This is a genomic window from Humibacillus xanthopallidus (assembly GCF_006716675.1).
Lineage (GTDB): Bacteria > Actinomycetota > Actinomycetes > Actinomycetales > Dermatophilaceae > Humibacillus > Humibacillus xanthopallidus_B.
In genome coordinates this window covers 685081-742751 of sequence record NZ_VFPM01000002.1, presented here as the reverse complement: position 1 = coordinate 742751, position 57671 = coordinate 685081, and the positions used below count along the sequence as shown (strand labels likewise).

The window sequence follows — 57671 nt, the reverse complement described above, 5'->3', positions numbered from 1 at the left end:
GAAGAGATCGAGGACCTCGGCGAGACCGGCAAGCGCCACGGCAAGACGGGCGGCCGCGGCTCGCACGACGCCCGTGACGGTGGCCGCGGCGGCTCGCGCGCCGGTGGCCGCGACTCCGGGCGTCGCGATGACGCCGGCTCGCGCGATGCGGCTCCGAGCAGCGACGGCTCCGACGCCGCGACCGGCGCAGGCGCCGACTCGGCCGACGGCGAGAGCCGTCCCCGTCGCAACCGCAACCGCCGCCGCACCCGCGGCAGCGGTGCTGCGGTGGCCGGCGCCGAAGGCGCCGACCGCGAGGGTGGCGACGCTGCAGGTGGCGACGCCCCGAGCCAGAACGGCTCCGCACCCGACTCCGCGGGCGGCTCGTCCGACTCGAGCGACTCGCGTCCCCGCCGGCGTCGTCGCCGCGGTGGCTCCGGCCGTGGCGAGAACGCCCCGTCACCGGTCGCAGCAGAGTGAGCTGACCGCTCCCCTGTCCTGACGTGTGGCCACCTCCTGCGGGAGGTGGCCACACGTGTGTCCGGGCCACGCGGCATACGCCGATGGGCTCGATGGATGGAGGAGATAGCCATTCCCTGCCCGAAATCGGGCAGATTTTTGGCAGAGTCGTCAAGCGTGGTGCATCCTCGTCAGGTGCCCGACCACGACCTCGTCGCCCGTGTCGCCGGCTCCACCGGCCTCAGCGAGGCGGAGGCGGCCCGCGTCATCGGTGACGTGCTGGCGCACTACGCCGAGCCCCTCACCGACTTCGTGCGCCGTCGGCACGCCGCGCTGCAGCTGCACGGCGCGCGCAACCCCGAGATCTACCGGACCATCGCCGAGGAGCTGAGCCAGCGCCTCGTCGCCGCCCCCGACCTGACCGAGCGCCAGCTGCGCCGCATCATCTACGGCTGAGCGCGCCTCGCCTGCATCGCCCTGCCCGACCCCAGACCTCCAGGAGACCACCCATGTGCGGAATCGTCGGCTACGTCGGACGCCAGCCAGCAGCGCCCATCCTCATCGAGGGCCTGACCCGGCTGGAGTACCGCGGCTACGACTCGGCCGGCCTCGCCGTGCTGGGCAGCTCCGGCGCGACCGTCGTGCGCCGCGTCGGCCGCGTGCGCGAGCTCGAGGCGGCCCTGCCGAAGCGTCTGGCCGGCACGGTGGGCATCGGCCACACCCGGTGGGCGACCCACGGCCCCGCGACCGAGGCCAACGCCCACCCGCACTCGAGCGAGGACGGGCGCATCAGCGTCGTGCACAACGGCATCATCGACAACGCCGGTGCACTGCGTGCCCGGCTGGGCGCGGAGGGCGTGACCTTCAGCTCCGACACCGACACCGAGGTGCTCGCGCACCTCGTCGCCCGCTCGGGTGCCGGCGCGCTCGAGGACCGCGTCGTCGACGCCCTCGAGCAGGTCGTCGGGACGTATGCCGTCGCCGTCCTCGACGCCGACCAGCCGGACCGCGTCGTCGTCGCCCGCAACGGCTCGCCGCTCATCATCGGGGTGGGCGACCGGGAGATGTTCGTGGCATCCGACGTGTCGGCCCTCGTGCGTCACACCTCGTCGGTCGTCCACCTCGACGACGGGGAGCTGGCGGTCGTCACCGCCAAGGACTACCGCACCTTCACCCGCGACAGCCACGACACCGGCCGCGTGCCCACCGAGATCGAGGTCTCGGCCGACGACGTCGAGATCGGCGCCCACGGCCACTTCATGGCGAAGGAGATCGCCGAGCAGCCCGAGACCGTCGCCCGCATGCTGCGGGGGCGGCTCGACACCCGCTTCGACACGGCCCGGCTCGACGGGCTCAACCTCTCGCCCCGCGAGCTGCGCGCCTTCCGTCGCGTCAAGATCCTCGGCTGCGGCTCGGCGTACTACGTCGGCGAGCTCGGCGCGCTGATGATCGAGGAGCTGGCGCGCATCCCGGCCCACGCCGAGGCGGCGTCGGAGTTCCGCTACCGCAACCCGATCATCGAGCCCGACACCCTCTACGTCGCCGTCAGCCAGTCGGGCGAGACCGCCGACACGGCCTTCGCGGTCCGCGAGATCAAGCGCAAGGGCGGCCAGGTCGTCGGTCTCGTCAACGTCGTCGGGTCGACGATCGCCCGCGAGTGCGAGGGCGGCATCTACCTCCACGCCGGGCCCGAGATCGCGGTCGCCTCGACCAAGGCGCTGACCCACATGGGGGTCGGCTTCGCCCTGCTCGCCCTGCTGCTCGGGCGGGTCCGCGACCTGTCGGTCGCCGACGGTCAGCGCATCATCGCGGGGCTCGAGCGCCTGCCGGCCGACATCGAGGCGGTGCTCGCCGACGAGGAGCGCATCGCCGGACTCGCCACGGAGCTGTCGTCCGCCGACAGCCTCTTCTTCATCGGCCGGGTCCGCGGCTACCCGGTGGCGCGAGAGGGGGCCCAGAAGTTCAAGGAGATCTCCTACCGCCACGCCGAGGCCTACCAGACGAGCGAGCTGAAGCACGGGCCGCTCGCTCTCATCGAGGAGTCGCGCCCCACCGTCGCCGTCATCCCCGACGACGAGCTCACCGATCGCAACCTCGCGGCGGCAGAGCAGGTGCTCGCCCGCGGCGGCCGCGTCGTGGCCATCTCGCACCCCGGTGTCGACCTGGGCCCGCTCGACGACCGCCGCGTCGACGTGCCCCGCAACGAGGTCGAGCTCGACCCGATCCTGCTCATGATCCCCATGCAGCTGCTCGCGTATCACGCAGCGGTTGCCCTGGGGCTCGACATCGACAAGCCTCGTAATCTGGCGAAGTCGGTCACCGTCGAGTGAGCTCAGGCCCTGAGCCACACCGCCTCCGGTGCGCCGGGGTGAGGAGCGGACCATGAAGCTGCACGAGTCGATCACGGACCGTCTGCGGACGTTCATCGAGAACCAGCACGTCTTCTTCGTCGCGACGGCGCCCCTCGCCGCGGACGGTAGGGTCAACCTCTCTCCCAAGGGCCTCGACGGCACGTTCGTCGTGCTCGACGAGCGCACCGTCGCCTATCTCGACCTCACGGGCAGCGGCGCCGAGACCGTGGCGCACCTGCGTGAGAACGGTCGCATCACCCTGATGTTCTGCGCCTTCGAGGGCCCGCCCAACATCGTGCGCCTGCACGGCCGCGGCCGCTACGTCACCCTCGACGATCGCGAGTTCGACGCTCTCAGAGAGCATTTCGCCGACCACCCCGGTGCTCGTGGTGTCGTCGTCGTCGACGTCGAGCGCGTCTCTGACTCCTGCGGGTATGCCGTGCCGCTCATGTCTCACGAGGGTGACCGCGACCTGCTGACCTCGTGGGCCGCCCACCGCGGCGAGGCAGGGCTCGAGGCCTACCGCGAGAAGAAGAACGCGACGTCGATCGACGGGCTGCCTGCGCTAGGAGCGTGAGTTGCGTCGACGGCGCTCTCGGTCGGGGTCAGGCACGCCCGCGGTGTAGACCATCTCGTGCTCGTTGCTCGACCCGACGAGGGGCAGGCTGCCGAGGCGCCCGAGGATGACCGGGCCCTGGCCGTCGAGCTCGACGACGGTCGGCCCGTGCTCCGAGACCGTGACCTGCTGCCCCCGCACCAGGACCTCGGTGGCCTCCCCGTCGCGCAGCGTGAAGGTGATGCGCTCGTGCTCGACCTCGACGAGCAGCCGGCTCCCGTGCACCTGGAGCCGGAAGGTGAGGCGCGGCCAGTCGGCCGGCAGCCGCGGGTCGAAGGTCAGGGTGCCGTTGTGGTCACGCATGCCGCCGAAGCCGTAGACGAGGGCGTTCCAGACGCCGCCCGTCGAGGCGACGTGGACCCCGTCGGCCGCGTTGCCGTGGAGGTCGGCGAGGTCGACGTAGAGGCCGGAGTGGAAGTACTCGAGGGCGAGGTCGCGGTAGCCCACCTCCGCCGCGACGATCGACTGCACGACCGATGACAGCGTCGAGTCACCCGTCGTCAGCGGGTCGTAGTACTCGAAGTCGGCGCGCTTCTGCTCGCGCGTGAACATCTGGCCCTGGAGGAAGAGCGCCGCGACGACGTCGGCCTGCTTGAGCACTTGGAAGCGATAGATGACGAGCGGGTGGTAGTGCAGCAGCAGCGGTCGCTTCGAGTTGGGTGTCGCTGCGAGGTCCCACACCTCCCGCTCGAGGAAGTGCTGGTCCTGGGGGTGCACCCGCAGCCCCTCGTCGTAGGGGATGTACATCCCCTCGGAGCAGGCGGCCCAGTCGTCGATCTCGTCGTCGTCGAGGTCGAGCCGGGCCGCGAGGCGCTCGTAGGCCTCGGGGAACTCGTGCGCGAGCCGCCGGGCCCAGCGCGCCGCCTGGCGGAGGTTGTCGCTCGCCATGACGTTGGTGAAGAGGTTGTTGTTGACGACGGTCGTGTACTCGTCGGGGCCGGTGACGCCGTGCAGGTGGAAGCGACGCGTCTCCCCGCGACCGAGCCAGAAGCCGAGGTCGGTCCACATCCGCGCCGTCTCGACAAGGATGTCGATGCCTTCGCGCATCATGAAGTCGTCGTCGCCCGAGGCCTGCACGTACTTGCACAGGGCGAAGGCGATGTCGGCGTTGATGTGGTACTGCGCGGTGCCCGCGGCGTAGTAGGCCGAGGCCTCCTCGCCGTTGATCGTGCGCCACGGGTAGAGCGCGCCGGAGTTCGACAGTTCCGCGGCGCGCCGGCGAGCCGCCGGCAGCATGAGATAGCGGAAGCGGAGCGCGCCGCGGGCGACAGAGGGCGACGTGTAGCTGAGGAAGGGCAGCACGTAGGTCTCGGTGTCCCAGAAGTAGTGGCCCTCGTAGCCCGAGCCGCTCACGCCCTTCGCCGGGATGCCGACCTGCTCGATGCGGCCGGAGGCCTGCGCGAGCTGGAAGAGGTTCCAGCGCACCGCCTGCTGGATCGCGGGGTGACCCTCCACCTGCACGTCGGAGTCGGCCCAGAAGCGGTCGAGCCAGCGCCGCTGCTCATCGAAGCACTCCCCGATGCCGCTGTCACGCACGCGGTCGAGGGTCCGCCGGGCACGGTCGACGAGCTCGCGCGTGGGCACGCCCCGTGACGTGTGGTATGCCGCGACCTTCGTGAGGCGGATCGCGTGGCCCTTGCGCGCCTTGACGCGGTAGATCTTCTTGCCGAGGTCGTCCTCGGCGTGGCTCAGCTCCTCGAAGTCGCAGTCGGTCGAGATCTCGTGGTCGACCCCGACGGCGAGCGTCATGCCGGAGTTGACGCAGCGGTAGCTGAGCACGGTGCGGCGGTCGCTCGCCCAGTGGCTCTGCGGGTCGAGCACCCGCTCGACGAGGCGGGAGGCCTTGCGGGGGTCGAAGCCCCGGGCCGAGGTCGACACGTGGTAGTCGTCGGTGCCGTCCTGCCGGTTGAGGATCTGCGAGGAGATCGCGACCGGCCCGTCGGCGTCGAGCAGCGTCACGTCGAAGGTCATGACGGCGAGGTGGCGCTGCTCGAAGGAGACCATGCGGGTCGATTCGATGAGCACCCGCTTGCCGGAGGGCGTGCGCCAGACGAGGCTGCGCCGCAGCACGCCGTCGCGGAAGTCGAGGGTGCGCTCGTAGTCCTGCAGGTCGGCGAGCGAGAGCATGAGCGGCTCGTCGTCGACGTAGACCTTGATCGTCTTGACGTCGGGGGCGTTGACGATCGTCTGCCCGGTCTGGGCGAAGCCGAAGGCCTCCTCGGCGTGGCGGATCTGCCACGTCTCGTGGAAACCGTTGATGAAGGTGCCGTGCGCATGCACGTCGCGGCCCTCCTCGACGTTGCCACGCATGCCGAGGTAGCCGTTGCCGACGGCGAAGACGGTCTCGGTGAGGCCGAGGTCCTCGGTGGAGTACCACTTCTCGGTCCAGGCCCACTCGTCGACAGGGAAGCGGGTGCGGTCGACGGGGTCCGGGCTGCCCTGCAGCTCGTGGCGCATCATGCGATGAGCTCGTCCAGCTCGGCGACGACCACGTCGGCCCCACCGCCGAGCAGGGCGTCGCGGCCGGCTCCGCGGTCGACGCCGACGACGAGGCCGAAGTCACCCGCACGGCCGGAGGCGACCCCGGAGAGGGCATCCTCGAGCACGACGCTGCGAGCGGCCGTGACCCCGAGGAGGCGCGCCGCGTGGAGGTAGGTGGCGGGCGAGGGCTTGCCCTCGAGGCCCTCGCGGGCCGCGACCTCCCCGTCGACGACGACCTCGAAGCGGTCGGCGAGGCCGGAGGCCTCGAGCACCATCGGGGCGTTGCGCGACGACGAGACGACCGCGACGGCCGTGCCCCGGGCGGCGAGGTGGTCGAGCAGGCGCACCGAGGCCGGGTAGGGCTCGACGCCCTCGTCCTCGAGGATCGCGGCGAAGACGGCGTTCTTGCGGTTGCCGAGCCCACCGACGGTCTCGGCGTCGGGCGCGTCGTCCGTCGACCCCTCCGGCAGCTCGATGCCGCGAGAGGCGAGGAACGTACGCACCCCGTCGAAGCGGGGCTTGCCGTCGACGTGGGCGAAGTAGTCGTCGGACGTGTACGGCGCGACCGCACGACCGGAGGAGTGCTCCGCGAGGAACTCGTTGAACATCCGGTCCCAGGCACGCATGTGCACCTCGGCCGTCGGAGTCAGCACCCCGTCGAGGTCGAAGAGCGCCGCGTCGTAGTCATCCCACTGCACAGGGCGAGCCTAGGCCCCGAGCGCCTGCGCGTGGCAACCCGTCCACCCTCCGCGGCGGACGGCATACGACCCTCAGACGGCGATGGTGCTCGTGTCGATGACGAAGCGGTAGCGCACGTCGCCGGCGACGACACGGTCGTAGGCCGCGTCGACCTCGTCGGCCGAGATGGTCTCGATGGTCGCGCCGATGCCGTGGGTCGCGCAGAACTCGAGCATCTCGGCAGTCGCGGGGATGCCGCCGATGTTGGAGCCCGCCACGACGCGGCTCCGCCCGATGACGACGCCGGGCGCGAAATCGTATTTGCCAGAAGGCAGTCCGACGTTCGCGATGACCCCGAGCGGACGCAGCTGACCGATGTAGGTCTGCATCGGCAGGTCGGCGCTGACGGTGTTGATGATGATGTCGAAGGTGCCCTTGAGGCTCGCGAGCACGCCCTCCTCACCGGTCGCGTAGTAGTGCGTCGCGCCGAGGGCGGCGCCGTCGTCCTTCTTCGCGTCGGTGCGCGAGAGGACGCTCACCTCCGCGCCGAGCGCGGCCGCGAGCTTGACTGCCATGTGGCCGAGCCCGCCGAAGCCGATGACGGCGACCTTCTTGCCGGGCCCCGCGCCCCAGCGCTTGAGCGGCGACCAGACGGTGATGCCGGCGCAGAGCAGCGGCGCCGCGACATCGAGCTCGATGCCGTCGGGGATGGCGACGGCGAAGCGCTCCGACACGACGACCTTCTGGGCGTACCCGCCCTTGGTCGGCTCGCCGTCGTAGCCCTTGCCGTTGTAGGTCATGACGGCGCCCTTGGAGCAGAACTGCTCCTCACCGTCCTTGCAGAACTCACACTCGCCACAGGAGTCGACCATGCAGCCGACGCCGACGCGGTCGCCCACCTTGTACTTGGTCACACCGTCGCCGACGGCCGAGACGATGCCCGCGATCTCGTGGCCGGGGACCATCGGGAAGATGGCGCTCCCCCACTCTTCGCGGACCTGGTGGATGTCGCTGTGGCAGATGCCGGCGAACTTGATGTCGATGAGCACGTCGTCGTCGCGCAGGTCACGGTGCTCGACGGTGCGGGACTCGAAGCGGGCTCCGGCGCTCGGGGCGACGAGGGCAGGCGTGGTGATCACGGGGTCTCCTTCAGGCGAGGGGTCGTGTTCTGGTCGTGCATCAGAAGTGCCGCCCCCAGGCAGGCACTCTCAGGTGCAGCACGGGGTCACCGGGAAACATTCCCCGCCCGGCCTCGTCACGATCGCGCCCGCCGGGCGCTCGCCGGCTCAGAGCCGCGGCAGCAGCGACTGCGCGACCTCGCGATAGGCCTGGGCACCCTTCGACGAGCGCGCCGTGGCGAGGATCGCGCGTCCGACGGCCGGCGCTTCGGCGAAGCGCACCGTCTTGGGGATCGGCGGCTCGAGCACGGGCAGGTCGTAGCGGGCGCCGACGTCGGCGAGCACCTCGCGCGAGTGGTTGCTGCGCCCGTCGTAGAGCGTCGGCAGGATGCCCCACACCTCGAGGTCGCGGTTGAGGATCTTCTGCACGTCACCGACGGTGTCGAGCAGCTGGCCGACCCCGCGGTGGCTCAGCATCTCGCAGGGCATGGGGATGATGAGCCCGTCGGCTGCCGTGAGGGCGTTGAGGGTCAGCACGCCGAGGCTCGGCGAGCAGTCGAGCAGCACGACGTCGTATGCCGTGTCGCCGGCTTCGAGGGCCGTGCGCAGGACGTACTCGCGGCCGGGCCGCGACAGGAGCATCGCCTCGGCGCCGGCGAGCTCGATGGCGGACGGCACGAGGTCCATGCCGTCGTCGGTCGTCAGGGCGACCTCGTCGAGTGGCACTCCGGCGGTCAGCACGTCGTGGATGGAGCGTTCGACGGTGTCGGGGTCGACCCCGAGCGAGAAGGTGAGGCAGGCCTGCGGGTCGAGGTCGACGAGCAGGACGCGCTTGCCGAGCTCGGCGAGCGCAGCACCCAGACTGGCCACCGAGGTCGTCTTGGCGACGCCGCCCTTCTGGTTGGCCAGGGCGATGACGGTGGGGCGGGTCGTCTCGGTGGCGGGCGGAGTGGGGCTCGGGTCGCTGGTGCTCGTGCGGCGGGCCATGCGAGCAGTGTGTCAGGTGCGGCCCTCAGAAGGCCGAGATCGTCCGTGGTGCACGCTCGGCCCGGGTCAGTGCCGAGACGACCGCACCCTGCCCGTGCCGGGTGACCGCGAGCCGGGTCAGGAGCAGGAGCACGGGGTCGAGCACCTCGCGCGGCAGTGCTGGGGAGGTGAAGCCGACGCTCGCCGCGACGTCCTCGCCGTGCACGACGACCTCCATGAGACGCCCGGTGAGGAAGTCGTCGAGGTTCAGCGACCAGCCGGCCCACGGGATGAGCACGGCTCGGCCGTCGGGCTGGGTGGCCAGCAGGTGGGGAAGCACCTCGCGCGCCTCCGTCACGTCGGCGAGCACGGCGTCAGGCCCATCGGCCGCCCGGGCATCGCTGCTCTCACGGATCGAGACGTTGATCTCGTCGTCGAGGCTGGCGTCGACCCAGGCCGACCGCGCATAGTGCTCCTCGATCGGAATCGGGTCGCCCACCGGGTCGGCGCTCAGCAAGGTCACGACCGTCACCGGCTGGCTCGCGAGGTGGGCGACGAGGCCGCCGACCTCCCACTCGGCAAGCGCACTCTGCTCGTGCCAGGCAGCGACGACGTCGTCGCGCGAGACGATCGCGGCCACGTGCTCGGTGGCGGCGAGGAAGGCCGCACGGAGGTCGGTCACGAGTCTCTCCTGTCGGTCGAGGCATACGGCTCGAGGCCGGCCCAGTCGGACTTCTCCGGGCCCTGGGCCTGGCCCTCGGGGCAGTGCGCACGGAAGTCGCACCACGAGCACAGCGCGGAGGGCCGCGGCGCAAACCGCGCTGACTCGACGCCGACCTCAGCGTAGTCGGCGTCGGCCCGGCGCAGGTCGGAGGCGATCGACTCCGCCTCGGCCACCTTGCGCTCGAGCGACTCCTCGGTGTGCTCGTGGGCGGCCACCGTGCCGGTCGGCACGTGGTGGAGCTCGACCCGGCGGCACGGCCGGCGGAACATGCGGGCGCACGCGACGGCATACAGCGCGAGCGGCAGCGACGTGCGCGCATCGTCGTCGGTGGGCACCTGCCGACCCGTCTTGTAGTCGACGACGACGAGCTCGCCGTCGCGGTCGTCGAGGCGGTCGATGCGGCCGGTGATCGCGACCTGCTCGGTCTTGAGCGAGACGCTGCGCTCGATCCCGACGGGCTGACGCTCACGGTCGGAGGTGCGCAGGTAGTCGGTGACGACCTCGCGGACCCTCATGCGCCACGCCGCGGACTGCTCGGGGTCTCGGAAGCCGACGTCGATCCACGACGTGCGGACGAGCTCGGCCACCCCGGCCGGGGTGCGCTGCTCGGGCGGCAGGTCCCAGAAGTCGCGGAGCACGTTGTGGGTCGCGATGCCGACTGACGTGTGCGCGCGCTGCGGACGAGCAGCCGGCCTGGGGCGGTCGAGGTACTGCATGCGGTAGCGACGCGGGCAGTCGAGCCAGGCCATGAGGCGCGACGGCGAGCCGCTGTAGAGCGGCGTGGGCATGCCGGCGAAGGTCTCCTGCTCGGCGGGCTGCGTCGTCACGCGATCACCCTAGGACGTCCCCCCGACACCTAGGCGTCCAGACACCCGCGCACGCCTCCCGCACCGTCGAGTGCCCACTTTCACCCACCGGATCCGGGTGGAGAAGTGGGCACTCGACTCAGGGGGTGGGGTGGAGACGTGGGCACTCGACTCAGGGGGTGGGTGGAAAAGTGGGCACTCGAGTCAGGGGGTGCGGTGGGTGAGCCGGGCGAATCGCTCTGCGGCGGCGGCATACTCGGCCTCGAGCTCGTCGACGATCTCGGCCACCGGCTGCACCCCGTGTATCGACTGCAGACCCTGCCCGGCCGCCCACAGCTGCGACCACCGCGCGGCCGGAGCCTGGGCCGCGTCATAGCTGCGACTGCCCTCGTGGACGAGGTGGTCGGGGTCGAGCCCGTTGGCGAGCAGGCTGGGGCGCAACCACGACGCGGCGGTGCCGGTGATGCCGGCGCTCACGACGAGGTCGTCGGGCCCGTGGTCGACGACCATCTTCTTGTAGGCGTCCGGCGCGAGGCTCTCGAGGGAGGCGAGGAAGCGGGTTCCCATGTAGACGAGGTCGGCTCCCGCTGCGACGGCGCCCGCGACGCCGCGACCGTCGGCGATGCCACCGCCGACGGTCACGATGCCGTCGAAGAAGTCACGCACCGCCGACACGAAGGCGAAAGGTGAGAGGTGACCGGTGTGCCCGCCGGCACCGGCGCTGATGCACGCCAGACCGTCGACGCCCGCGGCAACTGCCTTGCGCGCCAGGGCGATGCTCACGACGTCACCGACGACGAGCCCGCCATAGCCCTTGACGACCTCCATCACCGGTCGCGGCGAGCCGAGCGCCGTGATGACGACCGGCGGGCGGTACTCCCCCACCAGCCGCAGGTCGTCGGCCAGCCGCGTGTTGCTGCTGTGGGTGACGAGGTTGACCGCCCAGGGTCGCCCACCCACGCCGGCCGATATCGTGGCCAGCCACTCGTCGAGCTGCTCGGCGGTGCGGCAGTTCTGGGTCGGGAAGGCGCCCAGCACCCCCGCTCGCGCGGCCGCGACGACGAGCTCGGTGCCCGACACGAGGAACATCGGCGCGGCGACGACCGGGAGCCGGAGGGCGTCGAGCAGCTCGTCCCTCGTCACCGGGCACCGCCGAAGCGGCGCTGGAGCTCGTCCTTGCGCACCTTGAGGCTCGCATTGCGCGGCAGCTCGTCGACGACGTGGATGCGCGTCGGCTTCTTGTAGCCCGCCATCCGCTCGCGCACGTGGTCGCGCAACGCGTCGAGGTCGAGGTCGGCGCCGGGGCGCGCAACGACGGCAGCCACCACCGTCTCTCCCCACCGCTCGTCGGGCAGCCCGAAGACCGCGACCTCCGCCACGCCGTGCGCCTGCGCCATCACCCGCTCGACCTCCGCCGGATAGACGTTCATGCCGCCGGTGACGATCATCTCCTTCGACCGACCCCGCACGTAGAGGTGCCCCGCCACATCGAGGGAGCCGAGGTCGCCGGTGTGCAGGCTCCCGTCGCGCACCGCCTCGGCCGTGAGCTCCGGTGCGTCGAGGTAGCCGTCGAAGAGGGTGTCGCTGTCGACGACGACCTCCCCCACCTCGCCTGGCCCGAGGAGGCGCCCGTCGGGCCCGTGGATCTCGAGGCGCGCGATGCTGACGGCCCGTCCCGCCGAGGCGAACGGGTCGTCGGCCGTGCTCCCCGGCCGCCAGTCGTCGGGGACCGTGGCCGTCACCGGTGCGCCGGTCTCGGTCATGCCGTAGGTCTCGACGTAACGGTGCCCGATGGCCGACACGAGGTCGACGACGCTCTCGCGCGGTGCGATCGAGCCCGAGTGGAGCACGCCGTCGAGGTGGTCGAGCACCTCTGGACGGCGGCGCACCTCGGCCGCGAGCGCCCCCATGAGGGGCGTCGGCGCATACGTGAAGTTGGTGCGCTCCGCGACCATCCGCTCGACCCATGCGTCGGGCGGCAGCCCCGCCATGAAGGAGAGCTCGCCCCCGACCCAGAGGTGTGGCAGCACGACGCCCCAGATGCCGGCAGCGAAGGCCAGGGTGCCGGTGAAGGCGCAGCGGCTCCCCCACCGCAGCCCGTCGTGGACCGGCATGTGCCGCACGATGCGCCGGAGATTGGCCTGGCTGTGGACGACGCCCTTGGGGCGGCCGGTCGTGCCGCTCGTGAAGCCGACGATCGCAGCGGCCCCGGGGTCGACGGTGACCTCGGGCGGGCTGGCCGGGCCCTGCTGCGCGGCGGCGTCGGCGTCGAGCGTCGTGCACCCGAGCCGGCCACCGAGGCTGACGACGTCGGTCCCCGCACCGGCGAGCATGTCCTCGAGCCGGCCGGCGTGCCCAGCGGTGTGCACGACCGCTCGCGGGGCCGCCGCGTCGAGCACCTCGGCGATCTCCGCCACCTGGAGCCGGTCGTTGACCTGCACCGCCGTGGCACCCGCGAGACCCACGGCGAGGTAGGCCTCGACGGCATCCGCCGTCGACTCCACGACGAGTGCCACCCGGTCACGAGGACGTATGCCGTGCGCGACGAGTGCCTGTGCGAGCCGTGCCGCTCGGGCGCGGCTCTCCGCGTGGGTGCGCACCGTCGAGCTGCCCCCACCCCCCGAGACGGAGGGGTGGCGGAAGGCAACGGCGTCACCGGCCCGACCCATGGCGGTGACGACGTCGAGCGCCCAGGGAGCCGCCATCAGTGCGCGGGAGCGTCGACGCCCATGCCTACGAGCAGGCTCGGGCGGTCGTAGTACTCGAGCCACTCCGTCACGCGGCCCCCGGCTATGGAGAGGATGCCGACGACCGGCACCTCACCGTGCGAGCCCGTGACCGTGTCGAAGTCGTCGACGCGCTGGACGAAGACCTTGCCGTCGATGATGCCGATCGCCAAGATGCGCAAGGTGATCCGTTCGGTGATGGCTCCGAGGGCACGGATCCGCTCGCCGACGACGTCGCGGCCGACGAGCGGCTCCTGCATGACGCTGTGGAGCACACCGTCGTCGGCGAAGAGGTCGATGACGCCCTCCCAGTCCTTGGTGTCCCACGCGTGGAACATCTCCCGGGCCAGCGCGAGCTTGTCCTCGTCACTCATCTCGGACGGTGGAGTGACGGTCGATGCGGTCACGAGGACTCCTTCGCGGGGGTGCGCAGCAGCCGCTTGAGGATCTTGCCGACAGGGTTGCGCGGCAGGTCGTCGCGCACCTCGAGACGCTCGGGAAGCTTGAACGAGGCGATGTGCTGGCCGCGCATGAAGTCGACCAGCTCCTCGAGCGTCAGACTCTGCCCCGGCGCGAGGGAGACGACGGCGGCGACCCGCTCACCGAGCACCTCGTCGGGGTCACCGATGACCGCGACGTCGACGACGGCCGGGTGCTCGGCGATGAGACCCTCGATCTCGGCGGGGGCGATGTTCATGCCCCCGCGGATGATGAGGTCCTTGGCGCGGTCGAGGTAGTGGAGGAACTGGCCCCGGTCGCCGGCGATCTCGAAGAGGTCTCCGGACCGGAGGTAGCCTCGCTCGTCGAACGGGCTGGCGAGCCGCTCTCCGTGCAGGTAGCCGGCGAAGACCGTCGGCCCGTTGAGGCGCATCTCGCCCGGGACACCGGGCTCGGTGATGTCCTCGCCGGTGACGAGGTCGACGAGCCGCACGTCGATCCACTCGGACACCCGGGAGGACCACGTCGTGCCCGGCGCGCCGTAGCGGGGGAAGAACTGCGCGCGCTCGTCGGGGTCGGGGAAGTCGTCGGGACTCGACAGCAGGCCGACGCCCTCGTTGGAGCCGAAGAAGTTGATGATGCCGATGCCGTGCTTCTCCTGCCAGCCGCGCACCATCGCCGGCTGGAGCGGCACCGAGCCCGACCCGATGCGCGTCAGGCTGCTGAGGTCGACCTGCGCGAGGAGCGGCTCGTTGTGCAGGAGCATCCAGAGCAGTGCGGGCGGGGCGACGGTGTAGGTGACCCGCTCGGTCGCGATCTGCGCGAGGAAGGTCGGCAGGTCGAACGGATGGTGTTGCACGAGAACGCAACCCGTGCGCAACCACGGGAGGAACATGCCGTTGATGCCCGCCATGTTGACCATCGGGAAGGGGTTGAGCAGCACGTCGTCAGCCGTCACCCGCGGGGCGTCGACGGTGGCCCAGCAGATGGCGAGCCAGTCGAGGTGGCAGCGCGGCACCCCCTTGGGCTCGCTCTCGGTGCCCGACGTCCAGCAGATCGTCAGACAGTCGTTCGCGTCGTTGGGGTCGCTCGCGACGTGGCTCTCCAGACGTGCGCGCTCGGTGTCGTCGGCCGACGCCGGGTGGATGGTCAGCACGCCCTCGGCCAGGTCACCGCCCTCGGCCGCGGGGCCGAGAGCAATGACGTGGTGCAGCGACGGCAGCCGGTCCCGCAGTGCCAGCACGTCGGCAGCGGGTGAGCGGTCGCCCCACCGGGCGAGCGTGACGTATGCCGCGAAGTCGGCCTGGGTGCCCATGCCGAGCACCTCGCGCTCGCGGTACTGCATCGGCAGCGGCGAGACGACGACACCGATGCTCCAGGCCGCGAGGTAGACCTCGACGAGCTCTACGGCGTTGGGCAGCTGCACGCCGATGACGTCGCCGCGCCCCAGGCCCAGGTCGAGCAGCGCCGCGGCGAGGTGGGTGACCTCCGCGTCGAGCTCGGCCCAGGTCAGCCGCCTGGGTGGCGACCCGAGGAGGGCCTCGCGGTTGGCCGGGTCGACCACCGCGAGCTCCTCCCCCCGGGTGCGCACCTGCTGCGCGAAGAGCTGGTCGACCGTCTCGTCGGTCCACCACCCACGTGCCTGGTAGTCGGCCACCCTGGCCTGCGGGTGCAGCCCTCGCGCCATCGTCATCGGCTCACCATCTCCTCATCGACATGCACCGGTCGTCCGCTCAGCATCCTGTCCTACTTGTCGTACTGAGACGAGATGTCGATGACGTCACCACCCACGGCGAAGGCCTTGTCCGCCGCCTTCCACGTGAACGGCTGGAAGGCGAGCACGCCATAGGCCTGGGTGGGGCTCATCGTGAAGGAGATGCCGTCGATGAACATCGGGGGCTGGTAGTCCTGCGTGCGGGCCGCCTGCATGATCGTCAGGCGCGAGAGCCCGCCCTCGAGCTTCGCCGCTCGGGTGAAGTCGTCGACCATGAGGTCGGCGATCGCCCAGCCGTTGACCGTGTAGCTGTTCGTCGGGGAGTCCGCGCCGTTCGCCGCCGACTGCTGGAGGTACTCCTTGACGGCGGCGTCGTCGGCGAACGCGGCGTTGGCCGGGTCCTTGAGCCAGCGCAGGATCTGCTGCCCGTCGGCGGCATCGCCGGCCGGGGCGTAGAGCGTCGCCCCGTCGGCGCAGTTGGAGGGCTGGATGACGGTGTCGGGCTTCCAGCCGACGCGGCCGATGGCCTGGGTGAGGGCGAGGCAGTCGGTCGTGACGCCGGCGTTGACGAGGATCTCGGCTCCCGACGACTTGAGCGAGGAGGCGGCCGTGCGCGGGTCGGTCAGCGGCGCCTCGGCGGCGATCGTGAAGTTCGTGCCCTCGATCGCCTTCTTGAGGCCGTTGGCGATGCCCTGGCCCGACTCGGTCTGGTTCGCGGCGAGGGCGATCTTGGCGCCGTTGGGGTACTTCTTCTTGAGGCCCTCGACGACGACGCCCATCTCCACGTCGGCTGACGGGAGGTACTCGGTGGTCCACGGGAACTTCGCGATGTCGCGGTAGGCCGGCACGCTGGCCTGCGCGAAGAGCAGCGGCACGCACGCGTCGTTCTGGTCGTCGGCGATCGCGTCGACCTGGCCCGAGCCGAAGGTCTCGAGGACGTGCACGCCCTCCTTCTGGATGAGCTCACCGACGTTGGTCTTGGCCCGCTCGGGGTTGAAGGCGTCGTCCTTGACGACGACCTCGAGCCTGACACCGCCGATGCCGCCCTTCGCGTTCTCGACGGCGAAGCGGGCCCTCATGCCCTCGATGACGTTGCCGACCGCATCGGCGAGCGGACCCGACGTGGGGGCCGACCAGCCGACCTTGAGCGTGCCTGTGATGGGCGCCTTGACACCCTCCGGGTCGGCACAGTTGTCCGCGTTGACGACCGAGGCGGCCGCGCTGGCCGCACCGCCGGTCGACCCCGCCTCGGTGCTGCCGGTGTCGGTGCCGGAGCCCGACCCGCAGGCCCCGAGCACCAGGGCAGGCAGCGCGGCTGCGGAGACGACGCGCAGGAATCGCTTCATTGGTCTTCCCATCTGTTGTGTGTGTTGCTGTGTGGTGGAGGTGCAGGAGGAGGTGCGGCGGTGGTGTCGGCCGCGAGCCCGGGACGGTCCGCGGGCACGACTGCGACGCGACGGCGCACCCAGAGCCCGATCCGACCGACGATCCCCTCGGGCATGACGAAGACGATGGCGATGAGCACGACACCGAAGACGACGCCGGAGAGCGGGCCCGTGCTGAACGCCCCGGTGAGCTGGGGCAGGAAGACGACGGCGACCGCCCCGACGACGGGGCCGAGCTGGGTCGCGATGCCACCGAGGACGAGTCCGGTCACCAGCTCGATCGACTTGAGCAGGGTGAAGGACCCGTCGGGTGACAGCGCCCCGATGTACATCGTGAAGAGCGAGCCGGCGAGCCCGGTGATGGCGCCCGAGACGCCGAAGGCGAGGATCTTGGTGCGCGCGACCCGCACCCCGCTTGCGGCGGCGGCGATCTCGTGGTCGCGGGTCGAACGCATGCCGAGCCCGAAGCGGCTCCGAACGAGGTTCCGGCTCAGCCACATGACGAGGAGGAGGACGGCCGCCGACACCCAGAACATCCAGATGCCGCGCTGGGCCCGGCCGAGCCCGGTCCAGGCCGGCGGCGCGAGCGAGGCCGAGCGCACGACGAGACCTGCTGCTCCGCCGGTGAGCTCCTCGGCCCGCCGGATGATCTCGGGGAAGGACACGCCGACCGTGAGGGTGACGAGGGCGAGGTAGAGGCCCTTGATGCGCAGCGAGGGCAGTCCCACGAGCAGGCCCAGCACGAAGCTGAGGACCACCGCGACGGGGATCGTCGTCATCGGCGCAGCGTCGTAGCGCGCGACGAGGACGCCCGTCGTGTAGGCGCCGAGCCCGAAGAACGCCGAGTGGCCGATCGACAGCAGCCCGGTGTGGCCGGTGACGAGGTTGAGGCCGACGATGGCGATCGCGATGATGAAGACGTTGGTGAACTGCCCGACCCGGAAGGCCTGCGCCTGCGAGGCGAGCAGCAGCACCGCGACCACCGCCACGACGCCGAGCGCGCGCAGCGCCCAGTGGCGCCGCGACCCCTCGATGATCGTGAGGGGGCCCCGGCCCGTCAGGCCACCCCCGCCGGGCGAAACGGGGGCGGGGACCGGGCCGGACGGCATACCCCCGGGTGCGGTGACGCGAGGGGTGTCGTCGACGACGGTGGGATCCTGCACGCCCATCACACCCTCACGAGCTTGGTCGTGCCGAAGAGGCCGGTGGGCTTGGCGAAGAGGATGACGACGATGATGAGCAGCGCCGACGTCTGCTGGAGCGAGCCGCCGATGACCGACACGTAGCCGGTGAGCATCGCCTCGAGCACGCCGATGACCAGGCCCCCGACGACCGCGCCGACGAGGCTGTCGAGCCCGCCGAAGAGGGCTGCCGCCGACGCGGCGATGAAGATGGAGAACATCGTCGTGAGGCTGAGCTGCTGCGGCGCGAGCGGTGTCACGAGCACGCCGGCCAGGGCGCCGATGGCTCCCGACAGCCCCCAGCCGATGGCGAGGATCCGGCTGGTGCGGACGCCCGCGAGGGTCGCCGAGGTCGCGTTGTCGGCCACCGCGCGCATGTGCAGCCCGACCTTGGTGAAGCGGAAGAGCAGCGTCATGAGGCCCATGAGCCCGATGAGGGCGCCCCACACCCCGAGCGCGTCGCCGTAGAGGCGCGCGCCACCGATGGAGATGAAGTCGCTCTCGCCGTTGGGGAAGGGGCTCGGCATGATCTTCGTCTCGCTGCCCCAGAGGAGGCCGGCGAGCGAGTTGAGCCCGGTGAAGAGCCCCAGTGCCACGATGAGCACCGCCATGTCGTTGCGCTTGGCGACCGGCCTGATGAGGAGCCGCTCGATGAGGGCGCCCATGATGAAGCCGACGCCGAGGGCCGCTGCGATCGCGAACCAGATGGGCAGCGACTGCGTCGTCAGCCACCACGCGACGAAGGTCGTGAAGAGGGCCAGCTCGCCCTGGGCGAAGTTCAGCGTGCCCGTGCCGCGGAACACGACGACGAGCGCGAGCGCGAGCAGCGCGTAGATCGAGCCGTTCGTGAGGCCCGAGATGAGGCGTTCGAGGAAGAGGTCCATGAGGGCTCCTAGTAGCCGAGGTAGGCCGTGCGCACGGCGTCGTCGGCGCGGAAGTCGGCGGGGGTGCCCGACGCCGCGATGGTGCCGACGTCGAGGAGGTAGACGGTGCTGGCGAGGTCCATGGCGAGCTCGGCGTTCTGCTCGACGATGAGCATCGCCGTGCCGTCGGTCTCGTTGATGCGCGCGAGGGTCGCGAAGAGCTCCTGCACGACGATCGGCGCGAGCCCGAGGCTCGGCTCGTCGCAGAGCAGCAGCCGGGGGCGGCTCATGAGCGCGCGGGCGACGGCGAGCATCTGCTGCTCGCCGCCGGAGAGCGTGCCCGCGGTCTGGCGCGAGCGGCGGCCGAGCACCGGGAAGACCTCGCACCACCGGTCGATGTCGGCGCTGACGCCGGCGGCGTCGGTGCGCACAGCCGCGCCGACCCGAAGGTTCTCGAGCACCGTCAGGGCCCCCAGCGTGCCCCGGCCCTGCGGGACGAGGCTGACCCCGCTGCGCACGACCTGCTCGGGCCGACGGGGCAGCGGCCGTCCGTCGAGCTCGATGCTGCCGCGCCACGACATCAGCCCGGCGATCGCCTGCATCGTCGTCGTCTTGCCGGCACCGTTGGCACCGAGCATGACGACGACCTCGCCGGGGTCCACGTCGAGCGTGATGCGTGAAGCACCTCGCTGGGGCCGTAGCCGGCGGTGACGCCGGTCAGGGAGAGCAGGCTCATGCCGCCCGCCCGAGGTAGGCCCGGACGACATCGGGGTTGTCGCGCACCGCCGACGGCGAGCCCTCGAAGATGGTGCGGCCGAAGTCGAGCGCGACGACGTGGTCGCTGATGCCGAGGACGAGTCCCATGTGGTGCTCGACGAGCAGGGCCGCGAAGCCGAGCTCGTCGCGCAGGCTCGTGATGAGCGACCCGAGATCCTTGACCTCGCTGTGGGTGAGGCCGCCGGCCGGCTCGTCGAGGAGCAGCAGGGCCGGCTGCGACATGAGTGCCCGAGCGAGCTCGACGCGCTTCAACGTGCCGAAGGGCAGGCCTGCCGCAGGGCGCTCGGCGACGTCGAGCAGGTCGAGCCGGTCGAGCAGGTGCCAGGCGCGGTCGCGCAGGGCCTGCTGCCGCCGACGGGCGGGCGGCCACCCGAGGGCGCCGCTCGTCAGGCCGACTCGGGAGACCGACGTGCCGCCGACCATCGCGTTGTCGAAGACGCTCATCGCCCCGAAGAGGGCGAGGTTCTGGAAGGTGCGGGCGATGCCGGCCCCGGCGAGGGCGTGCGGCCGCAGCCGCAGCAGGTCGGTGTCACCCCAGAGGATCTGACCCGACGAGGGCACGTAGATGCGGGTGATGCAGTTGAAGAGCGTCGTCTTGCCCGCACCGTTGGGGCCGATGAGCCCGCAGATGCGGCCCGGGTGCACCTCGAAGCTCACCCCGTCGAGGGCCGTGACGCCCCCGAACGTGATGGTGACGTCGCGAAGCCTCAGGGCTCGGTCGCCGGCCGGCGCGGGCCGGGTGGGTGCCGGCGCCCCGGTCGTGCCGGGGCCCTCGGGCGGGTCGGTGCTGCGCGTCGTTGCGCTCACGGTGCCTCGTTCCTCGTGACACTTCAATTAACAGTGTGATAGGGATTACTACAGCAAGCGGAGCGAGTCCGTCAACCCTCTCCGCCCTGCCTCACCGGATCGAAGGAGCCCCAGGTGACCCACCCCCAAGCCGACCCCAGCGCCCCTGCACCGCAATCGAATTCGTCATCCGCAGCCTTGCCTCGCAGGGTGGCCGAGCTGCTCGCCAAACAGGACGTCCACGACCTGCTCGCGAGATACCTGCGGGCCGTCGACCGGGGCGATGTCGAGGGCGCGGCGGCCTGCTACCTGCCCGGGGCGACCGAGGACCACGGCGGGGTCTTCGACGGGCCGGCCTCCGACTACCTCGCCTCGATCGGGGGCACGCTGACCCACCCCAAGGCCCTCACGACCCATGCGCTGACCAACGTCCTCGTCGACGTGGCGCTCGCGGAGGACCTGGATTCGGGGCACGCCCGGGCGGAGTCCTACGTCCTCGCCTTCGCCCGCGTGCGCCGACCCGACGGCATCGTCGGCGACACCCTGACCAGCGCCCGCATGGTCGACGACCTCGAGCTGCGCGACGGCCGGTGGGGCATCCGCCACCGCGCGCTGCGCTGGGACTGGAACCACGACATGGACCGGTCCGAGACGTGGGTCTACGGCATGCTCGTCGACGACGCCGCCCGGCTGCGCCGCAGCGAGAAGTTCCCCCACGACGTCGTCTACACCGAGCAGGCGGCCGAGCAGGCGGCCGAACAGCCGGCCGAACAGCCGGCCGAGCGGTCCGCCGAGCGGTCCGCCGAGGTGCCGGCATGACCGCCGGGCGCGGCACGCCCGTCGAGGGCGCCCGGGTCGTCGTGACCGGGGCCAACCGTGGCATCGGGCTGGCCTTCGTGCAGGAGGCCCTCGCCCAGGGCGCGACGACGGTGCATGCCGGGGTGCGGGACCCCGACGACGTCACCCCCGAGCTCGCGGCCACCGGCGCCACGGTCATCCGGCTCGAGGTGACCGACCCCCGGGACGTCGCGGCGGCGGCCGAGACGTGTGCCGACACCACGATCCTCGTCAACAACGCCGGCCTCTTCACCGGCAACCGGCTCGTCCTGGCCGACGACCCCGAGGCGGCCCGCCGCGAGATGGAGGTCAACTACTTCGCGCCCCTGCACCTCACCCGGGCCTTCGCGCCGGTGCTCGCCGCGAACGGCGGCGGGTCGATCGTCAACGTCCTCTCCGTCGCCGCGATCGCGCCGACTGCGTTCATGGGCGGCTACTCCCCCGCCAAGGTCGCCGCCCTCTACCTCGGCGGCATTGCCCGGGCCGAGCTCGAGCCCCTCGCCATCACCGTCACATCGCTCATCGTCGGCTCCGTGGACACCCGCATGGCCGCCCACGTGCAGGGCCGCAAGGAGGATCCTCGCGACATCGCCGTCGCCGGCCTGCGGGCCATGAGCCGCGGCGAGTGGGTGTGCGACACCGACCCGATGGCCGTCGATGCGCGAGCACGACTGGCACGAGACCCGATTCGCTACGAGCGCGGCCTCGGCAAGCTGCTCCACGCCACCGAGCTGAGGACGAAGGGATGAGCGCACACCCGAGCGGACGGCATACCCGTGTGGCCCAGTGGGCGACCGGCGCCGTCGGCAAGACGCTGCTGCGCGGCGTCATCGACCGTGACGACCTCGAGCTCGTCGCGCTGCACGTCTACAGCGAGAGAAAGGCGGGGCGCGACGCCGGCGACATCGCCCGCCGCGAGGCGACAGGAGTGCTCGCGACGACCGACATCGAGGCCGTCATCGACGCGCGCCCCGACGTCGTGCTGCACGCCCCCCGTCTCCAGCTGCCCTACGAGACCCACGACGACGACCTGCTGCGCCTGTTGCGGTCAGGGGCCAACGTCATCACGACCTCGGGCCAGCACTTCCCGCGCGCCCACGGCCGCGCGCGTGAGCGGCTCTTCCTCGACGCGTGCGAGGAGGGCCGCAGCACCCTCTTCGGCGTCGGCGTGAGCCCCGGCATCATCGGCGAGCGGCTCGCGCTCGGGCTCACCGGCGCGAGCGTCACGCTCGACCGCATCACGATCGACGAGGTGCTCGACGCCCGCGCGATGCCCGACCCCGACTTCGCCTTCACCGTCATGGGCATGGGCAGTGACCCGGCCACCCTGACCGGTGACGGCCCGCTGCCGACGCTGTATGCCGCCCTCTACCTCGAGACCATCGCCTTCATGTGCGAGCGGATGGGCATCACGTACGACGAGGTCGTGCCCGACCACCGCGTCGTGCCCGCCCTCCGCGACCTGGAGGTGGCCGCCGGCTCCATCGCGCAGGGGACCGTCGCGACGACGGAGTGGCGCTGGCACGCCATGGTCGACGGGCGGCCGTTCCTCACCCTGGCGATCATCTGGACGATGGAGCCCGACCGGCCGGAGTACGCCGGCCGCGACCACTGGACGGTCCACCTCCACGGCAAGCCCGAGATGGTCGTCACGCTCAACCTCGTGGAGCCGAACGAGCCCGGAAGCCGAACCACCGCAGGGCAGTTCGTCACCGCCGGACCGGCGCTGCGCGCCATCGACGCGGTCGTCGCGGCGCCTCCCGGCATCTTCGAGCCGCCCGTCTTCGCACCGTTCCACCTCTGACCCGACCCCCAGCAGCAGCAAGGAGCTCCCGATGACGCGAGCAGCACAGGCCGCCGGCACGTGGATGACCCCCACCCCGGCGGAGTACCGCGACCCGCACTACGCCCTGCACCCCGACGGCACCCGCGTCGAGCGGCTCGAGGACATCACCCGGCTCCGGGCTGCGGCGACCCCGGACCTGCCGGCCGTCATCACCGCGGACGCCCGCACGACCTTCGCCGAGCTCGACCGTGACGCGAGCCGCGTCGCGCAGGCCCTGCTGCGCGACGGCGTGACGGCGGGCGATCGCGTCTGCTACATCGGTGAGAACGCCTCGTCGTTCCTCGCGGTGCTCTTCGGCGGGTCGAAGATGGGCGCGATCCCGACAGCCCTCAACGTCCGGCTGTCGGTGCCCGAGATGGAGTTCATCCTCGGCGACAGCGAGCCGTCGGTCGTCGTGCTGGGCCTCGGGCAGGAGCGGCTCGTCGAGGCCGCAGCCGCCGTGCCGAGCGTCAAGCGGGTCGTGACGCTCTCGCCGGAGGAGGGCGGACGGCATACGGCTGGGGCCACGGTGACGGGCTGGGACGCCTGGTTCGACGGCGTGTGCGACGAGGACCCCGGCCATCGGCGCTCTCCCGACGACACCGCGCTGATGTTCTACACCTCGGGAACGACCGGGCGCCCCAAGGGGATCGAGCTGACGGGAGCCAACATCGGCCAGGCGATCGCGGCCATGCACTACCTGCTCGAGCTCGACACCGACTGCGTCGCGCTCGCGCCCGTGCCCTTCTTCCACGTCTCCGGCTTCGGCCTCGCGCTCGTCAGCGTCGTCAACGGCGCCGCCCTCTTGCTGCTCAACCCCAGCGGGCCGGCCGACCTCATCCGCATCCTCCAGGAATATGCCGTCACGCACGCCGTCGCTGTGCCCACCGTGATCCAGTTCCTCCTCGGGCAGCCCGAGGTGCGCACGGCGGACTGGTCGGCCCTGCGCTACATGGTCTACGGCAGCTCCCCCATCCCCGAGCCCGTGCTCCGCGACGCCACAGCGGTCTTCGGCTGCAAGTTCCTCCAGAGCTACGGGCTGACGGAGTCGACCGGTGGCGTCACCATGCTGTCACCGGAGGACCACCGGCCCACCCGCGAGACCGCGCACCGGCTGCGCTCCGCCGGCCGCCCGATGGCGAACGTGCCGGTGCGCGTCGTCGACCCGGTCACCCTCGAGGACCTCCCGCCCAATGAGCGAGGCGAGGTGCTCATCGGCGGCGGTCACGTCATGCGACGCTACTGGCGCAACCCGGCGGCGACCAGTGCAGCGATCACGCCCGACGGGTGGCTGCGCACGGGTGACGGCGGGTCGATGGATGTCGACGGCTACCTCTTCCTGCACGACCGGCTCAAGGACATGATCGTCTCCGGCGGTGAGAACGTCTTCCCGGCCGAGATCGAGAGCATCCTCACCGGCCACCCCGAGGTAGCCCACGCCGCCGTCATCGGCATCCCGTCAGCGCGGTGGGGCGAGTCGCCCTTCGCCGTGGTCGTGCGCACCCCCGGGAGCGGGCTCGACGAGGACGCGCTCATCGCCTGGGCGCGCGAGCAGATGGCGCACTACAAGTGCCCCGTGGGGGTAGCCTTCGTCGACGCGTTGCCGCTCAACGCGAGCGGCAAGCTTCTCAAGACGCGGCTGCGCGAGGCCTACGCGAACCCGCGCTGAGCGGTTGCTGACGCTGTCGCCGGGGCGGCCGAAGGGTCGAGCAGGCGCAGCAGCACACCGTCGACCTCGACGGCCGCTCCGGCGTGCTCGTCGGGGTCGACCGCCGCGAGGTCGACGGCCGAAAGCATCTTGCGCTGCCCGTCGACGAACCGGATCCCTCTACGCCCCAGCGCGATCCGCGGCTCAGGGGCCGAGAGGTCCACCTCGGCGCCGAGGACCGACGCCCACAGGGCTGCCTGCGCGCGCGGGTCGGGCGAGGCGATCTCGACGCCGAGCACGTCGTCGATGCGCGGCGCGGCTGCGGTCTCCGCCTCGACGTCGTCCCAGAACCAGACTCCCGGGTCGGCGATCTCGTCGAGCTCGACGAGCAGGCCCATGTCGCCCGGGTGCAGCTGCACGATGCGGTGCCCGTAGGCCTCGAGGTCGGCGACGACGCGGACGCCCGCCTGCACCGCCGCGGCGAGGTGGGGCGTGAGGTCCGGCACCTGGATCGACAGGGCGTAACCTCCGCCACCGTCGCCCTTGCGCAGCCACGCCGCGAGCGACACGTCGTCGCGGAGCGGCGCCACGACCTCGAGGTGCGCCTCGGGGCCGACGCGGATGGTCTCGTCGGCCATCCCGATCTCCTCCAGCAACGGGTCGGCGAAACCCCTTGCCACACCGAGTGATTCGCGCAGCTGTCGGGTCGTGGCGTCGAGGTCCGGCGAGCCGATGACGACCTGCCTGAGGATCGCACGCTGCGCGGGGGTGGGGTTCATCCGATGCTCCTGTCGTGACCGGCCCAGTAGGGAGCCCGCAGCTCGCGCTTCAGCACCTTGCCGGAGGGGTTGCGGGGCAGCGCGTCGACGATCTCGACGGCCGTGGGGCACTTGTAGTGGGCGAGCCGCTCCCTCGTGAAGGCGATGAGCGCGTCGGGGTCAACGGCGTGGCCGGCCCGGGGCGCGACGACGGCGATGGGCGACTCCCCCCAGCGCTCGGAGGGGACGCCGATGACGGCCACCTCCTGCACGTCGGGGTGGGCCATGACGACGTTCTCGACCTCGGCGGGGTAGATGTTCTCTCCGCCCGACATGACGAGGTCCTTGATGCGGTCCTTGAGGAAGACATAGCCCTCCTCGTCGAGGAAGCCTGCGTCCCCGGTGCGGAACCAGCCGCCCGGCCAGAACGACGACTCCGTCGCCTCGGGCAGGCGCCAGTAGCCCTGGGTCACGCCCGGACCGCGGGTGACGATCTCACCGACCTCGCCCGTGGCACAAGGGGATCCGGTCGCGGGATCGAAGACAGCCACCTCGACGCCGGGCACGGCTCGCCCGGCCGAACGCAGCTTGCTGCCCGGGCCCGTGACATGGTCCTCGTCGCGCAGGATCGTCGTCACGCCGATCGTCTCGGTGAGCCCGTAGCTCTGGGCGAGCTTGGCCCCGAAGACCTCCTTGGCGCCCACCATGACCGTCTCGGAGATGGGCGAGCCGCCGTAGACGACGTACTCGACACTCGAGTAGTCGGCCGACGACGCCTCGGGGCTCGTGATGAACAGCTGCATGACGGTCGGCACCATGATGACGTGCGTGGCGCGGTGACCGACGAGCAGGCCGAGCATGTTGGCCGGCGTCACCTCGGTGAACTGCACGATGCGGCCGCCGGCCGACAGGGCGATGAGTGACCAGCCGCCAGCGGCGATGTGGTAGTACGGCGTCGGCACGAGGCTGACCGAGCTCGCACTGACGACGAACTGGGAGCTGAAGGCGCTGACGGCCCAGAGCATCCCGGCGACCGTCGTCGTGACGCCCTTCGGCCGTCCGGTCGTGCCGGAGGAGTACATGATCGAGCAGAGCGCGTCTCCGCCGAGGTCGCGCCGGGGGTCGACCGGAGGCTGCTCGGCGAGCCACTCCTCGTAGCCCGACCAGCCCGCCGGCGGGGTCGCCGGCTCACCGGTCTGCGAGAAGACGAGGCGGTGACCGGCATACGTGCTGGGCACGAGAGGGGTGAGGTGCTCCTCGGCGATGAGGACGGCAGGCTCGCAGTCGCCGAGGACGTAGTCCACCTCCGCGCCTGACAGGCGGAAGTTGAGCGGCACGACGGCGACACCGGCCTTGGCGGCTGCGAAGAAGAGCTCCCAGTACTCCGTCGCGTTGCGCGCGAGGTAGGCGACGCGGTCACCGGGGCGCAGGCCCCACGCGACCAGCCCCGACGCGAACGCGTCGGACCGCCGGCCCAGCTCGCCGTGTGTCACCGACCGACCTTCGCCGACGACGGCCGGGGAGTCGGGGTGCTCTGTGCTCGTGGTGCGGATGATGTCGGCGATGGTCGTCGGTGCGGTCATGCCTCTCCTTCGTGACGGTCCCGGGCATCGTCGGCCGGGACCACGGTGACGTCGTTGCCCGCCAGCGGGCGCTCGCACTGGTCGCAGGTGAAGATCGCGGTCAGCTCCTCACCGCACGTGCGGTGGTGCTGGATGACGGCTGGTCCCTCCGGGGAGACGAACCAGTGCTCGGCCCAGGCGATCGAGGCCGCGATGACGGGGTAGAAGGCGCGCCCCTTGGGCGTGAGACCGTACTCCGCCCAGTCGGGGCGGTCCGGGTTGGCCCGGGGCTCGAGCACACCGATCGCGCAGAACGAGCGGAGCCGGTCGGCGACGAGCGTGGGGGGTGCCCCGAGGTTCGACTCGAAGTCGGTGAACCGGGTGACGCCGCGGAAGGCGGCACCCATGAGGGCCGATGACCAGCGGTTGCCGAAGATCGCCATCGTCTCGGGGAAGAGGCCCGGGTAGTGGTGCCCCGCCTCTGGCTCCCACCGGCGCCGCGTCGTCGCCTGGGGCACCGACCGCGCCCACGAGCCGCTCGGCCCCCACTCCGCGACGACCTCGCGGGGCTCGAACGGCTTGCCGCACGCGCGGCACACGACGACGGGCGCGAAGTCGTGCCCGCACACGCTGTGGTGCATCGCCGGCAGGGGTGCCGGGTGCTCGGGCACCCACTGCCTTTCCCACTCCCAGATCGCGAGCATGACCGGCCACAGCGAGCGGCTCCGGGGGGTGGTGAGGTACTCGGCCCGCTCCGGATTCGACTGGTAGACATGGCGTTCGAGCAGCTGGGCCTCGCTCAGACTGCGCAGCCGAGCCGTGAGCACCGAGTTCGAGATCGGCAGCGCTTCCTTGAGCTGGCCGTAGCGGGTCACCCCCTGGAGGGCCTGCTGGAGGATGAGGAGGGTCCACTCGTCCCCGAGCAGGCCGAGCATGTGGCCGATCGCGTTCGGCCCGCCGGCGGGCAGGCGCGTGGGCTGGGTGAGGTGGGGCGGCGCGGTGTCGTCCATCGTCGTGAGGCCGTGTGCCGTCAGAGACCGACGGCCTCGGCAGCGGTGTCCGTCTGCTGCCACCGTCGCAGCTCGGAGCCCGGCGCCCACGTCGAGTGCGTGCCGCTCGAGATGCGCTCGGGCAGCTTGAGCCTGCACACCGGCCCGTCGGCCACGCGAGCGGCGTCGAAGACCACGGCATACGACGCGTCGGCGGTCATGTCGGTCGTGAGGGTGACGAGGTAGCCGTCGTCCTCGGCGGTGCCGCCGACCCGCGGCGCCATCGCGGTCTCGCTGCCGTACACGCCGTCACCGAAGGAGAAGCGCTCCTCCGAACCGGTGAGCACGTCGTGCTTGACGAGCCCGTCGAAGAGGAACCAGTGCGGCTTGCCCGAGGCGGCATAGGCATACCGGTGCTTCGTGCCGGCGACTGCGCCGTTGATCATGCCGAACTCGGTGATGCTCTCGCTCAGCGGCTCCTCCTTGACGAGGCCCGTCGAGAGGTTGAGCCGCCACCGGTGCAGGCGAGCCTGCATGCGGTCGAGGGCGAGGAAGCGGAAGGCCCGCTCCCACTTGTTGCCCATGCCGTTGTCGGCGGGCTCGGGATCGCCCTGGAAGAAGCCGTCGAGCACGATCTCGTCACCCTCCTCGTAGGCGTTGACGAAGTGCAGGACGTACGTCGACTCGGCCTCGAACCACCGGATGTCGGAGGTCTGCCCCCGACGGGGGATGACAGCGAAGCGGGTGGGCAGGTCGGGGTGGAAGCGCGCTACGTGAGCACCCTTCGCGAGCAGCTCGGGCTCCCAGAAGAGGGGGCAGTCGTTGAGGATCGCGTAGTTCTCCGTGAAGGCCATGTCGTGCGGCAGTCGCGGGCCGGGCAGCGGGACGTCGATGTAGTGGGCGAGCTCGTTGCTCTCGTCGACGACGCCGTAGTGCATGTACGGCGCCTCCTTGCTGTAGTTGAAGAACAGCATCTCGCCGGTACGGTCGTCGACCTTCGGGTGGGCGGAGACGCCCCACTCGAAGGGGAACTTGCCGTTCCACGTCTCCTTGCCCAGGGTCTCGGCCGACATCGGGTCGAGACGGTAGAGGTCGCCACACTGGTAGAAGCTCGTCAGGGCCGTGCCGCGGTGCACGATGACGTCGGTGCTCGAGGCGTCCTTCATGCGCCGGCGTGCACCCCAGCCGTCCTCACGCAACGACAGCGACGGTGACTCGGCGAGGCCCGCCCAGAGCGCGTGCCCGGCCTCCTGCTCCGCGGCCAGACCGTCGGTGCGCACGAAACGGTTGCGGTAGAAGGCTTTTCCATCGCGGAAACCGACGACGTGGATCATGCCGTCGCCGTCGAAGGGGTGGTAGTTCTTCATCGACGGGTGCACCGGGTTCTCGGTGTTGCGCAGGTAGACACCGTCGAGGTCGGTCGGGACCTCGCCCTCGACGACCTCGAGGTCGTCGGCCTTCCACTCCGTCGTCTGCGGGCGCCAGGGTCCCGTGCGATATGGGTGGTCGTCGTCTGCGGGCAGGGTGGAGAGCAGACGACCGACGACTTCGACATCCATGCGCGGGCTTCCTTCGTCTCGGGTGGGTCTCAGGTGGTCTGGGTGGTTCTCGGTGGGTCGGCTTGCGGCGTCAGGCTGCTGAGCCGACGACGAAGCTGACGGTGGTGGCGGTGCTGCCACCGAAGTTGAGGGTGGCGAAGGTGCGCGCGCCCTCGACCTGGTAGTCGCCCGCCGTGCCGCTCACCTGCTTGGTCGCGTCGAGCAGCATGCGCACCCCGCTCGCACCGACGGGGTGACCGCCGCCGATGAGCCCGCCGCTGGGGTTGATCGGCAGGCGGCCGCCCATCTCGATCTCGCCGTTCTCGATCGCCTTCCACGACTCCCCCGGCCCGGTGAGGCCGATGTGGTCGATCGCGAGGTACTCGCTCGGCGTGAAGCAGTCGTGCGTCTCGAGCCCGTCGAGGTCGTCGAGGCCGACCTGGGCTCGAGCAAAGGCATCGAGGACGGTCTGGCGCACGTGCGGCAGGACGTACGGGTCGTCGGCATCGCGCGCGAGCTTCTGCTGCAGGCCGAGCCCGACAGTGCGATGGCCCCAGCCGAGCACCCGGGCCAGTGGCGTCGCCGACACCTCGGGGTGGGCGCGGCGCCAGGCGTCAGAGACGAGCACGACCCCCGCGCCGCCGTCGGTCACCTGGCTGCAGTCGAAGCGCCGCACCCGTCCTTCGACGACCGGGTTGGTGGCGTCGTCCGAGCCTGCGTCGCCGGTGAGGTCGGGCACCGACCAGCCGCGGGTCTGGGCGTTCGGGTTGCGACGGGCGTTGCCCAGGTTGAGCGACGCGATGGCGCGCAGGTGCGACTCGTCGAGCCCGTAGCGCGCGTCGTAGACGTCGGCGACGTTGCTGAACATGTGCGGCCACATGAAGGTCGCGCTCTCGCCCTCGTGCCCGACCCACGCAGCGGCGCCGAGGTGCCCCGCGGCCTGGTCTCCGGAGACCGTCTTCTCGAGCTCGAGACCGACGACGAGTGCGCTGTCGTAGTTGCCCGCGCGCAGGTCGGCCATCGCCGAGAGGATCGCGATGCCCCCGCTGGCGCAGGCAGCCTCGTGACGCGAGGCGGGCACGCCCCAGAGGTCCTCGCGCACGGTCGCGGGCATCGCGCCGAGCTGGCCCTGGCCCGCAAAGAGCTGACCGAAGGCGTTCCCGACGTGCACGACCCCGATGCCGCGGCCGTCGACGCCGGACGCCTCGAGCGTGCCGTCGACCACCTCACGGGTGAGGTCGGCGTAGTCGAGCCCCTCGCGCGTGAGGTTGCGCGCGAAGTCGCTCTGGTAGCCACCGAGCACCCAGACACCCATCTCGTCCGCCATCGCCGTCTCCTTCGTGGCTCCATCGCCACTCCGCAGCCACACGTGTGGCCACGTCGTCGTCACTTCGTCGTCACTTCGTCGTCAACGTATGCCGTCGGGCTTGTCAACGCCCGGCGCTACGTACTACAACTAGCAGAGTATCCCCCGATCCGTGAAGAGGACAACATGACCGACGCGCTCGTGCTCGACTACGTGCGGACCCCGCGAGGCAAGGGCACGGCGAAGGGCTCGCTGCACGGCCACACCGCCGTCGACCTTGTCGTGCACCTCCAGCAGGCCCTCGTCGAGCGCACCGGGCTGCGACCCGACACGGTCGACGACATCACGCTCGGCTGCGCCACCCAGGTCGACGAGCAGGGGGCCGACATCGCCCGCACCGCCGCGCTGCTCGCCGGCTGGGGTGACGACGTTCCGGGGGCGACGATCAACCGCTTCTGCGCGTCGGGGGTCGATGCCGTCGGCCAGACGGCAGCTCGCGTCCGGGCCGGCGACCTGCGCCTCGCCGTGGCCGGCGGGGTCGAGAGCGTGTCGCGGGTGCCCATGTTCGCCGACCGGGGGCCGCTCTACTGCGACCCGCCCACCACTCGCCGCATCGGCGCCGTCCTCATGGGCATCTCCGCTGACCTCAACGCCACGGTGGAGGGCTTCTCCCGAGAGGAGCTCGACGCGTACGGCCTCGAGACGCAGCTCAAGGCCGCCGCCGCATGGAGTGCCGGCGCCTTCGAGCGATCGGTCGTGCCCCTGCCGGCGACCGCCGAGCGCGGTGGTCTCGACCATGACGAGCTCGTCCGACCCAGCACGACCCTGGAGTCGCTCGCCGCCCTCTCGCCCGCCTTCGCCGAGGCGGGGGCGGCCGGGCAGGACGAGATCGCCCTCGGCGTCTGGAAGGGGATCGACCACATCGACCACCTCCACACGATCGGCACGTCCCCGCAGGTCGCCGACGCGGCGGCACTGCTGCTCATCGGCTCGCCGGAGGCGGCCGAGGCTGCGGGCCTCACGCCCCGGGCCCGCATCGTCGGCGCCGCCTCGACCGCCGTCAACCCGGTCGTCATGCTCACCGCCGGCCAGAGCGCTGTCGAGCAGGTCATCGCGCGGGCAGGCCTCTCTCCCGACGACATCGACGTCTTCGAGTTCGCCGAGGCCTTCTCGGCCCTCTGCCTCCGCTTCCGGCGCGACCTCGGTGCCGGGCCCGATCGCATGAACCCCAACGGGGGCACCATGGCGATGGGCCACGCCTTCGGCGCCACGGGGGCGATCCTCGTCGGCAGCTGCGTCGAGGAGCTCGAGCGCCGGGGCGGGCGCTACGGCGTCGCCGCCGTCAGTGGCGCAGCAGGGCTCGGCGTGGCCGTCCTCGTCGAGCGGGTGACGGCATGACGACCTCGCCCGGCCCCGAGAGCACCGGCGAGCCCGCGCCGGCACGGCCTCTCGAGGGTCGGGTCGCCGTCGTCACCGGCGGCGGCAAGGGGCTGGGTCGCGCCTTTGCCCTCCACCTCGCGCACCTCGGGGCCGCCGTCGTCGTCAACAACCGCAACCGTGAGGTCGACGCCGACGGTCGCGGGCCGGCGGACCACGTCGTCGAGCAGATCCGCGCCTCCGGTGGGCGCGCCGTGGCCGACCACGGCGACGTCGCCGACCCGCTCACCTCGGAGGCGGTCGTCGCCTCGGCGCTCGAGAACTTCGGGCATCTCGACATCTGCGTCACGAGCGCTGCCATCAGCTCTCCACAGATGCTCCACAAGACCACCCCCGAGAACCTCCGCGGGGTGCTCGCCGTCAACGTCATCGGCACCGCCCTCGTCGTCGCCGCCGCCTCGCGCGTCATGCGGGAGGCGGGTCATGGCCGCATCGTCGTGGTCGCCTCGACCGCCGGGCTGCACGGTGAGCCCACCGTGTCGGCGTATGCCGCGAGCAAGGGCGCCGTCATCGCCCTGGCCCGCACGGCTGCCGTCGAGGGCGCTCGCCGCGACGTCCTGTGCAACACCCTCCTCCCCTACGCGACGACCCAGATGACCGACGCGGGCATGGACCCCCGTCACGCCGCCCGCATGACGGCCGACGCGGTCGCCCCAGTCGTCGGCGCGCTCGTCGACCCGACCTCGACCGTCAACGGGCAGGTCATCGTCACCGGCGGAGGCGTCCTGCGTCTCGCACAGAGCGTGGAGCTGGGCACCGTGCACCTGCCCGGCGGCGACCTCGCCCCCCAGGCCCTCGCGAACCTGCTGGCCGAGAGCGCGGCCGGCCCCTTGCACACCTTCACCGAGGCCCAGGCGGCCTTCCAGAACCTGGCATCGGAGGCCGTTTCATGACCGAGTTCCCTTGGGCTGCAGTGGGCCTCAACATCCTCCTCAGCATCATCGCCGTCGCGGCGCTCATGGCCGTCGTCATGGGGGTCTCGATCCGGGCGAAGAACCACTCGCTCATCGACATCTTCTGGGGTCCGGCCTTCGTCGTCGTCGCCGTCGTCTCCTACCTGGCCTCGGCCGGCTCCGTGGGTGACTCGACGCGACGGCTCGTCGTGCTCGTGCTCACGGCGGTCTGGGGTCTGCGGCTCGGGCTCCACATCGGTCGCCGCAACCGCGGCCACGGCGAGGACCCGCGCTACACGGCACTCATGCGCCACCAGACGGGGTCGCTGGTCGGCTACCTCGTACGCAAGGTCTACGGCCTCCAGGGCCTGCTCGTCGTCGTCGTGTCGCTGCCCGTGCAGGTCGCGATGTACGAGTCGGCACCGCTCGGCCTCCTCGGCGGCGTCGGGATCGCCGTGTGGCTCGTCGGGTTCGTCTTCGAGGCCGTTGGCGACCAGCAGCTGACTCGCTTCAAGGCCGACCCCGCCAACGAGGGTCGCATCATGGACCGCGGCCTCTGGGCCTGGACGCGCCACCCCAACTACTTCGGCGACGCCTGCATCTGGGTCGGCCTCTTCCTCCTCGCACTCGGCAGCCCCGTGGGCCTGCTCACCGTCGTCTCACCGATCGTCATGACCACGCTGCTCGTCAGCTACAGCGGCAAGGCCCTTCTCGAGAAGGGCATGCGCCGCAAGCGGGGAGCCGCCTACGACGACTACATCGAGCGCACGAGCGGCTTCTTCCCGCGCCCGCCCCGTCGCTCCGCCCGCACGGAGGGTGCGTCGTGACGCAGCGCGTCGGGGGGCTCGTCGACCTGCTCGACCTCCGCCGGGAGTCGGCGACGACCTGGCTCGGACGCACCGACACCGTGCACCTGCCGCACATCTACGGCGGTCAGCTCGTCGCCCAGTCGGTCATCGCCGCGGGCCGCACCGCGGGCGAGGAGCGCCCGGTCCACTCGATCCACACGACGTTCCTGCGCGCCGGCCGCCCCGGCGAGCCCGTGCGGTTCGTCGCGGAGACCCTTCGCACGGGCGGCCTCATCACGACCCTCGACGTGGGCGCCTGGCAGGGTGAGCGTCTGCTCTGCCGGTCGACCGTCTCGTGCTCCGCCCTCGTCGACGGCCTCGCGCACCAGCGCCCCGCGCCCCCGTCGGCGGGGGCCGAGGCGAGCCCCGACCTGCGTGACGTCGCCGAGGCCACCGGCGGCCTCGGCGACTACTGGGAGGAGTTCGCCGCCATCGAGCTGAGGGTGGATCCCGTTCTGCGAGAGAGACATCCGGCGCACTCTGCGTCGACGCCGACCGGCATCTGGATGCGCTCGCGAGAGCCGCTGCCCGACGACCCCCTCGTGCACCGCGCGACCATGGCCTACGCGAGTGACCTCATGCTCATGTCGACCGCCGTCACGCCGCACGGCCACACGACGGGCCACGAGCGGTCGCTGGCCGCCCGATGGCGCGCCGTGTCGCTCGACCACGCGATCTGGTTCCACCGCGAGGCCCGGGCCGACGCCTGGCTCCTCTTCGACCACACCACCCCGGCAGCGCACGCCTCACGGGCCCTCATCGAGGCGACCGCCTTCGACGGGGGCGGCGCCGAGGTCTGCCACCTCGCGCAGGAGGCACTGATCCGGCCGCACGCCGGATGAGAGCGACCTCCGGCGACGTGGCACCGGCGACCGCTACGGACGCACGACAACGGTCCGGCCCGACGACTCCTGCTCGATCGCGTCGAGCACGTCTGCCCTCGTGGTGCGCTCGCCGAGACGGTTGAGCTTGCCCTCGCCGTGGTAGTCGCTCGAGCCCGTGAGCAGCAGCCCGAGCCGCTCGGCGATCGCCTCTGCCCGCGCGATCTGCTCGGGGCCGTGGTCGCGGTGGTAGGCCTCGAGCCCCGCCAGCCCGGCGGCATACATCTGCTCGATGAGCGCCTCGTCGGCGCCGCGCGAGCGCGTCCGCGTGAAGGGGTGCGCGATGACCGGCACCCCGCCCGCAGCCCGCACGAGCTCGACCGCACGCACGGGGTGCGGCGCGTGGTGCGCGACGTAGTAGGGAGAGTCCTCCGCCAGCCACTCGGCGAAGGCCTCGTCGCGGTGCTCGATGGTGCGGTTCGCGATGAGGGCGTCGGCGATGTGCGGGCGCCCCGCGGTGGCACCGGGGGACACCTGCGCGAGCACCTGCTCGTACGTCAGCGGTATGCCGTCGGCGGCCATCCGCGCGACCATCCGTTCCAGCCGGGTGGCGCGCGACTCCCGGGCGCGGGCGAGCTCGGCCATGAGGGCCTCGTCGCCGGGGTCGGTGAGGTAGCCGAGCAGGTGGATCGAGACCCCACCGACGGCGCATGACACCTCGATGCCCGGCACGAGCGTCACGCCGGTGCGGCGAGCGGCGCGCGCAGCCTCCTCCCACCCGCCGACGGTGTCGTGGTCGGTGATCGCGAGGACGTCGATGCCGGCCGCGGCAGCCGCCTCGACGAGCTCGGTGGGGCTCTCGGTGCCGTCGCTGACGTTGGAGTGCGCGTGCAGGTCGATGACCGGCCCCGGCTCTCGCCCGGTGCCGTGCGCGCTGCGCTCGCTGGTCACGCGCACACTCTAGGACGGGACGAGGCCGTGCAGGCTGTGCTCCCCGTCACCCCACGTGGACGACCCTCGCGACCGACGGGGTCCGGGCACCGTCGAGCACGACCAGCCCGTAGTAGCCCGGGGGCGCGACGTGCGAGTCAGGTGGCGTGCCCACGATGCTGAGGGCCGCGCCGTCCGCGCGGTTGTAGGTGGCGCCCACGGGCAGCTGCACGACGCGCTGGCCGGCGTCGAAGGAGTGGGTCTGCGACCCGAGCGCGACGAGGACGACCTCCGAGGGCGTCCCGACGGTCGGGAGCTGGAAGAGCGCGCCGTACTCCAGCTGCGACGGGGCCGACGCGATCATCGGGCGGGCGCGCGCCAGGTAGTCCGGGGAGTAGATCTGGTACGTCGGCTTCTCGAGCGAGTCCGCCGTCACGACGTCGCGGCCACCGCCGACGAGCACGCGCCCGTCGGGCAGGAGCAGCGCGACCGAGTGGTAGCCGCGGATGACCCCCGAGGCACTCGTGCCCGTCGTCACCGAGAAGCGCGAGAGCGGGTCGACGTACTGCGCCCGCTCGACATCGGTCGCGCCGGTCATGTCGTGGCCGGCGACGAGCAGCACCCGCCCGTCGGCCAGCACGACGGCGTCGGGGTGGTGCCGGTTGATGCCGAGGTCGACCGACGGCCCCCACGTGCCCGTCACAGGATCGAGCACGTCGCCACTGCGTTGGTAGGTGCCCACCATGTCGCCACCCGCGACGAGGATGCTGCCGTTGCGGTAGGCCGCGCCTGCACCGGCGCCGGTGCGGATGGGCAGCATGACGCTCGAGGCACCCCAGCTCGGCTGGTCCGTCGTCCCGTGAGCAGTCCTGCGCGGCAACGTGTTCCACGGCGCGTTCGCGGTGGCAGCCGTGGTCACGGGCGTGCCCGAGTCGGCGAGCATGAGCAGGTCGGACGCGGCTGCGGCATACGGCAGCACGAAGACGCTCGTGTAGTCCCGCGCGTGGATCGCGACGGGCGTCGCGGCGTGGCTCGAGACCAGTGCGCGTTCGCCGGTGTGCGGATCGAGCGTCTCGATGCTGCGGTTGTCGGTGCCTGACGCGTTGGGCGTGATGAGCTCGAGGCCACCGGTCACGAGCATCCGCTTGTCGGGCAGGCGGGTCAGCGTGGGATACCACCGCCCCGCGCTGTCGAGATAGCCGCGACCGACCATCTCGCCCGGCAGACGCTGCCACGTCGTTCCGTCGAAGACGGTCTGGTAGGGCAGCCCCAGCGTGTAGCGCAGCTCGCCCGTCGCCCGGTCGGAGACGATGCGCGTGCCGCCTGCCGTGACGACGCGGCCGGCGTCGTCGAGGGTCGCGCTCGCGCAGTAGAGGTCGTCGTAGAGGCTCGCGTCTCCGTAGGGCGTGCCCGTGTGCTCGACCGGCTCGGTGACCTCGGTGATGACCGTCTCGGCCGGGTGTGCGCTCCCGACGGGCGGCGGCGTGAAGACCCACGACACTCGCCGTGCCCTTGTCGTCGGGGTCGGCGGGTTGCTCTCCCGGGCGATCCCGATGACGTGCACCCGACCGTCGGGCAGCAGCGACGCGTGGATGGGGGAGGCATACCATCCCTCGGCGGTGCGGAAGGTGCCGACGGAGCTCCATGCATCGGCCGCCGTCGGGGTCGTGGCGGCGACCGCCCCCACGGCGGCCGACGGCGACGCGGTCGCCATGGTGGCCGCGTGCGTCGCAGCGCCCTCGGCGGGGCCGGTCGTCGAGTGGCCGCCCTGCCCGCCGCGGGCGGCTGGGCCGTTGCTCCGTGGAGGGCGGCCGGGGACGGTCCCGAGGGTGCCGGCGAGCCGGTCGGACACGGTGGCGTCCTGACCTGCCCCCCGGCTGTCGTGTCCGTGGCCGGCGCCCGTGGGCTCGGTCGACTCGGCGTGCGCGGGCGCGCCCGACAGGGTCACCCCGAGAGCCACCGGCACCAGGGCGATCGCGACCAGACCCCACGGGCGCACCCCCATGCGTTCGAGGGTAGGCACGAACCCTGGGCAATGCGCCCGATTCGCCGGATTTCGGCGCCCGGTGCCCGCAACACACCGAGCAGTCGTCAACCCCCCGAGGTGTGCCACCTGGTGTTGTCGACTGCTCGGTGTGTTCGCGTTTCCACACCCAGGCCGATCCGATCGGGGTCGTCCACAGCGCCGGGCACACGGCTTCCACCGCCGCTGTATGCCGTCCATCCTCCTTCGCATGGACCCTCGACTTCATGCGCTGGCCGGTCGCCAGGACGGCGCCTTCAGCGCGGCGGAGGCGGCAGCGCACGGTGTCGACCACACCGAGCTGCGACGGGCGGTGCGGTCGGGCGAGCTTGTCCGACCGCGCCGGGCGGCCTACGTCGACGGCGTCCGGTGGCGCGATGCCGATCCGGACGAGCGCTTTCGCCTGCTCGTGCGCGCGGTGACCCACACGCGGGAGGGCGACGTCGTCAGCCACCACGCCGCCCTGGCCCTGCACGGACTGCCGTTGTGGGGCCATGACACCGGTCGCGTCGACCTGCTGAGCGAGGTGGCCCAGGTGGTGCGGCGGACGGGGGTGCACCTGCATCCGCGTGGCGGGGTGCGGCCCGTCCACATCGGGTCCCTCGCCGTCGTGCCGGTGGCGAGGGCGATCGTGCGCACTGCCCTGACGATGGGTCGCGACTGCGCTGTCGTGGCCGGTGACGCGGCGCTGCACCGCGAGACGGTCACCGTCGAGGAGCTGCTCGAGGAGGTCGCGCTCATCTCACCGCACGAGGGTCGCGGCAGGGCGCTCGATGCGGTGATGCGGATGGACCCCCTGGCCGAGTCGGTCGGCGAGTCACGAACCCGGCTCATCCTGCAGGACCTCGGACTCTCCTACGAGAGCCAGGTGTGGATCACGGATGCTGCCGGCAACCCCGTGGCCCGCGTCGACTTCCTCGTCGAAGGGGTGGTGCTCGAGTTCGACGGACGCGTCAAGTACCGCGGCGAGGGTGAGAACGCGGCCGAGACCGTCTGGGCCGAGAAGCGGCGTGAGGACGTCATCCGCCGGCTCGGGCACCCCGTCGAGCGGGTCATCTGGGACGAGCTCCCACGCCCCGGCAGGCTCGGCGCCCGCATCAGAGCAGCGAGACCGGCCATCCGCATTCGTCGCGGCGAGCAGCACCGTCCGCCGGTGCCGCCCGACGCCGCCTGAACGCACACCCAGACCGCCGAGCAGCAACACACCGAGCAGTCGCCAACCCCACGAGGTGTGCCACACGGTGTTGGCGACTGCTCGGTGTGTTGCGAGTGGCCGGGGGTGGGCGCCTGCGGCCGGCGACGGGTGGGTGTCAGTCGCGGCCGGGCCAGTTCCGGTCGGGCACCGGCACGGGGCGGCCGGGCTGCTCGCCGCCGCGCGCCTCGAGGTAGTTCTCCTTGGGCACCATGACCTTGCGGCGGAAGATGCACACGACTGTGCCGTCCTGCTTGTAGCCGATCGTCTCGACGTGCACGACGCCGCGGTCGTCCTTGGAGGTCGACTCCCACTTGTCGAGCACCGTCGTCTCGCCGTAGATCGTGTCGCCGTGGAAGGTCGGGGCGACGTGGCGCAGCGACTCGATCTCGAGGTTCGCGATGGCCTTGCCCGACACGTCCGGCACCGACATGCCGAGCAGCAGCGAGTAGACGTAGTTGCCGACGACGACGTTCTGGCCGAACTGCGTCGACCCCGCCGCGTAGTGCGTGTCGAGGTGCAGCGGGTGGTGGTTCATCGTCAGGAGGCAGAAGAGGTGGTCGTCGTACTCCGTCACCGTCTTGCCGGGCCAGTGCTGGTAGACCGCACCGACCTCGAACTCCTCGTAGCTGCGCCCGAACTGCATGCCCACTCCTCGTCCTCGAAGGTCCGGGTGCCAGCCTGCCGCAGGAGGCGCGCTTCGCACACCGGCGTATGCCGTGTGCTTCCTCACGCTCCGCCGCGGACAACGCCGGCGGCCGGCTCGTCAACCGTCTGCGTCATCACCCGCGGAAGGTCGCCGGTGTCGGAGAGCGTCGGCTCGGCGGCCGCCTTCGTCACCGTCGTGCGCGAGGCGGCGGCGGCCGGTCGGGGCCGCTCCCCCGTGCGCTTGGCCTGGAGCAGGCTCGCGAAGTACGTGCCCATGGCCACGCCCGCGGCAAGGGCGAGCCCGGTGCCGAAGGCCTGCGCCAGCGTCGTGAGCCCCGAGGGCACACCGGTCTCGTCGGGACGGCTGACGATCTCGCTGATGCCCTGGTAGGCGAGGCGGCCCGGCAGCAGTGGCACGATCGCGGCCGTCGTCACCGCGAGCGCCGAGAATCCGAGACGACGGGCCACGACGCGCGAGATGAAGCCGACGATGGCTGCGGCGATGGCCGAGGCGGTGATCGTGCCGATGCCCGCCTGCTCACCGAGGGCCAGCGCCAGCCATCCCAGCGCACCCGCGACGCCGGCGGCCAGGACCACTCGGCCCCGCGCGTACGACATGACGGCGAAGGCTGCGGAGATGACGACGGCACAGGCGACCTGGAGGGCGATCGCGTCGGTGAGCCGGGTCTGCGAGGTGATGGCGATCGGGAAGCCGAGCCGCTGGCCGAAGGACAGCACCGTCGAGACCCCGACCGTGATGCCGAGCGTCAGCACGACGACCTCGAAGGCCCGGGCGCCGGCAGTGACGTAGTAGCCCTCGAGCGCGTCCTCGGCGGCGCCGACGACCGAGAGTCCGGCGAGCAGCAGGACGATGCCCGAGGCGACGACGAGTGACGGCGACACGTCGCCGATGATGGTGACGCCGCGCGACTGCAGCACGACGACGAGCGTCGCGACGATGGTCGGGATGGCCGCGCCGACGCTCTGGGCGAAGAAGGAGGCGACCCCTGCGCTGGCGAGCCAGGACATGACCCGCCCCACGACGAGGGCTGTGAGGAAGCTGACGAGGACGATGAAGGGCCCGGCGCCCACGAGCGCTGCGGCGCCGGCGGCCAGCACGCCGCCCGCGCCGGTGACGAGCCACCGCCGGTAGGGGTGCGGCGACGACACGACACCGTCGAAGCGCACGCGGGCGTCGTCGACGGGCAGCGTCTCCTGGGTGAGCGAGACGATGAGCTCGCGCAGTCGCTCCAGCCGGGTGAAGTCCTGTGAGCGGAAGGGCACGATGCGCATGATCGTCATCGGGTCGGCGTGCGGCCCCCGGTGGTAGGACACGGTCACCGACGTGTAGGTGACGTCGACGTGCACAGAGGTCAGCCCGTAGGCCTTCGTGAGCATGAGGACGGTCGCCGTGACGTCGGCGGCGGAGGCGCCGGTGGCGAGCATCGCCACGCCGGCCCGCATCGCGAGGTCGATGACGGCCTGGGCGGTGTCGCGGTCGACCCCGTCGGGGCTCGTCCACATCGGGATCTCGTCGGTCGGTGGACCGCTCGGGCGCATCGCGCGCCGCGTGCTCGAGCGGAGCGACGGCAGCCCCCGCCGCGCTCCCGTCGGCCGGGTCGGTCGGTCGTTGCGGGCCACACCGAGACTGTATGCCGCCCTGCCGACCGGGCGCCCACGACCCTCTCGTCCCACACGCCACAGGGCACAAACCCGCTTCGGCGGCTGGGTCGCTTCGTGACACCATGGCCGGGTGAGCAGCGAAGAGCAGAAGACCTCCCCGAGCCGCAAGCGCCCGACGACCGACGAGTTCCGGGCGTTCGTCGCCACCGGCTGGGCCCCTCGTGACACCGCGGTGACCCCGCGCTCCGAGGCGGCCGACTGGGCCGCCCGGCGCCGTGAGGCGATCAGCGCGGCCTTCCCGGGCGACCGGCTCGTCGTGCCGGCCGGCGGCCTCAAGGTGCGCAGCAACGACTGCGACTACGTCTTCCGTCCGCACAGCGCGTTCGCCCACCTCACGGGGCTCGGCAGCGACCGCGAGCCCGATGCCGTCCTCGTCCTCGAGCCCCGCCTGGGCGAGCAGGGCGAGGCCGCCGACGGTCACGAGGCCGTCCTCTACTTCCGTCCGCTCGCCGACCGCGACACCGAGGAGTTCTTCGGCGACTCGCGCTACGGCGAGTTCTGGGTCGGCGCCCGCCCCACCCTCGCCGACGTCGAGTCCGAGCTGGGCATCTCGGCCCGCCACATCGACGAGTTCGGCGAGGCGGTCGGCAAGAACCTCGACAGTGTGCAGGTCCGGGTCGTGCGCGACGCCGACCCGGAGGTCGCCGCGCTCGTCGACCGGGCCCGCCACGCCGCCGCCGCCTCGACCGACTCCGAGCAGGCGGAGGCCGTCTCCGAGCGTGCGCACGAGGCCGACGAGGAGCTCGCGGCGCGGCTGTCCGTCCTGCGCATGGTCAAGGACGACTGGGAGGTCGAGCAGATGCGCTCGGCCGTCGAGGGCACCCACCGCGGCTTCGACGCCGTCATCGCCGACCTCCCCGAGGCCGTGCGTCGCGGGCGGGGCGAGCGCTGGGTCGAGGGCGTCTTCGGCCTCCACGCCCGCCACCACGGCAACGGCGTCGGCTACGACTCGATCTGCGCGAGCGGCGACCACGCCAACACGCTGCACTGGATCAAGAACACCGGCGACGTCAAGGAAGGCGACCTGCTCCTGCTCGATGCGGGCGTCGAGGTCGACTCCCTCTTCACCGCCGACATCACCCGCACGCTGCCCGTCAGCGGCACCTTCACCGACGCGCAGCGCCGGATCTACGACGCCGTGTATGCCGCCCAGGAGGCGGGCATCGCCGCCTGCCGGCCGGGCAACAGGTTCAGCGACGTGCACGCGGCCGCGATCCGCGTCATCGCCGAGCACCTCCACGAGTGGGGCCTGCTGCCCGAGGGCATCGACGTCGAGGCCACTCTCGACGCCGAGCACGGGCAGTACCACCGCCGCTGGATGGTGCACGGCACGAGCCACCACCTCGGCATCGACGTGCACGACTGCGCCCTCGCGACGCGGGAGCAGTACAACGACGCCATCCTCGAGCCCGGCATGATCATCACGGTCGAGCCCGGCCTCTACTTCAAGGCCGACGACGACCTCGTCCCTGCCGAGCTGCGCGGCAACGGCGTGCGCATCGAGGACGACGTGCTCATCACCGCTGACGGCTGCGAGAACCTCTCGGCCGCCATGCCGCGCACGAGCACCGACGTCGAGGCCTGGATCGCCGGCATCTGGGCGCAGCGCGGGGTCTGATCCTGCAGCGACGCCCACGCCCGATTCGGGACGGCCCTGGCGTGACCGGGACAGGCCGGCTCGGGCCGGGCCGGTCCGGCGCTCAGGGTGAGGAGACCGATCCGTTGGGGTCCGGCCCCGGGATGGGCGGGCTCCACGGGGCGACGAGGTCGACGAGCGGCCCGGCATCGGCCGACTCCAGGCCGCTCCCGAGCACGCCGGGGCTGCACGCGGGGTCCACGCTGATCCGCAGGGCCGGCCCGGCGGCATACCGGAGCACGAGGGTGAAGCGGGCGTCCGTCGAGCCGCCGGCCCCCTCGCAGACGTGGTCGGTGGGACGCGTCGGGAGCGAGCGCAGCAGGTCGACGACCCGCGCGCTGCGCGCGGCGTCGAGAGCCGTCGCATGCCAGGTGCCCTGCGCATCGAGACGACACACGGTCACGACCGGGCTACCCTCCGGCGCGAGCGTACGGTCGTCGTCAAGCCGTCCGAGCCCTCCTGCGTCACAAGGCTTCCCGGTCGCCACGGCCTGCCCGGTCATGGTCGCCGCGAGCGGCACGCCGACGGGATCGCCCGTGACGAAGTCGCCGTTCGTGCCCCTGGAGCAGGCATTGGCGTCGGCCTTGGCCGCGACCCACACGATCGCGTCGCCGTAGGAGGCTCCGACGAGGTATGCCGTCTCGTCACCGGCCATGGCCGTGCACGGACGCTCCCTGCCGTTCCATCGCGAAGCCCAGGTGAGCAGGTCGACGACCGCCCGGCGCTGCGCCCCGTCGAGCACCCTGCGCTCCGACCGCGGGAAGGGCGCGGTGAGCGGGGTCGAGGCCGCGAGCCGCATCGTCGGGTAACCGCAGACCACGAGACTCGCCGGGTCGCGCTCGGGCAGCAGGCGCGCCGCGCCGTCGACACCTTGGGGCTTCTCCGGCACCGTCAGGGCCTCGGCCGACTCGAGCGCCTCTGGGCACTCGAGCCCGCCGTCGGCCGCGAGGCGCTGGGCCGTCACGGGTCGGAGCGGGCCCGTCGAGACGGCTGGCAGGGTCGTCGGACCGTCGCCGGACCCCGGCGGCGTGGGCTGTCCGCAGGCGGCCAGCGCGATGGCCGTGGCCATCGCGACGGCAAGCACGGCCGCCCGAGATGGGGCGTGAGGTCTGAGTGTGCGGCGTGTGTGGCGGCCGCGCGGATGATGCGTGGACATGAGAAACCTCCCTGTGACGATCCTCCACGAGGGAGGACACGCCACAGGGAGGTTTCGGTGCAGATCAGGCGGCCAAGGGCTGGCGGCGTCTCGTCAGACGCCCGGCGGCTGGTAGGAGTCGGGCGGCGGAGGCGTCGTCGGGAGGACCGTCGGCGTCACCGTCGAGCCGAGGCCGGCCGCGGCGAGGATCTCGCGACCCTGCTGGGCGAACTTGTGCTCGCAGAAGACCTCGTAGCGGGTGGCGACGACCTGGGTGACCGACGAGAAGTCGCGCTGTCCCCGGGTGAAGGCGTAGCCGGCCGCAGCCCACACGATGCCGAACAGGCCACCCCACAGCGCGGCGAAGAGCAGCAGGCCGAAGGTGCTCGCCGGCTGGCCGAAGAGGGAGAGGATGAGGCCCACGAAGACACCGAGCCACACGCCGGAGAGCAGGCCACCGAGGATGACCCGCCCCCACGTGAGCCGCGCCGTGACACGCTCGATCTGCTTGAGGTCGGTGCCGACGATGAGGACGTTCTGGACCGGGAACTCCTTGTCCGACAAGGTGTCGACGGCCTTCTGGGCGTCTTCGTACTTCTCGTAGACGCCCAACGAGATCGGGTAGTCGAGGGAGAGCGTGGCGAAGCCGGGCCGTCCCCCTGCTCGGTTTGGTTGCAGGCTCATGGGTCCATCCTCGCATCCCACCCCGAGCAGATCGGGCAGGTGCCCGGCTCAGGTCCTGAGCTTGTAGTCCTCGACGAGGCGACGCCCGATGATCATCCGCTGGATGTCGGCCGTGCCCTCACCGATGAGCAGCATCGGGGCCTCGCGGTAGAGGCGCTCGATCTCGTACTCCTTGGAGTAGCCGTAGCCGCCGTGGATGCGGAAGCTGTCCTCGACGACCTGCGAGCAGTACTCCGACGCAAGGTACTTCGCCATGCCGGCCTCGAGGTCGTTGCGCTCGCCGGAGTCCTTCTTGCGAGCGGCCTTGACCATCATCTCGTGGGCGGCCTCGACCTTGACAGCCATGTCGGCAAGCCGGAAGAGCACCGCCTGGTGCTCGACGATCTTCTTGCCGAAGGTCTCACGCTGCTGGGCATAGGAGACGCCCAGCTCGAAAGCCCTTCTCGCCACACCGCATCCACGCGCGGCCACGTTGACACGGCCGACCTCGACGCCGTCCATCATCTGGTAGAAGCCCTTGCCCGGCTCGCCGCCGAGGATCTGCGCGTCGGTCGTGCGGTGCCCGTCGAGGATGAGCTCCGTCGTGTCGACGCCCTTGTAGCCCATCTTGTCGATCTTGCCGGGCACGGTGACGCCCTGGGCGGTCTCACCGAAGCCGGACTCCTTGTCGATGAGGAAGGTCGTCATGTTGCGGTAGACGGAGTCGGCGCCCGTGTCGGTCTTGACGAGGACGGCCACGAGGTTGGCCGATCCGCCGTTGGTCAGCCACATCTTCTGGCCGTTGATGGTCCACGCGCCGTCGTCGCCCCGGACGGCCTTGGTCTTGATCGCCGACACGTCCGAGCCGCAGCCGGGCTCGCTCATCGAGAAGGCGCCGCGGATCTCGCCCGTCGCCATCTTCGGCAGGTAGTGCTTCTTCTGCTCCTCGGTCCCGTGCTGCAGCACGAGGTAGGTGACGATGAAGTGGGTGTTGATGATGCCGCTGACACTCATCCAGCCGCGGGCGATCTCCTCGACGCACAACGCGTAGGTGAGCAGCGACTCCCCGAGGCCGCCGTACTCCTCGGGGATCATGAGGCCGAAGATCCCCATCTCCTTCATCCCGTCGACGATGGCCTGGGGGTACTCGTCCTTGTGCTCGAGCTCCGTGGCGACGGGGATGATCTGCTCGTCGACGAACTCGCGGACGAGCTTGATGAGCTCGGTCTGCTCCTCGGTGAGGCCGTCGGTCTGCTGGAGTCGGGACATGCTCGGATCGCCACCTTGCGTCGGGCTGGGGGTCAACGGGTGCGCTCGGTCGACGAGGTCGTCCGGTCGCCTCCGCCGAGTATGCCGCCGGGCAGCTCCGTCGGTCAGTGCCCCCGCGTGTGAGGGTCGACACCTGTGGTGTGGCTCACCGCGGCACCCGTCTCACCAGAGCTGGCCGAAGCCCGTCTTCTTGGCCTTGACCGGGCCCTCGAGCGTCGACCGCTGCTCGAAGTCCTCCGCCTTGAGGCCGTTCGTCACGGCCTTGTGCAGGTCGGTCCGCGTGCCGTTCGGGTTCTCCGAGAGGGCCTTGAGGAAGAGGTAGGTGAACGCGCCGTTCGGTCGACCGCCGAACTGCGCGTCGGAGGCGGTCTGGTCGGCTCGGCAGGCCGCGAAGAGCACCGGCTTGGCCTTGGTGCCACGCGACTTCACGAGGGAGAGCAGCGCCTTGCGCTCGACGGCCTCCGGGTGGTTGGCCCGGATCGTGCGCGCCTGGGCCAGGGCCTTCGCCGTGGGCGGCGGCAGGTAGCGCGGCCGCCTTCCCCGCAGCAGGTCGCGCTGGATGTCGTCGAGGTCGCGGGTCCCCGACCCGCTGTGGCACGTGTCGAGCAGCACCTCGACGAGCACCCCCTCCGGGGCCGAGGCGAAAAGCTCGCGCAGCTCGTCGTCGAGGATGACCGTGTCGCGGTCCCAGCCGTCGGTGCCCACCGCGATCTCGTAGCACGCGAAGGCCTCGTCGAGGCCGTCGGGCTCCTTGTCGCCAGGGGCCTCGGTGCCGGGCAGGTCGGGCACCTGGGTGCCGTGCGAGGAGTAGCTGAAGAGGACCTCGTCGCCGGGCTTGGACTTGCGGATCATGCTCGTCAGGGCGTTCATGATCGCTTCCTTCGTCGCGTCGGCGTCTCGCAGCAGGGTGACGTTGCGCGCCTGGAAGCCGTTCTTCTTCAGCGTCGCCGCGATGTCCTCGGCGTCGTTGACACAGCCGTTCAGCCAGCTGCTCTGGGGCAGCGTCTTGAACTCGTTGATCCCCACGCACAGGGCTCTGCTCGTCATGGCTCGTCCTCTCTCGGTAACGCTGGGCTGGCGGGTGGTGCGGCTGCTCCGCCGGACACGGCCGGTGGTCGTGGTCGTCGTGGCCTTCGTGGTGGCCTTCGTGGTGGCCTTCGTGGTGGCCTTCGTGGTGGCCTCCCTCGTGGCCTCGGGGGCGGCCTCGGCGCTGACCCCGGCGCCCGTGCCGAGCGGCAGCCAGCCGGCCATGGCGTCGATGACGCGCAGCTGGCTGAAGTAGTTCGTGTGATAGACCTCGTCGTTCGTGCCGAGGGCGAGCGAGTCCTTGACGTAGCCACCCGAGGGCGGCCCGATGGCAGACATCGAGGCCGTGTCGACGACGAGGTCGTTGTCACCCTTGAACAGCCCGTCGACGAAGCCTTCGCCGAGCCGCACCGCCAGCTCCTTGGGAAACTCCGGTGGCCGGTGGCTCCCGTCGAGCAGGCTGACGTGGAAGTTCGAGGAGACGACGTGCCAGTTCGCGCCCGGTCCGGGCTGGCCGGGCTGGTCGCCGTTGAGGTCGGTGACGAACGGGCCGCCGGGGATCATCGCAGCGAGGCCCGGCACGTCATCACCGTCCGCGACATAGGAGACGAGGTACTTCACGAGTGCCCCGATACCGCGCACGACGCCACCGACGACGGCAGCGACCGGACCGCCGCCCGGCAGCATCGCCAGTCCGGTGGCGCCGACCGTGACGAGGTTGGTGTACAGGTCGACGAGATCGTGCCACCGTGCGGGGTCTGCCAGGTGCGTGCCGCCGTTGGTCGCCGCGACGAAGACGATGTTGTCGACGGTCGCCGGCCAGTTGGACTGCGGCAGAAGGGCTTCGACGAAGGACCGCGTCACGAGTCCGCCGCGGCTGTGGGTGATGACGTCGATCGTGAGGTTGGTGCCCGGGTGCTGGCGGCGCAGCTCGGCAAGGAGGTCGCCCGCGTTCTGCTTGGGGTCGACGCTGAGGGTCCGGTGGTCGTAGCCCACGACCGCGTCGTAGGCGGAGAGCACCGACGGCAGGAAGCCTCCGGCGCCCGGCACGAGCCCCATCGCGGCGAACGCACCCACGGTCGAGGAGAAGGTGCCGTGGACGAGCAGCAGGAGCCGCACCGGCCGGTCCGTCGGCAGCGACAGCGTGTCGCCCGCGTTCAGCGGCCGCCAGGACGCTGCGGCTGGGCCGGCGACGTGGACCAGACCCGGTCGGACGGACTCCTCGAGCTTGCGCACGACACCACCGACGACGAGGGGGGCTGCGAAGCGCAGCACGATCGCTTGCACCGCGCCGTGGACGAGGTCACCGAGCAGCCCACGGTCGTGGGGCTGCTCGGCGCTCAGAGCGCGAGCGCGGCGAGTGGCCCGGGCGCTTGAGGACGTCGGCCTCCGTGGCTGCACGTCGATCTCGAAGGTCAGGGTGCGGGCGTCGAGCGACCTCGTGCCGCCCGTCGGCCGCAGCGGCAGGTGCCACGAGTAGACACCGTCCCGCTCGAGCAGGACGACAGCGTCGTCGGTCGGCGCCACGTCGACGTCGAGGCTGACGGTGCCGCGGCGATTCGCGGGGCCGGGCGACTCGAGGTCGCGGCTGCGCCGAGGTGTGAGGTCGATGCGGTCGACGACCTCGAAGTCACTCTCGCCCAACGCGGCGAGCAGAGCGGATTTGGCTGCGGCGTGGCCGGTTCCGTCGCCGAGGTCGCGGTCGCCCCGGTCGCTGGCCGGGGTGGCCTCGTAGCTGCCGGGGGTGCGCACGCGCACAGCTCCCCCACCAAAGGACGCGGACGGCATACCCCACTCCCCTCCGACAGACCGACGACGGTTCGTCTCCCTGCCACGGTAGAGCCGCGGGCGGGTGCAGTGATACGGATTGCCGCAAAGTGACGGCCCCGAGGGCGCGGATATTCGGTTGCGCCGCCCGGCGGGCATCGGGGATCGTCGGGGACGACCGCGAAGCCACAGGGCCTCGCACCGGACCCGAGGAGGGTGACATGTCGATGACGGCCCCGGGCATGCCAGCCCACATCACTTCTTCCTTGGAGTTCCCTTGTCATTCAATGCATTCCACGATGACGACGAGGTCCGCACCTCTCGTCTGAACGACCGGCGGCTGTCCGCGCTCGAGAGCGAGCCCTACGCCGTCGACTCCCAGCCGGACGGCCCGCCCGAGGGTGAGCGCTGGTCGAGCTGGGACGGTGCCACCCACGGGCCGAAGCCACGCCCCGACTGGGTGATCACCGACCTCGGTGCCGTCGAGAGCGATCTCGGCGTGCTCAAGACGGGCAAGGAGGCCGACGTCCACCTCGTGCGCCGGTGGCTGCCCGGCGTGCCGGAGCGCGACGTCCTCATGGCCGGCAAGCGCTACCGGTCGAGCAAGCACCGGATGTTCCACCGCGACGCGGGCTACCTCGAGGGGCGGCGGGTGCGGAAGTCGCGTGAGAACCGTGCCATGCGCACCCGCACCGCATACGGCAAGGAGCTCATCAGTGGGCTCTGGGCGTTCGCGGAGTTCGAGACGCTCGTGCGCCTGTGGGAGGCAGGTCTACCGGTGCCCTACCCCGTGCAGCTGTCCGAGGACGAGATGCTGATGGAGTTCATCGGCGCTCCCGACGGCAGTGCGGCGCCTCGCCTCTCGCAGACCCGGCCCGGGAGCGAGGTGCTGCCCTTGCTCTTCGAGCAGCTGCGCGAGGCGATGGTCCACCTGGCGGAGCTCGGCTGGGCCCACGGTGACCTGTCGCCCTACAACGTGCTCCTCGAGGGAGAGGGCGACGCGTCCCGTCTCGTCATCATCGACTGGCCGCAGATCGTCGACGTCATCGGCAACCCGCACGGGCCGGAGTTCCTCGAGCGCGACGCCCACAACATGGCCCAGTGGTTCACGAGGCGGGGGTATGCCGTCGACGACGGCCTGCTGTTCGGTGACCTCATGGCCGCGGCCACGTCGCGCTGGTAGTCCGGCGGTGCCGGTCCGCCGCTCACACCGCGGGCGGCCGCGTGAGCGGCTCGCCGGACGGCGCCGGCCAGGGAGCCGGCGGCGTCGTTGCCGGCAGGTCGTTCGCCTCCGCCTGGGCACCTCTCTCCAGCCTTCGCGCCCACATGTGCAGCAGGAGCGCAGGAACGACGTTGAAGGGAAGCAGGATGATGGCGGTGACCACGCCCACGGCCGTAGCACCTTGCGCCTCGTCGGCGGTGAGGGCGAACGACACGTACAGGGCGGACACCGCGAGCGCGTAGACGAGAGCGCAGTAGTAGAACGCGCGAACCACCCGGGCCGCTGGACGGCACAGGGGAATGAGGAAGGTGGCCTTGACCACCCTCGACCAGTCTGGCCGGGCGTCGCTCTGCTGCTCATCGCCCGCCGCAGCCATCATGATCCGGTAGGAAGCCTCCAGATCACTGGTGGCGCGCGCCTTGACAGCCGCCTCCTCTGTGGGCGGGACGTCCAGCTTCTCGAAGGCAGCCAGATAGCTGGCAATGAACGCCACGGTCTCGCCCGCAACGCGCATGTCCCTCTCGCGAGAGCCATGACTGCGGCGCTGTTCGAGCAGGCTCTTGAGGGCGATGCCGACGGCGGCCAGCAGCGCCGTGCACGCTGGACCGATGATCGCGGCGACGATCTGGGGTTCCATGTCTCAGCCCGTCCACTCGGCCGGTTCGGAGTGTGAGTCCCTCTTCAGAGGCCGGCGGCAGTCACGAGATACACGACCGAGAACGTCATCAGGCCCTCTGCCAGCCGGAGCCAGACGTGCCGGCGACCGACGCAACCGTCGTGTCAGCCCTCGCCACTACATTCGCAGAATGGCTGACTTCAACGGTGACGACCTGAGCAGGTCCCGGTTCGTGCGGGCCCTGCTCACCGACTCGGAGTTCGTGGACACCGACTTCTCGCGGTCGTGGTTCCGCGGGGTCGAGATGCACGACGTCGTCATGCGCGGGGTCGAGCTCTGCGACGTCCGCATCGACGGCGAGTTCGAGCGCCTCGTCCTCAACGGCGTCGATGTGGCGCCGCTCGTCGAGGCCGAGCTCGACCGGCGCGAGCCCGAGCGAGCCAAGATGAGGCCGGTCGACCCGGCCGGTTTCCGTGAGGCCTGGCAGATCGTCGAACGCCGCTGGGCCTCGACGGTCGAGCGCGCCCGAGGTCTCGATCCGCAGCTGCTCCACGAGTCGGTGGACGGCGAGTGGTCGTTCATCGAGACGCTGCGCCACCTCGCGTTCGCCACCGACGCGTGGGTGAGTCGGGCGATCCTCGGCAACCCGACGCCCTGGCACCCGCTCGAGCTGCCGTGGGACGGCATGCCCGACACGCCGGGCATCCCGCGCGACCGCGCGGTCCGGCCCTCGCTCGACGAGGTCCTCGCCGTGCGACACGACCGCATGGCTGTCGTGCGGTCGGTGATCGAGAGCCTCACCGACGAGTCGCTCGCCGCGCGCACCGAGCCGGTCGCGGGTGACAGCTGGCCCCCGTCGCGCAGCTTCGAGGTGCGCCAGTGCCTGCTCATCGTGCTCAACGAGGAGTGGCACCACCGGCAGTTCGCCGAGCGTGACCTGGCGGTGCTCGAGGCGCGGGTCAGTCGGTGAGGAAGTCGGCGGCGTGACCGAACTTGCCCGAATGGACGAACGCCTCGAGTGGCAGCCGTGAGCGCGGGAGTCTCGACCGCGCCCTGAGCCACTCGGGCAGGGCGTCGTCGGCGCCGGCCTCGGCGGGCAGCCCGAGCGCGATGCCGGTCGTCACCGCCCAGTGGGGTGGCACGTCGAAACGCTCTGCGGCGGCTCGGTGGTCGAAGCCGCCGAACTGGCGCACCTGCAGCCCCATCGAGCGCGCCTGCACGGTGATGTGGGCGACCGCCTGGCCGAGGTCGAACATCGCGTAGTCGCTGTAGGCGATCTCATGGTCCTCGTCGGTCGCCACCTGGTGGAGGGTGAGGATGATCGCGGATGCCGCCGGCGCCCAGACCTGGTTGGCCGAGGAGAGCACCTCGACCATGGCGGCGTGCGTCTCGTCCCCGCGCAGGCCGACGATGAAGCCCCATGGCTGCGAGTTGCCTGCCGACGGCGCCCACCGGGCAGCCTCGAGGATGGCGCGCAGGGCAGGAGTCGACAGCACGTGGGTGCGGTCGTAGATCATGACGCTCTCGCGCTCGCGCAGCAGCGGCGTGAGCACGTCCGGCTGGGCCGACGACGCCGTGGCCGTATGCCGTCCGGGGGTCACCGTCTCGTCGCTCACGTCGCGCTCACCGTCCTCACGCACCCCACAACCATGCCCGACGCACGTCTCTTCCCGACAACCGGTGTCAGCAACGCCACGCCCCATCGACAGAGCACTCCGTCCGGCTTTCGCCCGCGATCGCCGCCCCGCGGCGTGGCGACGAAGTGCTCTCTCGATTGCCGGTGAACACTGCACCTACGCTCCCCCAATCGAAAGAGCAGTCCGTCCGGCCTTCGCCCGCGATCCCCGCCCAGCGGCAAACCGACGAAGTGCTCTCTCGATTGGTGGGGGGGGTCAGTAGGCGCGGCCGATGACCGCGATGACGTCGGGGTCGTCCTCTGCCTGGGGCACCGAGCCGTCGGGCAGGGTCAGGCACCGGACGGTGACGCCCGTCTCCGCGAGGCTGGCCTCTCCCTCCGGCCCGAGGCTCGCCCAAGGCATGAGGGCCCAGCCCGTGCGGGTCGCCTCGGCGGCTTCGTCGATCGTGGCGACCGTGGTCGTGCGGGCATCCCGATGAGCGAGCGCGGCGGCATACAGCGCCTCGTGGTCGTCGTCGAGCGACCCGGCCACGACGTCGGCGACCCCGCCGAGAGGCACCGACGTCTTGCCCCCGGCGATGCGGCGCACGACGGTGACCGCCCCCTCGGCAAGATCCCGGGGGCCGACCTCGACGCGGACGGGGATGCCCTTGAGCTCCGCGTCGACGGCCCGCCGCCCGAACGGGGTGTCGACCCTCGCGTCGAGCTCGGCACGCACTCCGCGGGCGAGGAGGTCGGAGACCACCTGACGAGCCGCCGCCTCCACACCCTCTCCGGCCTTGACGACCATGACGAGCGCCTGGACGGGCGCCAGCCGCGGCGGCACCCGCAGCCCGAAGTCGTCGCCGTGGCACATGATGAGCCCGCCGATCATGCGGGTCGAGCTGCCCCACGACGTCGTCCAGCACAGCTCCTGCCGGCCGTGCTCGGAGAGGTAGGAGATGTCGAACGCGCGGGCGAAGTTCTGGCCGAGCTCGTGGCTCGTGCCCATCTGGAGGGCCTTGCCGTCACGCATCATCGCCTCGAGGGCCAGGGTGTTGGTCGCGCCGGCGAAGCGCTCGCGAGCCGTCTTCCGGCCGAGGACGACGGGCATCGCGAGCAGGTCGCGCATGAAGGCGGCATAGACGTCCTCGTGGATCCGCTTCGCGTAGCGGCGAGCGCCCTCCTCGGTGGCGTGGGCCGTGTGCCCCTCCTGCCAGAGGAACTCGCTCGTGCGCAGGAAGATGCGGGGCCGCAGCTCCCAGCGCACGACGTTGGCCCACTGGTTGAGCAGCAGCGGCAGGTCACGGTAGCTCTGCGTCCACTTGGCCATGAACTCGCCGATGACGGTCTCGGACGTCGGCCGCACGATGACGGGCTCCTCGAGCTCCTTGCCTCCGGCATGCGTCACGACCGCCAGCTCCGGGCTGAAACCCTCGACGTGCTCCGCCTCGCGGGTCAGGTACGACTCGGGGATGAAGAGCGGGAAGTACGCGTTGCGCGCGCCAGCCTCCTTGATCCGCCGGTCCATGTCGGCCTGCATCCGCTCCCAGATGGAGTAGCCGTACGGTCGGATGACCATCGTGCCGCGCACCGGGCCGTTGTCGGCGAGCTCCGCCTTGGCGACGACGTCCTGGTACCAGCGGGGGAAGTCCTCCGCCTGCGGGGTGAGCACGCTCTTGGGCATGCGCTCGATCCTAGGGTCGCGCCCGCGCGTGCCTCACGCCCTTTGCATCGTGGCCACCATGAAGGCCTGCCACGCCTCGCGGCTCTCGGCGAGCTCGCCGGGGCCACCCGCCTGCTCGAGGATGCGCGTCGTCGCATCGCGCGTCACGTCGTCGTAGTCACCGGTGATCTGCACCTCGGTGCGGCCCCACACGTGCCGGCACATCGCCTGCACCGCCTGCACCTGCGCGTTCGACCGCTGGATGAGGCGCGGCTGCTCCGGCCCGAAGCGACCGATGTCGACGTGGATGTGGTTGGCGTGGGCATCGTCGAACAGGTACGTCAGCACGTCGGCGAACTCGTGGTGCAGTCCCGCGGCCGTGCGCCAGTAGAGCGCGAGACGGCGCCGCAGCTCCGACGCAGGCGCGTCCCGCCAGAGGTCGTGTCGCAGCGACACGAGGTCCTTGCCGTCGGCGCGCAACCGCGCGATGTCGATGGCCTCGCCCGAGCTGTGCCACGACGTCGACGATCCTCGGACCCACGCTCCGTAGGAGCGGAGCTCATCCGGGACCTGACCGATGTGCTTGCGGTGCAGTGCGATCCACCGGTCGAGCCGCTTCCCGAAGGCCTCGGTGACGTAGTAGGCGGAGCGGCGTCCGTTCACCTCGTAGACGTAGGCCGCGGTGCCGACGGCTCGCCTCGACTGCAGCTCGGTGTAGTCGACGGGAGCCGGGTCGATGCGCAGCTCCCGCGGAGCAGGGGCAGACAGGCCCGACAGCCCCGGCACGTCGGGCAGCGAGGGTATGCCGCCCGCTTGCGTCACGGCATACGTGCCCCCGGCGGCGGCGACGCCGAGCGCGCCGAGGGTCAGGAGGCGACGGCGCGTCATCGGGCGCGAGTCGGTCTGCCGCGGCCCGTCGGTCGGCCGCGGGCCGTCGGCCGTGCGCGGGCCCTCCGGTGCGCGGCGCTCCGTGTCCTCCATGTCGGGTCCAACGCCCGAGGCCCGCGCCCTGATCCCACAGGTCCTGCCTCATTGCTGCGCGCCCGCGACGGAACTCGGTGGACCCGACGCGACAACCATGGACGATCTGCGGCAGACAGGGGCCGGCGGGTGGTTGGATCTAGCCACCGTCCCTCATCCCTCGGAGGCTGCGTTGAACCCGGTGCTCGCGTTCGTCGTCGTGATGCTCGTCTGGACGATCAGCGACTTCGTCGCGAAGAAGACGAAGTCGCTGCTCTCCTCCCTCTTCGTCGCCTCGATCATCTTCCTCATCGGGTTCCTCACGGGCATCTTCCCGGAGGACCTGCTGGCGAGCTCGAGCCTCCTGGCTCTCGCCGGGGTCGTCGTCGGCTTCATCATCGTCCACCTCGGCACGATGATCAGCCTCGACGACTTCAAGAAGCAGTGGAAGACCTTCCTCATCGGCGTCGCCACCGTGATCGGCATCGGTGTCGCCCTGCTCGTGGCCGGGCTCATCTTCGGCTCCCGCATCACCGGCTCGGTCGCCGACGGCTACGCCCAGGCGCTCGACTTCGTCGTCGCGGGCACGGGAGCGCTGAGCGGCGGCACGATCTCGGTGCTCATCGTGCAGGAGGCGGCTCTCGGTGTCGGGCTCACGAGCATCGCGATCTTCCCCGTGCTCATCGCTGCCCTTCAGGGCCTCATCGGCTTCCCATTGACCTCGATCCTCCTGCGCCGGGAGGCCGCTCGTCTCAAGGCCGACTACCGTGCCGGCTCGCTCGTGCTGCCCGAGGCCGACGACCCTGCCGCCTCCGACAGCTCGAAGCTCCCGTCGGCCCTGCGCACGACCGCCGGCACGCTCTTCGTCGTCGGTGTCGTCGTGCTCCTCAGCCTCGGCATCAACAACCTCACCGACGGCATCCTCAACACCTTCGTCGTCGCGCTGCTCTTCGGCATCGCGCTGCGCACCACCGGCGTCTTCAAGCCCTCGGTGCTGAGCGGCATCGACTCGCTCGGCCTCATGATGATCGCCATCATGATCCTCGTCTTCGGCCCGCTCGCGACGGTGAAGCCCTCGGACGTCTCGGCGCTCGCGTTCCCGTTGCTGCTCGCCTTCCTCTTCGGCATCGTCGGCATCGCCGGCTTCTCGGCCCTCGTCGGCAAGCTGCTCGGCTACAGCATCCCCATGTCGGTGGCGATCGGCCTGACCTCGCTCTACGGCTTCCCGGGCACGATGATCCTGTCGCAGGAGGCCGCGAAGGGGGCCGGCGAGAGCCCCGAGGAGGTCGCGGCGATCGAGCACGAGATCCTGCCCAAGATGATCGTCGCCGGCTTCTCGACGGTGACGATCACGTCGGTCATCGTCACGAGCATCATCGCGGCGCGCATCGGGATGAGCTGACGCCACACCCGGCCTCACGCCCGCCCCACCGTGGGGTGGGGTTCAGGAGAGGGCGGCGATCGCCTCAGCGGTCGCGAGCACCTTCCGCGCGGTGTCGACGTGGAGGTTCTCGATGAGCCGGCCGTTCAGCGTCGCGACGCCGCGGCCCTGCGCCTGCGCGGTCTCGAACGCCGCGATGACGGCCCGGGCCTGCTCGACCTCGTCCGCACCCGGCGCGAAGACGTCGTTGCACGGGCCGACCTGCCCGGGGTGGATGAGGGTCTTGCCGTCGAAGCCCATCTCACGCCCCTGGCGCGCCTCGGCGAGGAAGCCCTCGGCGTCCTTGACGTCGTTGTAGACCCCGTCGACCACGGCCACCCCGGCAGCCCGAGCGGCGAGCAGGACGAGCTGCAGCGCGGTCTGCACGGCCGCACGGCCGGGCACGAAGGTCGCGCCGAGCTCCTTGTAGAGGTCGTTCGTGCCGAGCACGAGGCAGGCGAGGCGGTCGGAGGCCAGGGCGATCTCCTCCGCGTGGAGCACGGCGGCCGGCGTCTCGACCATGGCCCAGAGGCGGGTGTGCGCCGGAGCACCAGCCGCCTCCATGGCTTCCACGAGGGAGCGGACCTCCTCCGCCGACCCGACCTTGGGCACGACGATCGCGTCGGGCCCGGCCGCCGCCGCCGCTGCGAGGTCCGCGTCGTGCCACTGCGAGCCGAGACCGTTGACCCGGATCGTGAGCTCGCGCCGGCCGTAGGCGCCCGACCGCACTGCGGCACAGGCGTTCTCGCGTGCGATGTCCTTGGCGTCAGGGGCCACGGCGTCCTCGAGGTCGAGGATGAGGGCGTCGACCGGGAGCGTCTTCGCCTTCTCGAGGGCGCGCTCGTTGGAGCTCGGCATGTAGAGCACCGAGCGACGAGGGCGGTATGCCGTGTGGTTGTCAGTCATCGCCGGTCACCGTCCCCCGGAGCGCCGGACGCGCTCGCCGGAGCGGGCTCTTCCGGCGAGCCCGACTCCCGCGCGTCGGCGTAGAGCTCGGCGAGCACAGGATCGGTCTGCGCCAGGCGCTCGGCCAGCTCGACGATGACGAGACACTGCTTGAGGCTCGCGTCGTCCTCCATCTTGCCGTCGAGCATGACGGCACCCGTGCCGTCACCCATCGCCTCGACGACGCGCCGGGCGTGCGCGACGTCCTCGGCCGACGGGCTGAAGACCCGCTTGGCGATCTCGATCTGCACCGGGTGCAGCGACCACGTGCCGACACAGCCGAGGAGAAAGGCGTTGCGGAACTGGTCCTCGCAGGCGACGACGTCCTGGATGTCGCCGAAGGGGCCGTAGTAGGGGTAGATCCCGTGCATGGCGCAGGCATCGACCATCCGGGCGATCGTGTAGTGCCAGAGGTCCTGCTGCGCCGTCGCCCGGGCGCCGGTGACGTCGCCGTCGACCGGGTCGGTGCGCACGAGGTAGCCGGGGTGCCCGCCCCCGACGCGGGTCGTCTTCATCCGGCGGTCGGCAGCGAGGTCGGCAGGCCCGAGCGAGAGCCCCTGCATGCGCGGCGAGGCGCCGCAGATCTCCTCGACGTTGACCATGCCGCGCGCCGTCTCGAGAATCGCGTGCACGAGGATCGGGCGGGTCAGTCCGGCCTTCGCCTCGAGCTGCGCGAGGAGCCGGTCGACGTAGTGGATGTCCTCCGCCCCCTGCACCTTGGGCACCATGACGACGTCGAGCTTGT

The 57671-nt window shown here is 71.3% G+C and carries 51 protein-coding genes (2 of these 51 only partly in view); 17 read left to right on the top strand and 34 right to left on the bottom strand.

Features of this window, described 5'->3' with window-relative positions:
- From FBY41_RS11370 to FBY41_RS11355, 4 genes are all read left to right on the top strand, one after another.
- Positions 1-459, top strand: partial view of a DEAD/DEAH box helicase gene (locus FBY41_RS11370; protein WP_141844379.1) — the 3' portion only. Its footprint begins 1299 nt before the window's first position; the window shows 459 of its 1758 coding nt (coding positions 1300-1758); the start codon falls outside the window, past its left edge; the stop codon is at positions 457-459.
- A 174-nt stretch (positions 460-633) separates the two neighbouring features.
- Entirely contained in the window at positions 634-894 is a 261-nt protein-coding gene (locus FBY41_RS11365; protein ID WP_141844378.1) for a hypothetical protein, read from the top strand.
- Between the two features lie 53 nt (positions 895-947).
- The gene (gene glmS / locus FBY41_RS11360) at positions 948-2768 is read left to right on the top strand and encodes a glutamine--fructose-6-phosphate transaminase (isomerizing) (RefSeq protein WP_141844377.1); all 1821 of its coding nucleotides are present in this window, start codon (positions 948-950) and stop codon (positions 2766-2768) included.
- A 52-nt stretch (positions 2769-2820) separates the two neighbouring features.
- A complete protein-coding gene (locus FBY41_RS11355) occupies positions 2821-3366 on the top strand; it encodes a pyridoxamine 5'-phosphate oxidase family protein (protein WP_141844376.1) in 546 nt (181 codons plus the stop codon).
- Here FBY41_RS11355 and FBY41_RS11350 read toward each other — a convergent pair.
- The 15 genes from FBY41_RS11350 to FBY41_RS11280 form a co-directional block, all read right to left on the bottom strand.
- Entirely contained in the window at positions 3355-5862 is a 2508-nt protein-coding gene (locus FBY41_RS11350) for a glycoside hydrolase family 65 protein (RefSeq protein ID WP_141845087.1), read from the bottom strand. The two genes, FBY41_RS11355 and FBY41_RS11350, sit on opposite strands and share 12 nt — an antisense overlap.
- A complete protein-coding gene (locus FBY41_RS11345) occupies positions 5862-6584 on the bottom strand; it encodes an HAD family hydrolase (protein ID WP_141844375.1) in 723 nt (240 codons plus the stop codon). Before FBY41_RS11345 ends, FBY41_RS11350 begins: the two co-directional genes overlap by 1 nt.
- A gap of 72 nt (positions 6585-6656) precedes the next feature.
- Positions 6657-7703 (bottom strand): NAD(P)-dependent alcohol dehydrogenase, encoded by a 1047-nt coding sequence (locus FBY41_RS11340; RefSeq protein ID WP_141844374.1) that lies wholly within the window; start codon positions 7701-7703, stop codon positions 6657-6659.
- Positions 7704-7850: 147 nt separating this feature from the next.
- A complete protein-coding gene (locus FBY41_RS11335; protein WP_141844373.1) occupies positions 7851-8669 on the bottom strand; it encodes a ParA family protein in 819 nt (272 codons plus the stop codon).
- A gap of 25 nt (positions 8670-8694) precedes the next feature.
- On the bottom strand, positions 8695-9330 hold the full coding sequence (locus tag FBY41_RS11330) for a maleylpyruvate isomerase N-terminal domain-containing protein (protein ID WP_141844372.1): 636 nt from the start codon (positions 9328-9330) through the stop codon (positions 8695-8697).
- The gene (locus tag FBY41_RS11325; protein ID WP_260439703.1) at positions 9327-10199 is read right to left on the bottom strand and encodes a RecB family exonuclease; all 873 of its coding nucleotides are present in this window, start codon (positions 10197-10199) and stop codon (positions 9327-9329) included. Before FBY41_RS11325 ends, FBY41_RS11330 begins: the two co-directional genes overlap by 4 nt.
- A gap of 183 nt (positions 10200-10382) precedes the next feature.
- Positions 10383-11321: an NAD(P)H-dependent flavin oxidoreductase gene (locus tag FBY41_RS11320; protein ID WP_141844371.1), complete on the bottom strand. Its 939-nt coding sequence runs from the start codon at positions 11319-11321 to the stop codon at positions 10383-10385.
- The gene (locus tag FBY41_RS11315) at positions 11318-12883 is read right to left on the bottom strand and encodes a class I adenylate-forming enzyme family protein (RefSeq protein ID WP_141844370.1); all 1566 of its coding nucleotides are present in this window, start codon (positions 12881-12883) and stop codon (positions 11318-11320) included. Before FBY41_RS11315 ends, FBY41_RS11320 begins: the two co-directional genes overlap by 4 nt.
- Positions 12883-13311 carry a nuclear transport factor 2 family protein gene (locus tag FBY41_RS11310; protein WP_221629263.1) on the bottom strand — a complete coding sequence of 143 codons (429 nt, stop codon included), beginning with the start codon at positions 13309-13311 and terminating at the stop codon, positions 12883-12885. Before FBY41_RS11310 ends, FBY41_RS11315 begins: the two co-directional genes overlap by 1 nt.
- Positions 13308-15035 carry a class I adenylate-forming enzyme family protein gene (locus FBY41_RS11305; protein ID WP_141844369.1) on the bottom strand — a complete coding sequence of 576 codons (1728 nt, stop codon included), beginning with the start codon at positions 15033-15035 and terminating at the stop codon, positions 13308-13310. The genes FBY41_RS11310 and FBY41_RS11305 overlap by 4 nt, the downstream gene beginning before the upstream one ends.
- 53 nt (positions 15036-15088) lie before the next feature.
- Positions 15089-16402, bottom strand: coding sequence for an ABC transporter substrate-binding protein (locus FBY41_RS11300; RefSeq protein ID WP_141844368.1), 1314 nt, complete (start codon positions 16400-16402; stop codon positions 15089-15091).
- The gene (locus FBY41_RS11295; protein ID WP_221629262.1) at positions 16399-17604 is read right to left on the bottom strand and encodes a branched-chain amino acid ABC transporter permease; all 1206 of its coding nucleotides are present in this window, start codon (positions 17602-17604) and stop codon (positions 16399-16401) included. Before FBY41_RS11295 ends, FBY41_RS11300 begins: the two co-directional genes overlap by 4 nt.
- A 5-nt stretch (positions 17605-17609) precedes the next feature.
- On the bottom strand, positions 17610-18506 hold the full coding sequence (locus FBY41_RS11290; protein WP_141844367.1) for a branched-chain amino acid ABC transporter permease: 897 nt from the start codon (positions 18504-18506) through the stop codon (positions 17610-17612).
- Between the two features lie 8 nt (positions 18507-18514).
- Positions 18515-19147 (bottom strand): ABC transporter ATP-binding protein, encoded by a 633-nt coding sequence (locus FBY41_RS11285; RefSeq protein WP_260439702.1) that lies wholly within the window; start codon positions 19145-19147, stop codon positions 18515-18517.
- Positions 19148-19217: 70 nt separating this feature from the next.
- Positions 19218-20069, bottom strand: a complete 852-nt coding sequence (locus FBY41_RS11280) for an ABC transporter ATP-binding protein (RefSeq protein WP_221629261.1) — start codon at positions 20067-20069, stop codon at positions 19218-19220.
- 189 nt (positions 20070-20258) lie between these two features.
- Between FBY41_RS11280 and FBY41_RS11275 the strand changes: the two genes are divergently transcribed.
- From FBY41_RS11275 to FBY41_RS11260, 4 genes are read left to right on the top strand one after another with little or no spacing between them, the layout of a single operon-like run.
- Positions 20259-20867, top strand: coding sequence for a nuclear transport factor 2 family protein (locus FBY41_RS11275; protein ID WP_221629260.1), 609 nt, complete (start codon positions 20259-20261; stop codon positions 20865-20867).
- Positions 20864-21634 (top strand): SDR family oxidoreductase, encoded by a 771-nt coding sequence (locus tag FBY41_RS11270; RefSeq protein WP_141844365.1) that lies wholly within the window; start codon positions 20864-20866, stop codon positions 21632-21634. The genes FBY41_RS11275 and FBY41_RS11270 overlap by 4 nt, the downstream gene beginning before the upstream one ends.
- Positions 21631-22689, top strand: a complete 1059-nt coding sequence (locus FBY41_RS11265; RefSeq protein WP_141844364.1) for an NAD(P)H-dependent amine dehydrogenase family protein — start codon at positions 21631-21633, stop codon at positions 22687-22689. Before FBY41_RS11270 ends, FBY41_RS11265 begins: the two co-directional genes overlap by 4 nt.
- Before the next feature lie 31 nt (positions 22690-22720).
- Positions 22721-24379: a long-chain-fatty-acid--CoA ligase gene (locus FBY41_RS11260; RefSeq protein WP_221629259.1), complete on the top strand. Its 1659-nt coding sequence runs from the start codon at positions 22721-22723 to the stop codon at positions 24377-24379.
- Here FBY41_RS11260 and FBY41_RS11255 read toward each other — a convergent pair.
- From FBY41_RS11255 to FBY41_RS11235, 5 genes are all read right to left on the bottom strand, one after another.
- Positions 24361-25137 (bottom strand): hypothetical protein, encoded by a 777-nt coding sequence (locus tag FBY41_RS11255; protein ID WP_141844363.1) that lies wholly within the window; start codon positions 25135-25137, stop codon positions 24361-24363. The two genes, FBY41_RS11260 and FBY41_RS11255, sit on opposite strands and share 19 nt — an antisense overlap.
- Positions 25134-26699, bottom strand: a complete 1566-nt coding sequence (locus tag FBY41_RS11250; RefSeq protein ID WP_141844362.1) for a long-chain-fatty-acid--CoA ligase — start codon at positions 26697-26699, stop codon at positions 25134-25136. The genes FBY41_RS11255 and FBY41_RS11250 overlap by 4 nt, the downstream gene beginning before the upstream one ends.
- Entirely contained in the window at positions 26696-27688 is a 993-nt protein-coding gene (locus tag FBY41_RS11245) for a winged helix-turn-helix transcriptional regulator (protein ID WP_141844361.1), read from the bottom strand. Before FBY41_RS11245 ends, FBY41_RS11250 begins: the two co-directional genes overlap by 4 nt.
- 20 nt (positions 27689-27708) lie before the next feature.
- Positions 27709-29226: a carotenoid oxygenase family protein gene (locus tag FBY41_RS11240; protein ID WP_141844360.1), complete on the bottom strand. Its 1518-nt coding sequence runs from the start codon at positions 29224-29226 to the stop codon at positions 27709-27711.
- A gap of 70 nt (positions 29227-29296) precedes the next feature.
- Positions 29297-30532, bottom strand: a complete 1236-nt coding sequence (locus tag FBY41_RS11235) for an acetyl-CoA acetyltransferase (RefSeq protein WP_185749027.1) — start codon at positions 30530-30532, stop codon at positions 29297-29299.
- Positions 30533-30697: 165 nt separating this feature from the next.
- On the opposite strand from FBY41_RS11235, the gene FBY41_RS11230 reads away from it, so the two are divergent.
- From FBY41_RS11230 to FBY41_RS11215, 4 genes are read left to right on the top strand one after another with little or no spacing between them, the layout of a single operon-like run.
- The gene (locus FBY41_RS11230) at positions 30698-31909 is read left to right on the top strand and encodes an acetyl-CoA C-acyltransferase (RefSeq protein WP_141844359.1); all 1212 of its coding nucleotides are present in this window, start codon (positions 30698-30700) and stop codon (positions 31907-31909) included.
- Positions 31906-32841: an SDR family NAD(P)-dependent oxidoreductase gene (locus tag FBY41_RS11225; RefSeq protein WP_141844358.1), complete on the top strand. Its 936-nt coding sequence runs from the start codon at positions 31906-31908 to the stop codon at positions 32839-32841. The genes FBY41_RS11230 and FBY41_RS11225 overlap by 4 nt, the downstream gene beginning before the upstream one ends.
- Positions 32838-33668 (top strand): DUF1295 domain-containing protein, encoded by an 831-nt coding sequence (locus FBY41_RS11220; RefSeq protein WP_141844357.1) that lies wholly within the window; start codon positions 32838-32840, stop codon positions 33666-33668. Before FBY41_RS11225 ends, FBY41_RS11220 begins: the two co-directional genes overlap by 4 nt.
- Positions 33665-34531: an acyl-CoA thioesterase gene (locus FBY41_RS11215; RefSeq protein WP_141844356.1), complete on the top strand. Its 867-nt coding sequence runs from the start codon at positions 33665-33667 to the stop codon at positions 34529-34531. Before FBY41_RS11220 ends, FBY41_RS11215 begins: the two co-directional genes overlap by 4 nt.
- A gap of 33 nt (positions 34532-34564) precedes the next feature.
- Here the strand turns inward: FBY41_RS11215 and FBY41_RS11210 are convergent, their stop codons facing one another.
- Complete coding sequence (locus tag FBY41_RS11210) at positions 34565-35461, bottom strand: PHP domain-containing protein (protein WP_141844355.1); 897 nt, start codon at positions 35459-35461, stop codon at positions 34565-34567.
- 46 nt (positions 35462-35507) lie between these two features.
- A complete protein-coding gene (locus tag FBY41_RS11205) occupies positions 35508-37445 on the bottom strand; it encodes a galactose oxidase-like domain-containing protein (protein WP_185749026.1) in 1938 nt (645 codons plus the stop codon).
- A 229-nt stretch (positions 37446-37674) separates the two neighbouring features.
- On the opposite strand from FBY41_RS11205, the gene FBY41_RS11200 reads away from it, so the two are divergent.
- Positions 37675-38637, top strand: coding sequence for a type IV toxin-antitoxin system AbiEi family antitoxin domain-containing protein (locus FBY41_RS11200; protein WP_185749025.1), 963 nt, complete (start codon positions 37675-37677; stop codon positions 38635-38637).
- Between the two features lie 136 nt (positions 38638-38773).
- On the opposite strand, the gene FBY41_RS11195 is transcribed toward FBY41_RS11200, so the two are convergent.
- Both FBY41_RS11195 and FBY41_RS11190 read right to left on the bottom strand, forming a co-directional pair.
- Entirely contained in the window at positions 38774-39301 is a 528-nt protein-coding gene (locus FBY41_RS11195; RefSeq protein ID WP_141844352.1) for a MaoC family dehydratase, read from the bottom strand.
- Between the two features lie 83 nt (positions 39302-39384).
- Complete coding sequence (locus FBY41_RS11190; protein WP_260439701.1) at positions 39385-40944, bottom strand: threonine/serine ThrE exporter family protein; 1560 nt, start codon at positions 40942-40944, stop codon at positions 39385-39387.
- 112 nt (positions 40945-41056) lie between these two features.
- On the opposite strand from FBY41_RS11190, the gene FBY41_RS11185 reads away from it, so the two are divergent.
- Positions 41057-42604, top strand: coding sequence for an aminopeptidase P family protein (locus FBY41_RS11185; protein WP_141844351.1), 1548 nt, complete (start codon positions 41057-41059; stop codon positions 42602-42604).
- An 82-nt stretch (positions 42605-42686) separates the two neighbouring features.
- Here the strand turns inward: FBY41_RS11185 and FBY41_RS11180 are convergent, their stop codons facing one another.
- From FBY41_RS11180 to FBY41_RS23950, 4 genes are all read right to left on the bottom strand, one after another.
- Positions 42687-43691 carry a hypothetical protein gene (locus FBY41_RS11180; RefSeq protein ID WP_141844350.1) on the bottom strand — a complete coding sequence of 335 codons (1005 nt, stop codon included), beginning with the start codon at positions 43689-43691 and terminating at the stop codon, positions 42687-42689.
- A gap of 180 nt (positions 43692-43871) precedes the next feature.
- Complete coding sequence (locus FBY41_RS11175) at positions 43872-44441, bottom strand: general stress protein (RefSeq protein ID WP_260439700.1); 570 nt, start codon at positions 44439-44441, stop codon at positions 43872-43874.
- Between the two features lie 48 nt (positions 44442-44489).
- Complete coding sequence (locus FBY41_RS11170; protein WP_141844349.1) at positions 44490-45689, bottom strand: acyl-CoA dehydrogenase family protein; 1200 nt, start codon at positions 45687-45689, stop codon at positions 44490-44492.
- Positions 45690-45851: 162 nt separating this feature from the next.
- Positions 45852-48503 carry a DUF7362 domain-containing protein gene (locus tag FBY41_RS23950; RefSeq protein ID WP_260439699.1) on the bottom strand — a complete coding sequence of 884 codons (2652 nt, stop codon included), beginning with the start codon at positions 48501-48503 and terminating at the stop codon, positions 45852-45854.
- Between the two features lie 256 nt (positions 48504-48759).
- Here FBY41_RS23950 and FBY41_RS11155 point away from each other — a divergent pair, with 256 nt between their 5' ends.
- Positions 48760-49665 carry a serine protein kinase RIO gene (locus FBY41_RS11155; protein WP_141844348.1) on the top strand — a complete coding sequence of 302 codons (906 nt, stop codon included), beginning with the start codon at positions 48760-48762 and terminating at the stop codon, positions 49663-49665.
- Between the two features lie 22 nt (positions 49666-49687).
- On the opposite strand, the gene FBY41_RS11150 is transcribed toward FBY41_RS11155, so the two are convergent.
- Complete coding sequence (locus FBY41_RS11150) at positions 49688-50341, bottom strand: hypothetical protein (protein ID WP_141844347.1); 654 nt, start codon at positions 50339-50341, stop codon at positions 49688-49690.
- Positions 50342-50510: 169 nt separating this feature from the next.
- On the opposite strand from FBY41_RS11150, the gene FBY41_RS11145 reads away from it, so the two are divergent.
- Positions 50511-51290, top strand: a complete 780-nt coding sequence (locus FBY41_RS11145) for a DinB family protein (RefSeq protein WP_141844346.1) — start codon at positions 50511-50513, stop codon at positions 51288-51290.
- Here FBY41_RS11145 and FBY41_RS11140 read toward each other — a convergent pair.
- The 3 genes from FBY41_RS11140 to FBY41_RS11130 all read right to left on the bottom strand — a co-directional run bounded on the left by FBY41_RS11140 (position 51280) and on the right by FBY41_RS11130 (position 54582).
- The gene (locus tag FBY41_RS11140) at positions 51280-51960 is read right to left on the bottom strand and encodes a nitroreductase family protein (RefSeq protein WP_221629258.1); all 681 of its coding nucleotides are present in this window, start codon (positions 51958-51960) and stop codon (positions 51280-51282) included. The genes FBY41_RS11145 and FBY41_RS11140 overlap by 11 nt on opposite strands.
- A 252-nt stretch (positions 51961-52212) precedes the next feature.
- Positions 52213-53622: a proline--tRNA ligase gene (gene proS / locus FBY41_RS11135; protein ID WP_141844344.1), complete on the bottom strand. Its 1410-nt coding sequence runs from the start codon at positions 53620-53622 to the stop codon at positions 52213-52215.
- 33 nt (positions 53623-53655) lie between these two features.
- Complete coding sequence (locus tag FBY41_RS11130; RefSeq protein ID WP_260439698.1) at positions 53656-54582, bottom strand: extensin family protein; 927 nt, start codon at positions 54580-54582, stop codon at positions 53656-53658.
- Positions 54583-54763: 181 nt separating this feature from the next.
- Here FBY41_RS11130 and FBY41_RS11125 point away from each other — a divergent pair, with 181 nt between their 5' ends.
- Complete coding sequence (locus FBY41_RS11125) at positions 54764-55963, top strand: hypothetical protein (protein ID WP_260439804.1); 1200 nt, start codon at positions 54764-54766, stop codon at positions 55961-55963.
- 42 nt (positions 55964-56005) lie between these two features.
- Here FBY41_RS11125 and FBY41_RS11120 read toward each other — a convergent pair whose 3' ends face one another.
- Entirely contained in the window at positions 56006-56887 is an 882-nt protein-coding gene (locus tag FBY41_RS11120; RefSeq protein ID WP_141844342.1) for an HpcH/HpaI aldolase/citrate lyase family protein, read from the bottom strand.
- On the bottom strand, positions 56884-57671 hold the 3' portion of the coding sequence (locus tag FBY41_RS11115) for an HpcH/HpaI aldolase/citrate lyase family protein (RefSeq protein WP_141844341.1). 340 nt of this gene lie beyond the right edge of the window; only the last 788 of its 1128 coding nucleotides appear in the window; its start codon lies beyond the right edge, outside the window; its stop codon occupies positions 56884-56886. The genes FBY41_RS11120 and FBY41_RS11115 overlap by 4 nt, the downstream gene beginning before the upstream one ends.

Excerpts from the sequence above, each read along its gene's own strand:
- glmS (WP_141844377.1), top strand. The coding sequence starts at position 948 with ATGTGCGGAATCGTCGGCTACGTCGGACGCCAGCCAGCAGCGCCCATC.
- FBY41_RS11355 (WP_141844376.1), top strand. The coding sequence starts at position 2,821 with ATGAAGCTGCACGAGTCGATCACGGACCGTCTGCGGACGTTCATCGAG.
- FBY41_RS11350 (WP_141845087.1), bottom strand. The coding sequence starts at position 5,862 with ATGCGCCACGAGCTGCAGGGCAGCCCGGACCCCGTCGACCGCACCCGC.
- FBY41_RS11335 (WP_141844373.1), bottom strand. The coding sequence starts at position 8,669 with ATGGCCCGCCGCACGAGCACCAGCGACCCGAGCCCCACTCCGCCCGCC.
- FBY41_RS11315 (WP_141844370.1), bottom strand. The coding sequence starts at position 12,883 with ATGGCGGCTCCCTGGGCGCTCGACGTCGTCACCGCCATGGGTCGGGCC.
- FBY41_RS11305 (WP_141844369.1), bottom strand. The coding sequence starts at position 15,035 with ATGACGATGGCGCGAGGGCTGCACCCGCAGGCCAGGGTGGCCGACTAC.
- FBY41_RS11300 (WP_141844368.1), bottom strand. The coding sequence starts at position 16,402 with ATGAAGCGATTCCTGCGCGTCGTCTCCGCAGCCGCGCTGCCTGCCCTG.
- FBY41_RS11290 (WP_141844367.1), bottom strand. The coding sequence starts at position 18,506 with ATGGACCTCTTCCTCGAACGCCTCATCTCGGGCCTCACGAACGGCTCG.
- FBY41_RS11270 (WP_141844365.1), top strand. The coding sequence starts at position 20,864 with ATGACCGCCGGGCGCGGCACGCCCGTCGAGGGCGCCCGGGTCGTCGTG.
- FBY41_RS11265 (WP_141844364.1), top strand. The coding sequence starts at position 21,631 with ATGAGCGCACACCCGAGCGGACGGCATACCCGTGTGGCCCAGTGGGCG.
- FBY41_RS11260 (WP_221629259.1), top strand. The coding sequence starts at position 22,721 with ATGACGCGAGCAGCACAGGCCGCCGGCACGTGGATGACCCCCACCCCG.
- FBY41_RS11255 (WP_141844363.1), bottom strand. The coding sequence starts at position 25,137 with ATGAACCCCACCCCCGCGCAGCGTGCGATCCTCAGGCAGGTCGTCATC.
- FBY41_RS11250 (WP_141844362.1), bottom strand. The coding sequence starts at position 26,699 with ATGACCGCACCGACGACCATCGCCGACATCATCCGCACCACGAGCACA.
- FBY41_RS11245 (WP_141844361.1), bottom strand. The coding sequence starts at position 27,688 with ATGGACGACACCGCGCCGCCCCACCTCACCCAGCCCACGCGCCTGCCC.
- FBY41_RS11240 (WP_141844360.1), bottom strand. The coding sequence starts at position 29,226 with ATGGATGTCGAAGTCGTCGGTCGTCTGCTCTCCACCCTGCCCGCAGAC.
- FBY41_RS11235 (WP_185749027.1), bottom strand. The coding sequence starts at position 30,532 with ATGGCGGACGAGATGGGTGTCTGGGTGCTCGGTGGCTACCAGAGCGAC.
- FBY41_RS11230 (WP_141844359.1), top strand. The coding sequence starts at position 30,698 with ATGACCGACGCGCTCGTGCTCGACTACGTGCGGACCCCGCGAGGCAAG.
- FBY41_RS11225 (WP_141844358.1), top strand. The coding sequence starts at position 31,906 with ATGACGACCTCGCCCGGCCCCGAGAGCACCGGCGAGCCCGCGCCGGCA.
- FBY41_RS11220 (WP_141844357.1), top strand. The coding sequence starts at position 32,838 with ATGACCGAGTTCCCTTGGGCTGCAGTGGGCCTCAACATCCTCCTCAGC.
- FBY41_RS11205 (WP_185749026.1), bottom strand. The coding sequence starts at position 37,445 with ATGGGGGTGCGCCCGTGGGGTCTGGTCGCGATCGCCCTGGTGCCGGTG.
- FBY41_RS11200 (WP_185749025.1), top strand. The coding sequence starts at position 37,675 with ATGGACCCTCGACTTCATGCGCTGGCCGGTCGCCAGGACGGCGCCTTC.
- FBY41_RS11195 (WP_141844352.1), bottom strand. The coding sequence starts at position 39,301 with ATGCAGTTCGGGCGCAGCTACGAGGAGTTCGAGGTCGGTGCGGTCTAC.
- FBY41_RS11180 (WP_141844350.1), bottom strand. The coding sequence starts at position 43,691 with ATGGCCACGGCCATCGCGCTGGCCGCCTGCGGACAGCCCACGCCGCCG.
- FBY41_RS11175 (WP_260439700.1), bottom strand. The coding sequence starts at position 44,441 with ATGAGCCTGCAACCAAACCGAGCAGGGGGACGGCCCGGCTTCGCCACG.
- FBY41_RS11170 (WP_141844349.1), bottom strand. The coding sequence starts at position 45,689 with ATGTCCCGACTCCAGCAGACCGACGGCCTCACCGAGGAGCAGACCGAG.
- FBY41_RS23950 (WP_260439699.1), bottom strand. The coding sequence starts at position 48,503 with ATGCCGTCCGCGTCCTTTGGTGGGGGAGCTGTGCGCGTGCGCACCCCC.
- FBY41_RS11150 (WP_141844347.1), bottom strand. The coding sequence starts at position 50,341 with ATGGAACCCCAGATCGTCGCCGCGATCATCGGTCCAGCGTGCACGGCG.
- FBY41_RS11145 (WP_141844346.1), top strand. The coding sequence starts at position 50,511 with ATGGCTGACTTCAACGGTGACGACCTGAGCAGGTCCCGGTTCGTGCGG.
- proS (WP_141844344.1), bottom strand. The coding sequence starts at position 53,622 with ATGCCCAAGAGCGTGCTCACCCCGCAGGCGGAGGACTTCCCCCGCTGG.
- FBY41_RS11130 (WP_260439698.1), bottom strand. The coding sequence starts at position 54,582 with ATGGAGGACACGGAGCGCCGCGCACCGGAGGGCCCGCGCACGGCCGAC.
- FBY41_RS11120 (WP_141844342.1), bottom strand. The coding sequence starts at position 56,887 with ATGACTGACAACCACACGGCATACCGCCCTCGTCGCTCGGTGCTCTAC.